Annotated in this window: 42 protein-coding genes; 14 read left to right on the forward strand and 28 right to left on the reverse strand. The window is 70.6% G+C overall.

Going from position 1 to position 43008, the window contains the following annotated elements; translation table 11 throughout:
• Positions 1-401: 401 nt before the first annotated feature.
• The gene (locus ACWC09_RS42470; RefSeq protein ID WP_450856413.1) at positions 402-2099 is read right to left on the reverse strand and encodes an LCP family protein; all 1698 of its coding nucleotides are present in this window, start codon (positions 2097-2099) and stop codon (positions 402-404) included.
• 527 nt (positions 2100-2626) lie between these two features.
• Between ACWC09_RS42470 and ACWC09_RS42475 the strand changes: the two genes are divergently transcribed.
• Together ACWC09_RS42475 and ACWC09_RS42480 are read left to right on the forward strand one after the other, a co-directional pair.
• Entirely contained in the window at positions 2627-4084 is a 1458-nt protein-coding gene (locus tag ACWC09_RS42475; protein ID WP_450856415.1) for an MFS transporter, read from the forward strand.
• Positions 4085-4167: 83 nt separating this feature from the next.
• Positions 4168-4668 carry a GNAT family N-acetyltransferase gene (locus ACWC09_RS42480; protein WP_450856416.1) on the forward strand — a complete coding sequence of 167 codons (501 nt, stop codon included), beginning with the start codon at positions 4168-4170 and terminating at the stop codon, positions 4666-4668.
• 66 nt (positions 4669-4734) lie between these two features.
• On the opposite strand, the gene ACWC09_RS42485 is transcribed toward ACWC09_RS42480, so the two are convergent.
• The 6 genes from ACWC09_RS42485 to ACWC09_RS42510 form a co-directional block, all read right to left on the reverse strand.
• Positions 4735-5667 carry an SDR family NAD(P)-dependent oxidoreductase gene (locus ACWC09_RS42485; protein ID WP_450856418.1) on the reverse strand — a complete coding sequence of 311 codons (933 nt, stop codon included), beginning with the start codon at positions 5665-5667 and terminating at the stop codon, positions 4735-4737.
• 95 nt (positions 5668-5762) lie between these two features.
• Positions 5763-7001, reverse strand: a complete 1239-nt coding sequence (locus tag ACWC09_RS42490; RefSeq protein ID WP_450856420.1) for a cytochrome P450 — start codon at positions 6999-7001, stop codon at positions 5763-5765.
• 50 nt (positions 7002-7051) lie between these two features.
• Positions 7052-7246 carry a ferredoxin gene (locus ACWC09_RS42495; RefSeq protein WP_450856422.1) on the reverse strand — a complete coding sequence of 65 codons (195 nt, stop codon included), beginning with the start codon at positions 7244-7246 and terminating at the stop codon, positions 7052-7054.
• Positions 7247-7287: 41 nt separating this feature from the next.
• Complete coding sequence (locus tag ACWC09_RS42500) at positions 7288-8484, reverse strand: NAD(P)/FAD-dependent oxidoreductase (protein WP_450856423.1); 1197 nt, start codon at positions 8482-8484, stop codon at positions 7288-7290.
• 60 nt (positions 8485-8544) lie between these two features.
• A complete protein-coding gene (locus tag ACWC09_RS42505; protein WP_450856425.1) occupies positions 8545-9285 on the reverse strand; it encodes an SDR family NAD(P)-dependent oxidoreductase in 741 nt (246 codons plus the stop codon).
• A gap of 64 nt (positions 9286-9349) precedes the next feature.
• Entirely contained in the window at positions 9350-9742 is a 393-nt protein-coding gene (locus tag ACWC09_RS42510) for a carboxymuconolactone decarboxylase family protein (protein ID WP_450856427.1), read from the reverse strand.
• Positions 9743-9926: 184 nt separating this feature from the next.
• Here ACWC09_RS42510 and ACWC09_RS42515 point away from each other — a divergent pair, with 184 nt between their 5' ends.
• Complete coding sequence (locus ACWC09_RS42515; protein WP_450856429.1) at positions 9927-11573, forward strand: flavin-containing monooxygenase; 1647 nt, start codon at positions 9927-9929, stop codon at positions 11571-11573.
• A 65-nt stretch (positions 11574-11638) separates the two neighbouring features.
• Here the strand turns inward: ACWC09_RS42515 and ACWC09_RS42520 are convergent, their stop codons facing one another.
• Together ACWC09_RS42520 and ACWC09_RS42525 are read right to left on the reverse strand one after the other, a co-directional pair.
• Positions 11639-12034 carry a nuclear transport factor 2 family protein gene (locus tag ACWC09_RS42520; protein ID WP_450856431.1) on the reverse strand — a complete coding sequence of 132 codons (396 nt, stop codon included), beginning with the start codon at positions 12032-12034 and terminating at the stop codon, positions 11639-11641.
• A 25-nt stretch (positions 12035-12059) separates the two neighbouring features.
• A complete protein-coding gene (locus ACWC09_RS42525) occupies positions 12060-12458 on the reverse strand; it encodes a nuclear transport factor 2 family protein (RefSeq protein ID WP_450856433.1) in 399 nt (132 codons plus the stop codon).
• Positions 12459-12622: 164 nt separating this feature from the next.
• Between ACWC09_RS42525 and ACWC09_RS42530 the strand changes: the two genes are divergently transcribed.
• The gene (locus ACWC09_RS42530) at positions 12623-13669 is read left to right on the forward strand and encodes a cyclase family protein (RefSeq protein WP_450856435.1); all 1047 of its coding nucleotides are present in this window, start codon (positions 12623-12625) and stop codon (positions 13667-13669) included.
• Between the two features lie 135 nt (positions 13670-13804).
• Here the strand turns inward: ACWC09_RS42530 and ACWC09_RS42535 are convergent, their stop codons facing one another.
• Complete coding sequence (locus ACWC09_RS42535) at positions 13805-15799, reverse strand: alpha-ketoacid dehydrogenase subunit alpha/beta (protein WP_450856436.1); 1995 nt, start codon at positions 15797-15799, stop codon at positions 13805-13807.
• Between the two features lie 109 nt (positions 15800-15908).
• Here ACWC09_RS42535 and ACWC09_RS42540 point away from each other — a divergent pair, with 109 nt between their 5' ends.
• On the forward strand, positions 15909-16616 hold the full coding sequence (locus ACWC09_RS42540) for a TetR family transcriptional regulator (RefSeq protein ID WP_450856438.1): 708 nt from the start codon (positions 15909-15911) through the stop codon (positions 16614-16616).
• A 40-nt stretch (positions 16617-16656) separates the two neighbouring features.
• Here ACWC09_RS42540 and ACWC09_RS42545 read toward each other — a convergent pair whose 3' ends face one another.
• The 3 genes from ACWC09_RS42545 to ACWC09_RS42555 are packed head-to-tail and all read right to left on the reverse strand — an operon-like array spanning position 16657 to position 19702.
• The gene (locus ACWC09_RS42545; protein WP_450856440.1) at positions 16657-17811 is read right to left on the reverse strand and encodes an acyl-CoA dehydrogenase family protein; all 1155 of its coding nucleotides are present in this window, start codon (positions 17809-17811) and stop codon (positions 16657-16659) included.
• Positions 17812-17816: 5 nt separating this feature from the next.
• Entirely contained in the window at positions 17817-18872 is a 1056-nt protein-coding gene (locus ACWC09_RS42550; RefSeq protein WP_450856441.1) for an alcohol dehydrogenase catalytic domain-containing protein, read from the reverse strand.
• Positions 18873-18913: 41 nt separating this feature from the next.
• Complete coding sequence (locus ACWC09_RS42555; RefSeq protein ID WP_450856442.1) at positions 18914-19702, reverse strand: enoyl-CoA hydratase/isomerase family protein; 789 nt, start codon at positions 19700-19702, stop codon at positions 18914-18916.
• A gap of 170 nt (positions 19703-19872) precedes the next feature.
• On the opposite strand from ACWC09_RS42555, the gene ACWC09_RS42560 reads away from it, so the two are divergent.
• Genes ACWC09_RS42560 through ACWC09_RS42570 form a run of 3 tightly spaced genes read left to right on the forward strand, consistent with a single transcriptional unit; the run spans position 19873 to position 22589 of the window.
• Positions 19873-21405, forward strand: coding sequence for an acyl-CoA synthetase (locus tag ACWC09_RS42560; protein WP_450856443.1), 1533 nt, complete (start codon positions 19873-19875; stop codon positions 21403-21405).
• A gap of 3 nt (positions 21406-21408) precedes the next feature.
• On the forward strand, positions 21409-22179 hold the full coding sequence (locus ACWC09_RS42565) for an SDR family NAD(P)-dependent oxidoreductase (protein WP_450856444.1): 771 nt from the start codon (positions 21409-21411) through the stop codon (positions 22177-22179).
• A 47-nt stretch (positions 22180-22226) separates the two neighbouring features.
• Positions 22227-22589, forward strand: coding sequence for a VOC family protein (locus ACWC09_RS42570; RefSeq protein WP_450856445.1), 363 nt, complete (start codon positions 22227-22229; stop codon positions 22587-22589).
• A gap of 16 nt (positions 22590-22605) precedes the next feature.
• Here the strand turns inward: ACWC09_RS42570 and ACWC09_RS42575 are convergent, their stop codons facing one another.
• The 4 genes from ACWC09_RS42575 to ACWC09_RS42590 form a co-directional block, all read right to left on the reverse strand.
• Entirely contained in the window at positions 22606-23361 is a 756-nt protein-coding gene (locus ACWC09_RS42575) for an IclR family transcriptional regulator (protein ID WP_450856482.1), read from the reverse strand.
• 210 nt (positions 23362-23571) lie between these two features.
• Positions 23572-24588, reverse strand: a complete 1017-nt coding sequence (dmpG, locus tag ACWC09_RS42580) for a 4-hydroxy-2-oxovalerate aldolase (RefSeq protein ID WP_450856446.1) — start codon at positions 24586-24588, stop codon at positions 23572-23574.
• Complete coding sequence (locus ACWC09_RS42585) at positions 24585-25538, reverse strand: acetaldehyde dehydrogenase (acetylating) (RefSeq protein WP_450856447.1); 954 nt, start codon at positions 25536-25538, stop codon at positions 24585-24587. The genes dmpG and ACWC09_RS42585 overlap by 4 nt, the downstream gene beginning before the upstream one ends.
• Positions 25535-26368, reverse strand: a complete 834-nt coding sequence (locus ACWC09_RS42590; RefSeq protein ID WP_450856448.1) for a 2-keto-4-pentenoate hydratase — start codon at positions 26366-26368, stop codon at positions 25535-25537. The genes ACWC09_RS42585 and ACWC09_RS42590 overlap by 4 nt, the downstream gene beginning before the upstream one ends.
• 242 nt (positions 26369-26610) lie before the next feature.
• On the opposite strand from ACWC09_RS42590, the gene ACWC09_RS42595 reads away from it, so the two are divergent.
• On the forward strand, positions 26611-28209 hold the full coding sequence (locus ACWC09_RS42595) for an FAD-binding protein (protein WP_450856450.1): 1599 nt from the start codon (positions 26611-26613) through the stop codon (positions 28207-28209).
• Positions 28210-28263: 54 nt separating this feature from the next.
• Here the strand turns inward: ACWC09_RS42595 and ACWC09_RS42600 are convergent, their stop codons facing one another.
• Positions 28264-28845, reverse strand: coding sequence for a TetR/AcrR family transcriptional regulator (locus ACWC09_RS42600; RefSeq protein ID WP_450856452.1), 582 nt, complete (start codon positions 28843-28845; stop codon positions 28264-28266).
• Between the two features lie 8 nt (positions 28846-28853).
• Positions 28854-29714: an alpha/beta fold hydrolase gene (locus ACWC09_RS42605; protein WP_450856454.1), complete on the reverse strand. Its 861-nt coding sequence runs from the start codon at positions 29712-29714 to the stop codon at positions 28854-28856.
• Between the two features lie 163 nt (positions 29715-29877).
• Here ACWC09_RS42605 and ACWC09_RS42610 point away from each other — a divergent pair, with 163 nt between their 5' ends.
• Positions 29878-30747, forward strand: a complete 870-nt coding sequence (locus ACWC09_RS42610; protein ID WP_450856456.1) for a VOC family protein — start codon at positions 29878-29880, stop codon at positions 30745-30747.
• Positions 30748-30801: 54 nt separating this feature from the next.
• Here the strand turns inward: ACWC09_RS42610 and ACWC09_RS42615 are convergent, their stop codons facing one another.
• From ACWC09_RS42615 to ACWC09_RS42630, 4 genes are read right to left on the reverse strand one after another with little or no spacing between them, the layout of a single operon-like run.
• Entirely contained in the window at positions 30802-30990 is a 189-nt protein-coding gene (locus ACWC09_RS42615) for a ferredoxin (protein ID WP_450856458.1), read from the reverse strand.
• Between the two features lie 14 nt (positions 30991-31004).
• A complete protein-coding gene (locus ACWC09_RS42620; protein WP_450856460.1) occupies positions 31005-31817 on the reverse strand; it encodes a mycofactocin-coupled SDR family oxidoreductase in 813 nt (270 codons plus the stop codon).
• A 7-nt stretch (positions 31818-31824) separates the two neighbouring features.
• Entirely contained in the window at positions 31825-32046 is a 222-nt protein-coding gene (locus ACWC09_RS42625; protein WP_450856462.1) for a hypothetical protein, read from the reverse strand.
• A complete protein-coding gene (locus ACWC09_RS42630; RefSeq protein ID WP_450856464.1) occupies positions 32043-33188 on the reverse strand; it encodes an amidohydrolase family protein in 1146 nt (381 codons plus the stop codon). Before ACWC09_RS42630 ends, ACWC09_RS42625 begins: the two co-directional genes overlap by 4 nt.
• A 133-nt stretch (positions 33189-33321) precedes the next feature.
• Here ACWC09_RS42630 and ACWC09_RS42635 point away from each other — a divergent pair, with 133 nt between their 5' ends.
• Positions 33322-34185, forward strand: coding sequence for a mycofactocin-coupled SDR family oxidoreductase (locus ACWC09_RS42635; protein WP_450856466.1), 864 nt, complete (start codon positions 33322-33324; stop codon positions 34183-34185).
• A 13-nt stretch (positions 34186-34198) separates the two neighbouring features.
• Here the strand turns inward: ACWC09_RS42635 and ACWC09_RS42640 are convergent, their stop codons facing one another.
• From ACWC09_RS42640 to ACWC09_RS42660, 5 genes are all read right to left on the reverse strand, one after another.
• The gene (locus ACWC09_RS42640) at positions 34199-35176 is read right to left on the reverse strand and encodes an NADPH:quinone oxidoreductase family protein (protein ID WP_450856467.1); all 978 of its coding nucleotides are present in this window, start codon (positions 35174-35176) and stop codon (positions 34199-34201) included.
• The gene (locus ACWC09_RS42645; protein WP_450856469.1) at positions 35173-36351 is read right to left on the reverse strand and encodes an acyl-CoA dehydrogenase family protein; all 1179 of its coding nucleotides are present in this window, start codon (positions 36349-36351) and stop codon (positions 35173-35175) included. The genes ACWC09_RS42640 and ACWC09_RS42645 overlap by 4 nt, the downstream gene beginning before the upstream one ends.
• The gene (locus ACWC09_RS42650) at positions 36348-37115 is read right to left on the reverse strand and encodes an SDR family NAD(P)-dependent oxidoreductase (protein ID WP_450856471.1); all 768 of its coding nucleotides are present in this window, start codon (positions 37113-37115) and stop codon (positions 36348-36350) included. Before ACWC09_RS42650 ends, ACWC09_RS42645 begins: the two co-directional genes overlap by 4 nt.
• Before the next feature lie 10 nt (positions 37116-37125).
• Complete coding sequence (locus ACWC09_RS42655) at positions 37126-38274, reverse strand: acyl-CoA dehydrogenase family protein (protein ID WP_450856473.1); 1149 nt, start codon at positions 38272-38274, stop codon at positions 37126-37128.
• Between the two features lie 72 nt (positions 38275-38346).
• Positions 38347-39822 (reverse strand): FadR/GntR family transcriptional regulator, encoded by a 1476-nt coding sequence (locus ACWC09_RS42660; RefSeq protein WP_450856475.1) that lies wholly within the window; start codon positions 39820-39822, stop codon positions 38347-38349.
• 150 nt (positions 39823-39972) lie between these two features.
• On the opposite strand from ACWC09_RS42660, the gene ACWC09_RS42665 reads away from it, so the two are divergent.
• From ACWC09_RS42665 to ACWC09_RS42675, 3 genes are all read left to right on the forward strand, one after another.
• Positions 39973-41160 carry an acyl-CoA dehydrogenase family protein gene (locus ACWC09_RS42665; protein WP_450856476.1) on the forward strand — a complete coding sequence of 396 codons (1188 nt, stop codon included), beginning with the start codon at positions 39973-39975 and terminating at the stop codon, positions 41158-41160.
• 93 nt (positions 41161-41253) lie between these two features.
• Positions 41254-42495, forward strand: coding sequence for a cytochrome P450 (locus ACWC09_RS42670; protein ID WP_450856478.1), 1242 nt, complete (start codon positions 41254-41256; stop codon positions 42493-42495).
• A 21-nt stretch (positions 42496-42516) separates the two neighbouring features.
• Positions 42517-43008: alcohol dehydrogenase catalytic domain-containing protein (locus ACWC09_RS42675; protein WP_450856480.1), on the forward strand; the 492-nt coding region annotated here is incomplete at its 3' end.

A 43008-nucleotide genomic window follows, 5' to 3' on the forward strand; every position in this document is an offset into this window, starting at 1 on the left:
GTCGTCGGTTGCCGATGCTCCGCATCGCCGCCCTCCTCCGCCTTGCAGCTGCACGCTCCCCCACTCTCGGCTTCGCTCGAGCGGGGGGACCCCCAGGGCCCCGCTCGGCTTGGCCAGGAGGTGCCGTGCCGCACGGCCGACCTGATCCGCCGGACACCCCCTGGTCGGTCTCGCGGCCGACGCGCTCCGACGGCCGACGAGACCTGGGGCCGACGTGTCCGGCAGACGACGCAGGCCAGTTGCCGACGCCGTCCCGACACAGACTTGCGGCCGACGCAGCCCGGCAGCCGGTGAAGTCCGCGCAGTCCGACGTCCGGCGCAGTCCTGCGGCGATCAGGAACGCGGTCGGCAGCGCGACCGTTGACAGTCCTTGTCCCGAGGCGGCGCGTTCCGGATGCCTCCTATGACGCGGAGTCCTTCTTGTTGGTCGCCGCCGCGTAGGCCTGGGCGGGGGTCATCGGTACGCCGTTGATCTCCACGGTCTTGTAGGGGCTGACCTTGGCGCAGGTCTTGGCCTTGTCGGCGGTCTGGGCGTGGGCGTTGGAGACGGCCGCGTGGGTGTCGGCGGGGGCGGAGGAGCTGTAGGTCGTGCCGCTGGTCCAGTCGCCGCCGATGACCAGGACCACGCCGTCCGCGGCGCCCTGGGTGAGGTGCGAGGTGGGCAGGCCGAGGGCGTTGGCGAGCGTCTGGGCCTGGGCCTTCTGACCGGGGCCGTAGGTGATCGTCGTCTTCGACGACTGTTCGGGGGCGTTGCCCGTCGTGGTGCCGGAGCCGAAGCCCTTGGCCATGAGCGCGTTGGCGATCACCGAGGCGCGTCCGCTGATGGTGGTGCCGTTCTCGACCTGGACGGTGACCTCGGAGGCCGGCACCGTGGCCGCCCCGGACGCGGAGGGCGAGGCGGATGCTTTCTTCTTGCTGCCGCCGCTCAGGGACTGGTCGTTGGCGATGGCCGCGAAGAGCGCCTTCGCGGCGGCCGCGGGCACGACCCGGTTGGCGTTGGTCGGGTCGGCGCCGGTCTGCATGGTGGTGAAGGTCATGCGCTTGGACGGGACCTTGTTCAGGTCGGTCGCCAGGTCCACCAGCTTGCGGACTGTGCCCAGGCCGGTGTCCACGGTCAGTGCCTTGGTGGCCGCGTCGGCGAGGGAGTAGACCTTGGCCGGGTTGGCCAGGGTGCCCGCGCTCTTGAACTTGCGGATCATCGCGGACAGGAAGAGATGCTGGGAGACGGTACGGCCGAGGTCGCTGCCATCGCCGAAACCATGCCGGGAGCGGACGAACTCCAGCGCCGCCTCGCCCTTGAGGGTGTGGGTGCCCTTGGACAGCTTCAGGTGCGAGTAGGTGTCGTAGACGTTGTCGCTGACGCAGACCGAGACGCCGCCCACCGCGTCGGACATCTTCACCACGCCGGAGAAGTCGAGCATCACGAAGTGGTCGATGGCGATGCCGGTGAGCTGGTGGATGGTCTTCACCTGGCACGCCGGGCCGTACTGGAGCGCGCTGTTGATCTGACCGTAGTAGCCGGCCGTCGACTGGGAGCTGTCGGGGTCCTTGCAGGCGGGCACGTTGGTCATGGTGTCGCGGGGGATGCTCATGACGGTGGCGTTGGAGCGGTCGGCGGAGACGTGCACCACCATCTCCACGTCCGCGTTGTGCCCGACGGTCGAACTCGCCGAGCCGCAGCCGCCGCCCAGCTTGCAGTCGGCCTTGTTGTTCCGGCCGTCCGAGCCGATGACGAGGATGTTGATCGGGGTCCGCCCGAAGGCGTCCGCCTTCTCCTTGCCGCCCGCTCCGTCGTCGATCGCGACGCTCTTGATGTTGCCGTTGAGGTGCTCGTACAGCCATGCCCCGGCCCCCGCGGTGACCAGGATCATTCCCGACGCCGTGAACAGGGCTATGCGGACAAGGCGCTTGCGCCGGGCCAGGGGCTTCGCGCGGCGGCCCGCCCGACGTCCCCGGGACTGCGCGGCCCGCCGGGCGGCGGCCCGGCCTTCGTACGCCGGGCCGGGCGGTGCGTCGTCGGCCTCGCGTTGACGCGGAACACCGGTTGAGCGATTACGTGTGGCGGCACGGCCGCGGGCTTCGCCCCAGGGGTCGCTCAACTCCCACTCCCTACGCTCTGGCCGACGCCAACCGCCGGCGCGAGAGCCGGGCGGCGGACGACCGCCCCGCACGTCAGGGCGCACCCCACGGGTTGGATGATTGCGCAATATAGCAACCGTTGCTGAGCCTGCCGGTGTGCGCCGTCACATCCCCGCCTGCGGGTTCGAGCTCACACCCGAGATCGTCCGGAGCCGGGCCGGCGGCGGCTGTACGCTCCAGAACCGGGCGACGACCCTCCGTGTCCGGCGGGGCGACCGACGCCTCCCGCTCCCCCAGGTCCCGCACCCCCTCCAGGGACAGGGACACGCGCGTTCCACGCCGATCAGCACATCGACCAGCACGAAGAGCGGCATCCGAGCGCCTCGTCGGGCCACGGGTGCCACGGCGAGAGCCGCCACCTGGGCATTCCGCTGAGCGGGACCTGATCCGGGCCATGGGCCGGGGATCTGCTTTCCTGCGCACCTCGCTCATTGTACCGACCGTTAGGTCTAATTTTCCGGCAGCCGCTCCAACGGGAAGGCCCACGATGTCCCAGACCCGCACCGCCGCTCCCCCTGCCCACAAGGAAGCCCCCTCCACCACCCGCAATGTCCTCGTCGTCGTCGCCTTGCTGTGGACCGTCCAACTCGTCGCCCTGGTGGCCGCGTTGTCCGGCATCGCGCAGGCCGACGTGGCGATCCACTTCCGGACCACCGAGATCGCGTGGTTCACCCTGATGACCCTGCTGACCGGCACCTTCTTCCTGCCGTTCGCGGTCAAGGCCGCGGCCCTTTTCGGCAAGAAGAAGGTCCTGCTCGTCGCCACCGCGCTCGGCTTCGTCGGCGACCTGGTCGCCGCCCTCGCCACCGACTACCGCACCCTGCTGATCGGGCGGGGCATCGCGGGCATCTACGCGGCCACCGCGCCCCTCGCCTACGCGATCACCCGCGATGTGTTCCCCCGCCGCTGGGTCGGACTGGCCAGCGGCATCCTCGCCGGCGGCGTCGGCCTGGTCGCCTTCGGCGGGCCGTTCCTGTCCGGCTGGCTCCTGGACCACCACGGCTTCCGCGGTGTGCTGTGGTTCATGGCCATCAGCACCGCCGCGAGTTTCGTACTGGTGGCCGCCTTCGTGCCCGAGAGCCCGGTCCGCGAGGGGAGCGGCCGGATGGACTGGATCGGCGGCCTCCTCCTCGGCGGCGGTGTCACCGCGGCCGTCTACGCGGTCGGCCAGGGCTCCCACTGGGGCTGGAGCAGCGGCAGATTCGTCTCGTACGTCGTCGGCGCGGTGGTGGCACTGCTCGCCTTCGTGCTGGTCGAACGCCGGGTCGCCGAGCCCCTGTTCCCGCCGACCATGACCCGGCGGCGGCCGGTGTGGACCGTCCTGCTGGCCACGTCCGTGGCGGCCGGCTCGCTCAGCGCCGTCGGCGTCGTGATCCAGCTGCTGGTGCTGATGCCGAACATCCCGACCGTCTCCGGCGGTCTGGGCTGGTCCGGTACCCACAACGCCATCGTGACCAGCCCGATCAGCGCCATGATCATCATCGCGGCCGTCGGCACCGGCTGGCTCGCCCGCCGGGTGGACGCCCGCATCCTGCTGGGCACCGGCTCGGCACTCACGGTCCTCGGCTACGGCATCGGCACGCACCTGCACCACAGCGCCGCGCAGATCGTCGAGATGGGCCTGATCGCGGGGCTGGGCACGGGCATGGTCGTCGCCGTCGTACCCATCATGATCATTGAGGTGGTCACCCCCGAGGAGCAGGCGCTGGCCAACGGGGCCCAGACCCTCGGCCAGGGCGTCGCCCAGATCGTCGTCTCCCAGCTGGCCTTCGTCGTGATGGCCCAGCACGGCGCGATCCTCAAGGGCACCCAGTTCTACCTCGACGCCGGCTTCACCAACGGCCTCTGGCTGGTGGTCGGTTGCTGCGCCCTGGGCGCACTGCTCGTCGTCCTCATCCCCAGGAGCCGGCGCCTCGACGAGGTCGAGGTCGGTCAGGCGGCCTGACGGCACGGTCCGTCCTCGGAGCGGGTCCGATGCGGGACTTCCTCGCATCGGACCCGCGCTTTCTGTCATGTGATGCTGGCGTCATGACTGATCAGCGCGAGTACTCCATCCTGCGCGGGCCGGGCCGGACCCCTTCCGCCGAGGCCGGGCTGGCCGCCTTGCTGTCGGCCTACCACCTGCGGACAGAGGCCGAGAAGGGCGAGACGGTCACCGACGTGGACGCGCTGCCGGACCGCTACCGGGCGGAGATCACGGACCCGCTCGCCGCGTTCGCCGACGATGTCGTGCTGGTGGCCATGAGCGGGGACGCCGCCGTCGGCTGCCTGGTGGTGACCGCTCCCGCCGACGGACGGTCGGAGATCAAGCGGCTGTGGACCGATCCGGGGTTCCGGGGCCGGGGCATCGCGTCCGGTCTGCTCGCCGCAGCGCTGGCGCATGCCGCGGAGAGCGGCGTGGGCACCGTAGGGCTGTCGGTGTGGAGCTGGCGTGCCGGGGCCATCGCCCTGTACGAGCGGTTCGGGTTCACCGTGACCGAGTCATGGGACGAGCGGGATCAACTGGTGTGCATGGAACGGGCTGTGTGAGGGGGGGCGACGCGCCGAGGGACCGGGCATTCCGCCCGGCCCCTCTCCTCGTGTCGCTCCGACCGCCTACGAGTCCGCGATCGGGGTGAACTGGTGCTGGAGGAACGCCCCCGACCAGGCCATCAGGTCGGAGGGCACGTAGTAGCCCTTCTCGTCGTTGATGGCGTCCCAGTTGCCCGCCACGTCCTCGACGGTGGCCGGGGCGCCCTGATGGACGTATCCCTCGGTCGAGGCGATGAAGAGGCGGGCGAAGCGGCCGGCACCGGCCGTGTAGATCTCGCCGCTGACCGGACAGCTCTCGTGGGCCAGGTAGGCCACCATCGGCGCCACCGCGTCCGACGGCATGTACGGCTGTCCGGGCACCGCCTGAGTGGGCTCCTCCTCCGGGCCGCCGCCCATGCGGGTCATGGCCGCCGGTGCGATCAGGTTGACCTTGATGCCGTGCGGCTCGCCCGCCAGCTTGGCGCTGCGGGCGAGTCCGATCGTGCCGCCCTTGGCGGCCGCGTAGGAGAGGTTGTTGGGCAGCCCGAACACACCGCTCGACGTCGTCAGCACGACCCGGCCGTAGTTCTGCTCCACGAAGTGCGGCCAGGCGGCGCGCAGGGTGTTGAAGGAGCCGAGGAGGTGCACGGCGAGGTGGCGTTCGAGGTTGTCGGCATCGACCTCCGGCAGGCCGGCCCACCGGATGATCCCGGCGTTGTTGACGAGGACGTCGATACGGCCGAAGTGCTCGACGGCCGTGTCGACGACGGCCTGTCCGCCGGCCGATGTGGAGACGTCGTGGGTGTCGGCCACGGCCTCGCCGCCGGCGGCCACGATCTCCTCGACGACCTTCTGGGCGGGGCCGGCGTCCGCGCCGTCGCCCTCCATCGAGCCGCCCAGGTCGTTGACGACGACCTTCGCACCGCGCGCCGCCAGGAGGCGGGCATGGGCCCGGCCGATCCCCCGGCCCGCGCCGGTGACGACCGCGACACGTCCTTCGAAGCTCAACTCACTCATGCCTGACTCCTGTTGTACTGCGGATGCGGATGCGGATACCGACGCGGGTCCCGCCCGTACGGAAGGGACCCGCGGATCGGTGGGAGGACGCCCGGCTACCAGGTCACCGGCAGCTCGCTGATGCCGAAGGCCAGCGCGTCGGCCGGACGGAAGTCGAGCTCGTCGCGGTCGACGGCGAGGCGCAGGGTAGGAACGCGCCGGTAGAGGGTGCCGTAGACGACCTGCAGCTCGATCCGGGCGAGTTGCTGGCCCAGGCACTGGTGGATGCCCCAGCCGAAGGCGTGGTGGTGGGTCGCCTTGCGGGTGAGGTCGAGCTTCTCCGGGTCGGGGAACGCCTCCGGGTCCCAGTTGCCGGCGGGCAGCGGGACGACGATGCCGTCGCCGGCCTTGATCTGCGCGCCCTCGAACTCGAAGTCCTCGCCGGCGATGCGCCGTTGCCCGAACTGCGCGACGGTCAGATACCGCAGCAGCTCCTCCACCGCGGGCGCGACGGCCTTGGTGTCGTCGATCTCGCGCAAGGCCGCCAGCTGCTCGGGGTTGTCCAGCAGCAGCGCGGTACCCACCGTGATCATGGTCGCGCTGGTCTCGTGACCGGCGATCAGCAGGATCATGGAGAGCAGGGTGGCCTCGGGGAGGGTGAGGTCCCCGTCCTTGACCCGGGCGGCGAAGTCGGAGAGCACGTCCTCGCCGGGATTCTCCGTCTTCACCTGGATGAGCTTGGCCAGGTAGCCGCCCAGCGCCGCGCTGGCCCGCCGGTCGTCCTCCGCCGTCTTGTCGCTGCGGGTGGCGAAGGAGGCGTGCTCGTGGAAGAACTCGTGGTCCTCGTACGGCACTCCGAGCAGCGCGCAGATCATCAGCGAGGGCAGCGGCAGGGAGAGCGCGGTCACCAGGTTGGCCGGCTTGGGGCCCGCCAGCATCCTGTCGATGAGCTCGTCGGTGAACTCCTGGATCTTCGGCCGCAGCGCCTCCATACGGGGGCGGGTGAAGGGGCGCGTCATCATGCGGCGGATCCGCGTGTGGTCGGCGCCGTCAGCGTTGAAGATCGTCAGCGGATGGTGGTGGGCGTTCTCCGCCATGGCCTGGTTCGGGTAGGGGAATCCGGGCCGCTTGTCGTCCGAACTCACCCGCGGATCGGACAGGATGGCACGCTGCGCCGCATGCCCGGTCACCAGCCACGGGGTGCTGCCGTCCCAGATCCGGGCCCGGGAGACCGGCCCCTTCTCGTTCAGGGCCCGCAGCCCGGGGGGCGGGGCGAAGGGGCACTTGGCGTCCCGGTCGTCCTGGTAGTGGTACGTCGTCTCGTCGGCGGTGTGCCGGGTGGCTGCCTCGGCCATGGTCTGTTCCTCCGGTGGTGGGGGTGGGGGGAAGCGGTGAGGTTCGGGGGCTATTCCTCGATGCGGATGGCCAGGGCGGGGCACACCGCGGCGGCGTTGCGGACGTCGTCGGCCAGTTCGGCCGGCGGGTTCTCGTCGAGCAGCACGACGATGCCGTCGTCCTCGCGCTGGTCGAACACGTCCATGGCGGCGCCGACGCACTGTCCCGCGGCCACGCACTTCTCTTCGTCGACGACGACCTTCATGGTTCTTCTCCTGGTTGTTCCGGTGGTGGGGTGCGGGTGGTTCAGGGGGCGACGGCGAGGGCGTCGACGATCTCCTGGCGGCGCAGCCGCGTCTGCTTGGGCATGTTCCAGCCGAGGACTCCGGTGACCCGGCCCTCGCTGCGGTACCGGGCGACGAACCGCCGGGCCGCCAACTCGCCTTCCACGACGTCCACTTCGGCGTCGGCGGGCAGGAAGCCGTGCACCTGGAGCTTGGCGTCGTACTGGTCCGTCCAGAAGTACGGCACCGGCACGTACGGCTGGTCTGCGCCGAGGATGTCGGCGGCGACCGCCATGGCCTGCTCGGTGGCGTTGGTCCGGTTCTCCAGGCGCAGGAGCCGGCCCAGGTGCTGGTGGTGCCAGCGGGCCACGTCGCCCACGGCGTAGATGCCCTCCTCGGCGCGGCAACGGGAGTCGCACACCACCCCGTTGTCGAGTTCGAGGCCGCTGTCCGCCAGCCACTCGGTGGCCGGGACGGCGCCGATCGCGACGACCACGACGTCGGCCGGCAGTTCCTCGCCGGTGAGCAGCCGTACGCCCGTGACCCGGCCCGCCTCGGAGGTGAACCCCTCGACGCCGGTGCCCAGCCGCAGCCGTACCCCCCGCTCGGTGTGCAGCTCACCCAGCGCACCCGAGACCAGCGGGCCCACCTGGAGGGCCATCGGCGCGTCCAGCGGGCCGGTGAGGGTGACGTCCAGGCCGAGGGTGCGGGCGGTGGCGGCGATCTCGGAGCCGAGGACGCCCTCGCCTACGACCACGACGCGGGAGGCGCCGAGCAGGTCTCCCCGCAGGGCGAGCGAGTCGTCGAGGGTGCGCAGGACGTGTACGCCGGTCAGGCCCTCCTGGCCGGGCAGGGTGCGCGGTCGTACGCCTGTGGCGATCACGATCGCGTCGGCGTGCAGCTCGCGCCCGGATTCGGTCCGGACCGTGCGGGTCGCCGTGTCCAGGGAGACGGCCTGGTCACCGAGGACGAACCCGGCGTCCAGGCCGTCCAGCACCTCCTGTGTGCGCAGGGCGGCCCGGTGCGGTTCCCAGGCTCCGGAGAGCACCTGCTTGGACAGCGGCGGGCGGTCGTAGGGGGCGTGCGGTTCGTCGCCGAGCACCGTGATCCGGCCCTCGTAGCCCTTGCGGCGCAGGGCCTCCGCGGTGGTCAGTCCGGACGCGGAGGCGCCCACCACCAGGACGTGGGCGGGGGCCTTGGCGTCGTCCTCGATGCTCATGCGTGGCTCCAGTGCAGAGTTCGTGCGGTGTGCGGTGTGCGGTGCGGAAGAGAGGGCCGGTCAGTACACGTAGCGCCCGCCGTTGACGCCGAACGTCTGGCCGGTCACATAGCCCGCCTCCTCCGAGGCGAGGTAGGCCACCGCGTGCGCCACGTCCTCGGGCGTGCCTGCTCGCTTCATCGGCATCGTGGCCGCGGCCGCCTCCACGTCGATGGGGCCCTGGCGCACCAGCGGGGTGTCGATGAAGCCCGGCGGGACGTGGTTGACCGTGATGCCCTTCTCGATGTACTCGACCGCCAGTGCCCTGGTGAGGGCGATGACGCCGCCCTTGGAGGAGGCGTAGTGGGCCATGGCCGGGGCGCCGGTCTGGGCGGAGGACGAGGAGATGTTGATGATCCGGCCCCAGCCCGCGTCGACCATGTCGGGGATCAGCTGCCGGGTGACCAGGAAGGGGCCCTTGAGGTTGATCGCGATCATGCGGTCCCAGGAGGCCTCGCTGATGCTGGTGAAGGGCTCGTAGGCGGTCGTCCCCGCGTTGTTGACCAGGATCGAGACCGGCCCGAACTCCTCGCGGGTGCGGGCCGCGGCGCGGGCCACGGCTTCGGCGTCGGCGGCGTCACCGGCCACCGCGACGGCCCTGCCGCCCGCGGCCTGGATCTCGGCCACCGTCTTCTCGGCGCCCTCGGCGTTCAGGTCCCAGACCGCCACGGCGGCTCCCTTGGCCGCGAGCACGGTCGCGATCCCGCGTCCGATGCCGCGTGCGCCGCCCGTGACGACCGCGACCTTTCCCTGCAGTGACATGTGTGCTCCTCGTGTGCTGTGGTGTGGGGTGTGCCGGCGGCCGAGGCCCCGGCCCGGGCCGTGGTCAGCCCTCCAGCGCCTCGCGGGCGGCGGTGCGCGCGCCGACGGCCCGCGGGAAGCCGGTGTAACCGCTGGAGTGGTAGATGACCTCGGCGATCTCCTCCTGGGTCAGACCGTTCGTCAGCGCGATGCGGACATGGGTCTTCAGCTCGGTCTCCGCCCCGAGGGCGATGAGGATGCCGAGCGTGACCAGGCTGCGGTCGCGCGGGGCGAGCCCCTCGCGCCCCCACAGGGCGCCCCAGACACTGGTGAGCCCGATGTCGACGAGCTCCTCGCCGAGGCGGCCGTCCCGCAGGTCGACGTCTTCCTCGGGAAACACGCCGGGCAGGGCGGCCCGCATGGCCTTCCAGCCGGCGGCCCGCAGATCGGTGGTTTCCTCGACGCTCTTGTCACTCATGACTGACTCCCGTTGCGCGGCTTCGCGTCCCTGAGCGGAAAGTTAGACCAGACGGTCGGTACAATCAATCTCTCAGGCGAGATTCGCATCCATTGAAGGAATCCACCGCCTCCTCTACTCTCACCCTCAATATTAGACCGACCGGTCGACAGATCGATCGATCCAGGCTCACGCGGGAGAGCACATGAGCGAAACCACCAAGACCGGCGGGGCGGACCAGGGCCTCGGCGGCCTTGTCGACGTGCTGGTCATCGGCGCCGGTGTCACCGGCATCTACCAGCTGTACCGGGCCCAGGAGGAGGGCTTCTCGGCGCGGCTGCTGGAGGCGGGCAGCGGTGTGGGCGGCACCTGGTACTGGAACCGCTACCCCCAGGCGCGCTTCGACTCCGAGAGCTACACCTACGGCTATCTGTTCTCCAAGGAGCTGTGGGAGGAGTGGGAGTGGTCGGAGCACTTCGCCGGCCAGCCGGAGATCGAGCGGTACTTCAACTACGTGGTCGACCGATTCGACCTGCGACGCCTCATCGAGTTCGGCGCGAAGGTGAGCTCGGCGGTCTGGGACGAGACGTCGGGGACCTGGACCGTGCGCACGGAGGACGGCACCGAGCACCGGGCCCGTCATGTCGTGGCGGCGACCGGCATCCTCTCCGTGCCGTTCGTCCCCGACATCCCGGGCCGCGAGGACTTCCGCGGCGAGCAGCACCACACCGGACGCTGGCCCAAGACGTCCGTGGACTTCGCCGGCAAGCGCGTGGCCCAGATCGGCACGGGGTCCAGCGGTGTCCAGATCGTGCCCGCGATCGCCGACGAGGTCGCCCGGTTGACGGTCTACCAGAAGGTGGCCGACTGGCTGACCCCGCTCAACAACCGGCCGATCACCGCCGAGGAACAGGCCGAGCTCAAGGGGAACTTCGAGTCGATCCGGGACACCCTGAACACCTCGCCCAGCGGCTTCCTGCACCAGATCACGATGCGCTCGGGCCTGGAGGACACCCCCGAGCAGCGCCAGGAGTTCTACGAGCAGAAGTGGAACAGCCCCGGCTTCACCAAGCTCTCCGAGCACTACTACGACATGACCACGAACCCCACGGTCAACGAGGAGTTCTGCGCGTTCATCGCCGCCAAGATCCGCTCCATCGTCAAGGACCCGGCGACGGCCGAGAAGCTGATCCCCAAGGGGCACGGCTACGGCGGCCGCCGGCCTCCGTTCGGCACCGGCTACTACGAGGCGTACAACAAGCCGACCGTCGAGCTGGTCGACATCAACGAGACGCCGATCGTGCGCATCACCGAGACCGGGATCGAGACCTCCGAGGGCCACCAGGAGTTCGACATCATCATCTGGGCGACCGGCTACGACTTCGGCACCGGCGCCCTCAACCGGCTCGGCGTGCAGGGCCGACAGGGCCTCGGACTCAAGGAGTACTGGGCGGACGGGCCGTCCACGTACCTCGGCGTCACGACGGCCGGCTTCCCCAACTTCTACTTCCCCGGCGGACCCCACGGCGCCCTCGGCAACAACCCGCGCTACTCCGGCGACCAGGTGGACTACGTCATGGACCTGCTCGTCCACGCGCGCGACCACGGCCATGACGTCGTCGCGGTCACGGCCGCCGCGGAGCAGGAGTGGACCGACCTGGTCAACGACAACGAGGGCCAGTCGTCCTTCCTCAAGAGCAGCTACTTCTACGGCGCCAACATCCCCGGCAAGCCGATCAAGCAGCTCCTCAACCCGACCGGGCGCTACAAGCTCCAGGAGCTGATCCGGGAGTCCGTCGAGAACGACTTCCCCGCCTTCGAGTTCGCCAAGGCCCAGCCCGTACAGGCCTGATCGGGCGAGACGCCCGTGCCGCCTGTGGACCAGGCGGCACGGGCGTCCGGGTGCGGGCAGCGGGGCTACGGCAGGAAGCTCGTGACCCGCTTGCGGAACTTCCAGGCGCCGTCCTGGAGCACCAGCGTGTCCTCGTAGCTGCCGACGAGCTGTGCGGCCCAGCCCTCCTCGCCGCGGGCGAAGAACACCAGGTTGCTGCTGGCCGTCACCTCCTCGCCGGGCGGCGAGGTGAGGATGGTGTTGCCGACCAGGTGCAGCTGCGGGGCCTGCGGGACGAAGGCGCCGTAGGCCTTGCGGATCGCCTCCCGGCCCTCGAAGGTGCCCTGGCCGACGATCTCGGCGACGCCGTCCTCGGTGAACAGGTCGGGGATCGCCTCGGTGCGGCCGGCGTCCAGGGCGTGGGTGTAGGCGGCGATGGCGTTCTGCACGCCGGCCAGGGCCTCTTCGGCGGTCACGGTCATCGTTTCTTCTCCCTAGGGGGTCGGTTCAGGCCTGGTAGGTCGTCACGCGCCGCTGGAGCAGCCAGGTGCCGTCGGTGCGGCGGAAGGTGTCCTCGTAGTGCCCGACGACCAGCGGCGCCCAGCCCGTCTCACCGCGCTGGAAGAAGACGACGTCGCTCACGGCCGTCGCCTCGTCGTCGCCCGTGGAGGTGACCAGGGTGTTGCCCACCAGGTGCTGCTGCGGCTGCGTCGGCGCCCACCCCTTGAAGGCCTCGCGGAGCGCGTCATGCCCCTGGACGGGGTCCATGCCCGGCAGTTCCAGGACACCGTCGGGCGCGTACAGCGCCACGACGTCGTCGGTGCGGCCGGCGTCCTGGGCCTGTGTGTGCGCCCCGATCACGGCGCGCACGCCCGCCGCGACCCACGCCTGTGTGGATTCGCTCATTGCCTCTCCCAGTGGTAGATGTTTCGACCAGTCAGTCTATTGATCCTGACGACCAATATGAAGGCCAAAATTCTAAGTCGTCAGAGTTGTTGACCGACCGGTACATTAGAAATAGCATGCGGACGACTGTCGACGGGGACCGTCGCCTAAGGAGGCGTTTTATCGTGACGAAGCGTTGGAAGCAGCGGCCGCCGGGTTCGACCTGGGGCGACTTCGGTGAGGACGACGAGCTGGGGCGCATCAACCTGCTCACCGCCGAGAAGGTCCTGCAGGGTGTGCGGGAGGTCGAGCACGGGGTCACCTTCAGCCTGAGCCTGCCGCTCGACTATCCGGGCGGCACCTCGCTCAACCAGCGCCGCTACCCGCCGATCCTGAGGCCCACCGAGGACCTCCAGCACAAGCAGGACGTCTTCTACAACATCAAGGCGAGCGAGCACTTCGACCCCGACCTGATCGACGTGTGGTCGGACGACGTGGTGACGCTGTGGCTGCAGTACTCGACCCAGTGGGACGCCCTCGCCCACCAGGGCGCCGAGTTCGACGCCGACGGCGACGGGGTGGCCGAGGCGATCTACTACAACGGCTACCGCGCGGACGCCGACATCGTCGGACCGCAGGACGACGCCAAGGGCGACGGCAGCGGCAGCATCGGCTTCGCCCGCCATCTGGGCCTGGAGCACATGGCGCAGCACGGCGTGCAGGGGCGTGGTGTCCTCATCGACATCGCCCACCACCTGGGCACCGACTACCAGCCGGTCAGCTTCGCGCAGCTCCAGGAGATCATGGCGGCCGACAACGTCGTGGTGGAGCCCGGCGACATCCTGCTGCTGCACACGGGCTTCGCCACCAAGGTCCTGTCCTGGGCGAAGAACCCGGACCCGGTCGCCATCCACCAGACCGCGGCCTACCTCGACGCCGACGACCCGAAGCTGCTCGACTGGGTCGCCGAGTCGCAGATCTCCGCGATCGCCTCGGACAACTACGCGATCGAGGGCGTGGGCGTCACCCGGGCCCAGGGCCCGCACACCCTGCTTCCGCTGCACCACCTGTGCCTGTTCAAGCTCGGCGTCCCCATGGGCGAGCTGTGGTATCTGCACGACCTCGCGGCCTGGCTGCGCGAGCACGACCGCAGCCGCTTCCTGCTCACCGCTCCCCCGCTGAACCTGCCCGGCACCCAGGGCAGCCCACTCACCCCGGTCGCGACCGTCTGACACGGCGGCGACCGGCGACCGCCGCCGCCCACGGCCAGTCCTGCCGACAGGGCCGGGGGCGGCGCCGGACGACACGAAGGGGATGGCCCCGGGACCAGTCCAGGTCCCGGGGCCATCTCTCGTGTCCACGGTGATTCACACCGCCGCGATGCGCCGCAGCGTCTCGGCGATGGTGTCGCGCGAGGGAAGCCACAGCCGCTCGAGCGAGGGGGCGTACGGGGCGGGCATCGCCGGCGCCGCGACCCTGGTGACGGGCGCGTCCAGGTGCCAGAAGCCCTCGTCGACGGCGAGCGCCGCCAGCTCGGCGCCGACACCGAAGTCCCGTACCGCCTCGTGCGCGATGACCAGACGGTTGGTCTTGGCGAGGGAGGCGAGCACCGTCTCCCGGTCCAGCGGGGCGACCGTACGCAGGTCGATCACCTCCACGCTCACGCCCTCCCCGGCGAGCGACTCGGCGGCCGCGAGGGACTCCTGGACCATCCGCGACCAGGAGACGAGCGTGATGTCGGTGCCCTCCCGGACCACCTTCGCGCGGCCCAGCGGGATCATGTGGTCGACCGGCGGCTTCGGGCCCTTGAGGCCGTACTGCAGCCGGTTCTCGACGAAGACGACCGGGTTGGGGTCCTGGATCGCGGCCCTCAACAACCCATAGGTGTCGGCCGGGTTGGACGGCATCACCACCGTCAGCCCGGGGATGTGCGCGAGCAGCGCCTCCAGGCTCTGCGAGTGCTGGCTGCCGGAGGAGCGGCCCGCGCCGAACTGGGTGCGTACCACGAGGGGCATGGAGGCCCGGCCGCCGGTCATGAAGCGCAGCTTCGCGGCCTGGTTGAGGAGCATGTCCAGGGCGACGCCGATGAAGTCCATGTACATGATCTCGACGACCGGCTTCATCCCGGCCATGGCCGCCCCGACGGCCGTACCGAGGATCGCGCTCTCGCTGATCGGCGTGTCCCGCACCCGGCCCGGGAAGGCCTGCGCCAGACCACGGGTGAGGCCGAAGACGTTGCCGCCCGCGCCGACGTCGATGCCCGCCACGAACACGCTCGGATCAGCGGTGAGTTCATGCTCCAGAGCCAGGCGTACGGCGTCCATGGAGCGGAAGATCTCGCCGTCCGCCGGAGCGGGTTCGGCCACGACGGGACGCGGCGCCGAGACATGGTCGTAGAGCGTCTCAGGGGCGGGCTCGGGCAGGCTCCTGGCCCACTGCACCGCTGCCTCGATCTCCTTGTCGATCTCCTCGTCGACCGCGTCGGCCTGTGCGGCCGGCACTCCGACCGCCGCCAGATGGCGGCGCGCCACCAGCAGCGGGTCGCGTTCCTTGGCCGCGGCGACCTCCTCGGCGCTGCGGTAGCGCTCCGGGTCGCCCTCGTAGTGGCCGTGCCAGCGATAGGTCTCCGCCTCCACGAGGACCGGACCGCCACCCGCCCGCAGCCGCGCCACCACGTCGGTCATCAGGCCCGTCATCGCGAGTACGTCGTTGCCGTCCACGTGCGCGTACCCGATCCCGTAACCCGCCGCGCGGGCGGAGAGCGTGGCCCGGTGCTGGTCGGCGGCGGGCGAGAACTCCGAGTAGTGGTTGTTCTCGCAGAGGAAGACGACCGGCAGGTCCCATACGGCGGCCAGGTTGACCGCCTCGTGGAACATGCCCTGCGCGACCGCGCCGTCCCCGAAGAAGGCCACGACCACGTCGCCCGCGTCGCGCATTTTGGCCGCGGTCGCCACCCCGGCGGCGATCGGGAGCCCCGCGCCCACGATCCCGTTGGCTCCGTAGATCCCGAGGCCCGGGTCGGCGATGTGCATCGAACCGCCGCGGCCGTGGCAGGTCCCGGCCTCCTTGCCCATCAGCTCGGCCATCATCGACGCCGAGTCCAGGCCCTTGGCCAGGACGTGGCCGTGGCCGCGGTGGGTGGAGGTGATGCCGTCCCGTGGGCCGAGCGGCCAGCAGGCGCCCACGGCGGAGGCCTCCTGGCCGATCGACAGATGGAGGAAGCCGGGAATTTCCGTCGCCTTGTACAGCTCCGACGCCCGTTCCTCGAAACGCCGGATACGGCGCATCCGGCGGTACATCTCCAGGAGCTGATCCGCGTGCGCGGTCCCGGTCACGGTCTGCTGTGGTGCCTCGGTCGTCATGCGCGTCCTCGCAATGCCGGCGCGGGCGGCACACAACCGCGCCGCCTGAGTCCTACTTTTAATGTACCGTCTGGTCTATCAAACTCTTGATCGGGCGGGGAGGGAAGCGATGGCCAGACCACCGGGCCATGGTCCGGACTACGAGATCCGGCGCCAGAAGATCATCGACACGGCGGCCGAACTGTTCGCCCGCCAGGGCTACGCGGCGACCTCCGTCAACGACCTGGGCCGGGCGGTCGGACTGGCCAAGGGCGCGCTGTACTACTACATCGGGTCCAAGGAGAACCTGCTCGTGGAGATCCAGTCCCGGGTGATGGACCCGTTACTGTCCCGTGCCCGGCAGATCGCCGAACTCGACGCCGACCCCCTGCTGCGGCTGCGCCTGCTCTCGGAGTCGCTGCTCACGATCATCTTCCGCAGGCTCGACCACATCTGGGTCTACGAGCACGACTACCGCAACCTCACCGGCGACTACCTCGAGACCCTGCTCGCCCAGCGCGCCGAGTTCGAAGGGCTGGTCACGGGGCTGCTCAAGGAAGCCGCCGCGAACGGCGACTTCCGTGCGACACCGGCGCGGCTGGCCACCCTGCAGTTCCTCAACCTCCACAACCACACCTATCAGTGGGTCAGGCCGGAAGGCCGCTGGAACGCCGCGCAGCTGTCACGCGAGTACTGCGACACCCTGCTGCGCGGTTTCGGCGCGCCGGGCGCCGCCCTGCCGGACGTGGAGGAGCGGGCGGCGGCGTTCAAGCGCGACCGCCCCGACCTGCCGCTCGACCCCGAGGCCGAGTGGCGGGACGCTCCGGTGGCAGGGTGACCGAGAGGCCCGCCGCACCCGCCGCGGGCCCCCTCGCCTCTCACGCCTGCTTCACCAACGCCCGTGCGATGACATCACGTTGGATCTCGTTCGTGCCCTCACCGATCTCCAGGATCTTGGCGTCGGCGTAGAACCGCGAGACCTCCGACTCCCGCACATAGCCGTAGCCGCCGTGGATCTGCACCGCCTGGGAGGCGGCCCGGTTGGCGACCTCGGAGGCGTAGAGCTTCGCCATGGCGGCCTCCTTGCCGTACGGACGGCCCTGGTCGGCGAGCCAGGCGGCGCGGTAGACCATCCAGCGGGCGGCCTCGAACTCCGTGCCGATGTCGGCGATCTTGTGCGCCACCGCCTGGAAGGACGACAGCGGGCGGCCGAACTGGTGCCGCTCCGTGGCGTGTTTGACGGCGAGCGCGAGCGCGGCCTTCGCCAGGGACAGCCCCAGCGCGGCCACGCTGATACGGCCCTTGTCGAGCACGGAGAGGAACTGGCGCAGTCCGCCGCCCTCCTCACCGACGAGGTGGTCGTCGGAGATCCAGCAGTCGTCGAAGACCAGTTCCCGGGTGTCCATGGCGTGCCAGCCGAGCTTCTTCAGCTTGGCCCCGCAGGTGTACCCGGGGGTGCCGGTCGGCACGTAGAAGGTGGCGAACCGTTTCCGCCCGTCCTCGTCCCGGCCGGTGGTGGCCAGCAGGGTGACGCCCTGGCTGATCTCGGTGCCGGCGTTGGTGATGAACATCTTGGTGCCGTTGATCACCCATCCCCCGTCCGCGCGGCGGGCGGTGGTGGTGATGCCCGCGGCGTCGGAGCCGGCGCCGGGCTCGGTCAGACCGAACGCGCCGATGGCCTCACCCCGGGCCAGCGGGGCCAGCCACCGCCGCTTCTGCTCCTCGGTGCCGTAGGTCAGCAGCGGGAGGGTGGCGATGGTGGAGTGGGCGTTCCAGGAGGAGGCCACCGACTGGTCGGCTGCGCCGAGTTCCTCCATGACCGCGACGTAGGAGACGGTGTCGGAGCCCGCTCCGCCGTACTCCTCCGGCACCAGCATGCCCATCAGACCGAGTTCGCCGAGCTTGGTGAAGATATGCGTCGGGAACTGCTCGTTCTCCGACCACTCGGCCGCGTTCGGGGTGATCTCCTTGGCCGCGAACTCGCGGACCATGTCCTGCAGGTCCTGCGTCTCCTCCGGCAGGTCGAAATCCATGGCACTTATCCCTTCGGGGTCAGCAGCACCTTCAGGTGCCTTGCGCGGTCGGCCGCCAGGTCCGCGAAGACCCCGGCTCCTTCCGAGAGCGGGAAACGTCCGGTGATCAGCGGCGAGGCGTCCAGGCGCCCGGTGCTCATCAGGTCGATCACTCGGGGGATGTCGAAGTTGTAGCCGAGTGTGCCGACCACCGACCGTTCGTAGAAGACGAGTTGACCCATGTCGAACTCGACGCTGCCGTGTCCGACACCGGCGAGCACGACCCGCCCGCCGCGCCGGACGGTGGCCACCGCCTGGCCGGCGAGCGCGGGGACGCCGGTCGCGTCGATGACGACGTCCGGGCCGATGCGGCCGGTCCTCAGGAACAGCTCTCGGCGTACGTCGCTCTCGCGCGGGTCGAAGGCCTCGGTGACGCCGACTTCGAGGAGTTTCTCCCGGCGTTCCTTGAGGGGTTCGCTGACGTACAGCCCGGCGGCGCCTGCGAGACGGGCCGCGAGGACGACGGCGAAACCGATGGGGCCGCCGCCGACGACCAGGACGTTGTCGCCGGGACGCACGCCGGCCCGGGTGACCGCGTGCAGGCCCACGGCCAGGGGTTCGGCGACGGCCGCCATCTCGTCGCTGACGTTGTCGGGCAGCCGGGTGAGCCCGGCGATCGGCACGGTGACGAGATCGGCGAAGGCCCCGGACGAGGCCAGCCCGATCGAGCCGCTCTTCGGGCAGATGTGGTACTCGCCGCGCGCGCACCAGAAGCAGACACCGCACCGCCACACGGGGTCGGCGGTCACCCGGTCACCGATCGCGATGCCGGGGACCGCCCGGCCCAACGCGACCACGGTGCCGCTCAGTTCGTGGCCGAGCGCGAGCGGCGGACTGGCCCCGGTGAACGGGTGCGGATCGAGGCGGATCATGTGCGGGCCTTCGAGGAACTCGTGCAGGTCGGTGCCGCACACCCCGCACCAGGCCACCTCGACCACGGCTTCGTGCGGCCCGGGTTCCGGCGGGTCCGGGACCTCCTCCAGCCGCAGATCGTGCGCACCGTGCCAGCGCAGCGCCCTCATCGTCTCCACCCCTTTCGTGTCGTACGGCCGTCCCGGCGCGGTCAGTTGTCCCGCGCGGGTCCCTCGAAGCGGGCCTTGCCCGGGCCGTGTTCCAGGAAGGACCGGATACCGACGGCGGCGTCCACCGTGCCGAACACCCCGGTGAACAGGGACCGTTCGAGCGCGAGCCCGGCCGACAGCGCGGTGTCGGCGCCGTGGTCCACGGCCTCCTTGATCGCCTCCAGGGCCGCGGCGGGCCCCTCGGCGAGCTGCCGGGCATACCGCAGGGCGGCGTCATGAACCTCGCCCGGGGGCACGACCTCGTCCACGAGGCCGAGCCGCAGGGCCTCCTCGGCATCCACCCGGCGGCCGGTCATCAGCAGGTTCTTCGCCCGTGACGGCCCGATCAGCCGGGTGAGCCGCTGGGTGCCGCCCGAGCCCGGGATGATGCCGAGCTGCACTTCCGGCTGGCCGAGGATCGCGTCGCCGGCGGCCAGCCGGTAGTCGGCGGCGAGGGCCAGTTCGAGGCCGCCGCCGAGGGCGTACCCGGTGATCGCGGCGACGACGGGCACGGGCAGCCGTGCCACCTCGTCGAAGGTCCGCTGCAACGCCCGGTTCCAGCCTCTGACCTCCTCGGCGTCCATCAGGGCCAGCGCCTTGACGTCCGCTCCGGCGGCGAACAGCCGCTCGCCGCCGTACAGCACGACGGCCCGCACCCCACTGTCGTCCGCCAACTCGCGCACGACAGCGGCCAGCTCACGGCGCTGTTCGGTGTCGAAGGCGTTCAGGGGTGGATGGTCGAGTCGGACCGTGACGACGGGTCCGTCGGTGTCGAGGCGGATGCGAGGCACGTGGCCCTCCTCGGTGGGGGAAGCGACTCGGCCCGTCCGGATGGTTGTCGGCCAGTGGGCTCCGTCGTAAAGTGCGGCTCAACGTTTTATAGACCAAGAGGTACACTAAATCTTGGTAACGGGCAACCGACCGGTCGGGACAATCCCGGCCGCCGAGCCGGAGAGTCGCCGTGCACAATTTCTCGAGCATCCTCGATTACCACCTGGCCCAGCGGCCGGAGGCCGTGGTCGTGACACAGGAGGACCGCCGTCTGACGGTGCGCGCACTCCATGAGCGGGTGAACCGGCTGGCCGCCGGTCTGACCGAGCTGGGCGTCGGGCGCGGCGACGTCGTGGCTCTGCTGCTCTACAACCGGCCCGAGTTCCTGGAACTGCTCTACGCGGTCAATCGTGTCGGGGCGGTGTTCCTGCCCCTGAACTACCGCCTGTCCGAGGAGGAATGGGCGTACATCCTGGGCCACGCGCAGGCGAAGGCACTGGTGACCGAGCCGGAGTTCCTGCGGCCCGTGGATCGCATCGCCGCGAAGCTGGGTGACCTCGAGCACCGGCTGCTCGTCGACGGCGAGCCCCCGTCGGAGGAGTGGACCGGCTACGAGGCCCTCCTCGACCGGCATCACGGTGCCCACGTGGAGCCGGTGGACGTCGGCCCCGACGACCTCCAGCGGCTGATGTACACCTCGGGCACCACGTCACGGCCCAAGGGCGTGCGCATCACCCAGGGGAACGTGCAGGCCAAGAACCTGGCCCACATCGTCCACTTCGGCCTGACCGCGGCCGACACCACGCTGGTCTGCGGACCGCTCTATCACGTGGGCGGCCTGGACATGCCGGCGCTGGGCGTCCTCTACTCGGGCGGAAGCGTGGTGCTCCAGCGGAAGTTCGACCCGGAGGGCGTTCTGCGGGCGATCCAGGAGCACCGGGTGACGAATGCCTGGCTGGCACCCGCCATGGTCAACGCGGTCCTGGAGGTGCCCGACCGGGAGTCGTACGACACCAAGTCGGTCCGCTTCGTCCTGGGCGGCGGCGAGAAGACTCCCGAGCCGGTCCTGCGGCGCATCATGAACGCCTTCCCCAACGCCTGGTTCGCCGACGCCTACGGCCTCACCGAGACCGTGTCCGGCGACACCTTCCTCGACCGCGAGCACGCGCTGTCCAAGCTGGGCTCGGTCGGGCGTCCCGTGCCGCACACGCGCGTGCGGATCGTCGACGACACCGGCACGGAGGTCCAGGCCGGCGAGCTCGGCGAGATCACGCTGCGCGGCCCGAAGGTCTTCGCGGGCTACTGGCGCGACGAGAAGGCCACGGCCGCGGCGCTCAGGGACGGCTGGTTCCACACCGGGGACATCGGACACGTCGACGAGGACGGCTTCCTCTTCATCGACGACCGCAAGAAGGACATGATCGTCTCCGGCGGCGAGAACATCGCCACGCCCGAGGTCGAGCGCGTCCTGTACGAGCACCCCGCCGTCCTGGAGGCCGCGGTGGTCGGCCTCACCCACCCTCGCTGGGGCGAGGTACCGCGCGCCTTCGTGGTGTTCCGGCCCGGAGCGGGCGCCGGCGCCGACGAGCTGCGGGAGTTCTGTCTGGGGCGGCTGGCCAAGTTCAAGGTGCCGGTCCGCTTCGACGTCGTCGACGAACTCCCCCGTACCCCCTCGGGCAAGGTCCTCAAGCGGACCCTGCGCGACATCCCCGTGGAGGGCTGAACCATGGCCGACGTCAACACCGACCTGCGCCTCGACGGCAGAACCGCCTGGGTGACCGGCGCGGGCAAGGGCCTCGGCCGAGCCGTGGCGGTCGCGCTGTCCCAGGCCGGAGCGGACGTGGCGGTGACCGCCCGGACGGCCGCGGACCTGGAGAGCCTGGAGGCCGAACTCGCCGGACACGGCGGCAAGGTGCTGGTGCTGCCCGCCTCCGTCGCCGACTCGGACGCGGTCCGGACGACGGTGGCGCGGATCACCGAGACGACCGGGCAGCTGGACGCCGTCGTCAACTGCGCCGGCATCAGTCCGCACTTCACCCGCAGCGAGTACGTCACCGACGAGGACTTCGGGCGGGTGCTCGACATCAACCTCCGGGGCACCTTCCACTGCTGCCGCGAGGCCGGCAAGGTCATGCTGGAGCAGGGGTCGGGCTCGATCGTCAACGTCTCCTCGGTGCACGCGAGCGCCGGCTTCGAGCGGATCGCCGCGTACGCCGCGAGCAAGGGCGGCGTCGAGGCGCTCACCAAGGCCCTTGCCGTCGAGTGGGCCGACCGTGGCGTGCGGGTCAACTCCCTCGCGCCCGGCTACTTCCGTACGGACCTCAGCTCGGGCCTGCTGGACAGCCGCTGGGGCGAGCGGATCGTGCGGGGCACACCCCTGGGCCGGGTGGGCAGCGTCGAGGAACTGGGCGGCGCCGCGGTCTTCCTCGCCTCGGACGCCTCCCGTTTCGTGACGGGCACGACGGTCACCGTGGACGGGGGCTGGACGGCGTGGTGACAGCACCGTGCCGGGCCGCCTGACCGCCGTACTGGCAGGATGGTGGCATGGAACGTGTGCTGGGAATCGGTGGATACTTCCTGAGGGCCGCGGACCCGGCGGCCCTCGGCGCGTGGTACCGCGACTGCCTGGGCCTGGACGCCGACGAGCACGGCCTGTGGCGGCAGGGAGCCGGGCCGACGGTGTTCGCGGCGTTCGAGTCCGGGACCGACTACTTCGGCTCCCCCGCCCAGCAGACCATGCTCAACTTCCGGGTCCGCGACCTCGACGCGATGCTCGCGCAACTGCGCGCCAAGGGCGCGGACGTGGCCGAGGAGACGCAGGACATGGAGGGTGTCGGTCGATTCGGCTGGGTCACCGATCCCGAGGGCAATCGCGTCGAGCTGTGGCAGCCGACCGAGCCCGGCTAGGGCCTGTTGACAGGCCCTAGGCGATTTCGTCCGGCACGTCCCGGCGGTACGGCTCCGCCGCGCCGAACAGGTCCTCGGAGACGGCCCGCACCGCGTTGACCACCAGCGGGGCCACGATGTCCAGCGAGGAGCGGCCGTCCCCGACCACCGAGATCGCCCCGACCGGCCCTTCCGGCCCGCGCAACGCCATCCCGACACAGCCGAGTTCGGGGAAACACTCCCCCCGGTCGATCGCCAGGCCGTTGCGGCGGCGCACCAGGCCGAGCTCACGGTGCAGCTGGTCGAGGTGCCCGATGCTGTGGTGCGTCCGGCGCTCCATGACCTGCGCGTATCGTGCGTCGATCTCCTCCGGGCTGAGCCAGGCGAGCATGGCCTTGCCGAGCCCGGTGCAGTGGGCGACGGCCCGGCCGCCGACCCGTGACGGGATGTCCACGGCGGCCCGGCCGCCCACCTTGTCCAGGTAGTAGATCTCCGGCCCGTCGAGCACGGCCAGGTGCACCACCATCCTGGTGCGCACGGCCAGATCCAGCAGGTGCGGAGCCGCGGCCGCCCGCAGCGCGCTGTGGCCGATCTCCCGGCCGCCCAGGCCGAGCGCACGGGTTCCCAGGGTGTACCCGGCCACCGTGTGACGCAGCCAGTCCAGCCGGACCAGCTGGTCGAGAATGCGGTGGGTCGTCGAGCGGGGCAGGTGGGTACGGCGGGAGACCGTTTCCAGTGTCAGGTGGGTCTGCGGACTTTCGAAAAGGTCCATGATCAGCGTCACGCGTTCCATCATCGACGGAGGCAACGCAGGCCCGTCGAGCTCGGAGGATCGCGCGCTCAGGCGAAGGGCAGACGTCATCGTCGGTGCCTCTCTGCTCAAACTATAATCAATTCTAGTTCGGCGCCGGCGTCAAGGTACCAATGACGCCGACCGCAGAGATAGAGCCGTGCACCGATTTATTGGGACGACCGGTCTATTCGAAGGTCGACGCAATATGCGTCAACCCTGGGTGGTCAGGTCGAGGGCGATGTCCACGATCATGTCCTCCTGCCCGCCGACCAGGCCGCGCCTGCCCACCTCCTCCAGGATGGTGCGGGCGTCGAGGCCGTACTGCTCCGCCGCGGTCTCGGCGTGCCGCAGGAAGCTGGAGTAGGCGCCGGCGTAGCCGAGGGTGAGGGTCTCGCGGTCGACGCGCACCGGGCGGTCCTGCAGGGGTCGCACGAGATCCTCGGCGGCGTCCTGGAGGGCGAACAGGTCGCAGTCGTGCTTCCAGCCGTGGAGGTTGGCCACGGCGACGAACGGCTCGATCGGGCAGTTGCCCGCGCCCGCGCCCTGTCCGGCGAGCGAGGCGTCGACCCGGGTCACGCCCTCCTCTACGGCCACCACGGAGTTGGCCACGGACAGGGAGAGGTTCTCGTGGGCGTGGATGCCGATCTGGGTCTCCGGGTCGAGCACCTCGCGGTAGGCGCGGATGCGGTCGCGTACACCGTCCATGGTGAGCCGGCCTCCGGAGTCGGTGACGTAGACGCAGTGCGCGCCGTAGCTCTCCATCAGCTGGGCCTGCCGGGCGAGGGCCTCGGGGGGAGCCATGTGGGCCATCATCAGGAACCCGGAGACGTCCATGCCGAGTTCGCGGGCGGTGGAGATGTGCTGGGCCGCGACGTCCGCCTCGGTGCAGTGGGTCGCGATGCGCACCGAGCGGACGCCGAGGGCGTAGGCACGCTTCAGTTCGGCGATGGTGCCGATGCCGGGCAGCAGCAGGGAGGTGAGGACCGCACGGTCGATGGCGTCCGCGGCCGCCTCGATCCACTCCCAGTCGGTGTTGCTGCCCGGTCCGTAGTTGAGGCTGCCGCCGGCCAGGCCGTCGCCGTGGGCGACCTCGATGGCGTCCACGCCGGCCCGGTCCAGGGCGGCCGAGATCCTGGAGACGAACTCGGGGGTGATGCGGTGCCGGATGGCGTGCATGCCGTCCCGGAGGGTGACGTCCTGGACGTAGAGCCTTGGAGAGTCGGTCACTTGGTCACCTCGGGGGTCACTCGCCGGGCGATGCGCTCGGCGACGCGCAGGGCGGCCGAGGTCATGATGTCGAGGTTGCCGGCGTAGGCGGGCAGGTAGTGGGCGGCTCCCTCGACTTCGAGGAAGACGGAGACCCTGGTGGTCGGCTTCTCGGAGATGTCGTCGGGGAGCAGGGTGTGGACGGGGTCGCCGTCGGGGACCGGGGTGAACTGGACCTGCTGCTTGAGCCGGTAGCCGGGCACGTACTCGGCGACCGCGGCCACCATCTCCTCGACGGAGGCCCGGATCGCCTCGTGGTCCGCGTCGCCGATCAGGCAGTACACCGTGTCCCGCATGATCAGCGGCGGTTCGGCCGGGTTGAGGACGATGATCGCCTTGCCGCGCCGGGCGCCGCCCACCTTCTCGATGGCGCCGGACGTGGTCTCGGTGAACTCGTCGATGTTGGCCCGGGTGCCGGGGCCGGCCGACTTCGAGGCGATCGACGCGACGATCTCGGCGTAGGGCACGGCGGTGACCCGGCTGACCGCGTGGACGATCGGGATGGTGGCCTGACCGCCACAGGTGACCAGGTTGAGGTTGTCGACATCGTTGGCAAGGTGCTCGTCCAGGTTCACCGGGGGCACCACGTAGGGGCCGAGGGCGGCGGGAGTGAGGTCCACCAGGCGCTTGCCGTACGGGGCGAGGCGCTTGGCGTTCTCGACATGGGCCTTGGCGGAGGTGGCGTCGAAGACGATCTCGATGTCGTCGAAGCCGTCCATGCGGATCAGGCCGTCCACGCCCTCGTGGGTGATGGGCACCTTCAGCCGGGCGGCGCGCGCCAGGCCGTCCGAGTCCGGGTCGATGCCCACCAGCGCGGCCATCTCCAGGGTGTCGGACAGGTGCATGACCTTGATCATCAGGTCGGTGCCGATGTTGCCGGAGCCGATTACGGCCACCTTGGTCTTCGTCATCCTTCTTGTTCCTCGGGTGAGAAGGTCGCGGTCACCGAACCCAGGCCCGACATCTCGGCCCGTACGGTGATGCCTGGCGGGGTGGGGACGAGCGGGCCGAGGGCGCCGGAGAGGACGACCTGTCCGGCGCGCAGCGGGTCGCCGAACTCCCGGGCAGTGCGGGCCAGCCACAGCAGCGCGGCGAGGGGGTCGCCCAGACAGGCCGCGCCGTCGCCCGCGGAGGCGAGCTCGCCGTGGGCGTACAGCCGCATGTCCACGTCCCGGGGGGTGAACTCCCCCAGTCCGACGCGTTGTCGGCCGAGTACGAACAGCCCGCTGGAGGCGTTGTCGGCGACCGTGTCCGTGATCGCGATGTCCCAGTCGGCGACCCGGCTGTCCACGATCTCCAGCGCGGCCACCGCGTAACCGGCCGCCGCCCGGACCCGGTCCAGGTCGAGCTCGTCCTCGTCGAGGTCCTCGGCGAGCACGAACGCGATCTCCGCCTCGACCCTCGGCTGGAGCAGGCGGCCGCTCGGGACGGCCGGCAGCCCGGTGACGTCCATGTCGTCCAGCAGGACGCCGAAGTCGGGCCGGTCGACGCCGACCTGACGCTGCACCGACTCGGACGTCAGCCCGATCTTGCGGCCGACGACCCGCGCTCCGGCGGCGATCCGTTCACCGACGACGCGTCGCTGGACGGCGTACGCGAGGCTGATGTCGGTGGCGCCGAGCAGGTCCCGTACGGGTGCACAGGGCTTGTGTTCCCGGGCCGCGCGGCTCAGTCGCGCGGCTGCCTCGGCCACGGCTGTCTCACGGTGCGCGACGGCCGTCGGTTCCCAAACGTCTGTCATTGCCATCCTCAACTCGTGCCGGCCTTCAGCCTGATCGGCCGGACCGGACGGCAGCCGAGAGCGTTCCGCTCACCGGGACTCGGCGGCCGGGGACCGGACAGGTCTCGCTGAGCGAGATGACCCGACGGCGCGCCCGCGCCGCCTGGTTACCGTCCCTGCGCAGAGCGTCCCGGGGCCTCCACCTGCAGGCGCGGTCCCCCACACCCCCCACCAAGAACGTCGGCACTCATGAGGAGGTTCGGATGAGCATCAACGAGGATGCCTACGACGTGATCGTCGTCGGGTCGGGCGGAGGTCTGGTCGGCGCGTACGTGGCGGCGTCGCGCGGTCTGCGCACGCTGGTCGTCGAGAAGACCGACCGGGTCGGCGGCACCGTGGCGTACTCCGGCGCCGGGCTGTGGTTCCCGGGGTCCGCTCCGCTGAGCCGGGCCGGCCTCGGGGACGACGTCGAGGAGGTGCGGACGTATCTGCGCAGTGTGGTCGACGACCCGTCGCGGGAGGCGCTCCAGGACGCGTATCTGGCCGCCGGGCCCCGGCTGATCGACGAGTTGGAGCAGAACCCCTGGTTCCAGTCCTTCGTGCACGGCCCGGTCCCGGACTACTACGCGTTGGCTCCGGGGGCCTCGCCCACGGGGCACACGGTCTTCCCGCCGCCGGTCGAGGTCGCGGAGCTCAAGGAGCGCAGGGCGCTGCTGCGTGACTCGCTGCCCACCGAGCGGTTCGGCTTCGACGAGGGCCCGCTGCTCAGCGGCGGTCGTGCCCTGATCGGCCGGGCCCTGTCGGCGTTCCTGGAGACGGGCAACGGCGAACTCCGGCTCGGCACCGCCCTGGAGAGCCTGATCGTCGAGGACGGCAGGGTCGTCGGCGTCGAGGTCGTCGGCGACGGTGAACGGGTGAGCATCCGGGCCCGGCGGGGTGTCCTGCTCGCCGCCGGCGGCTTCGAGCGCGACCGTGAGCTGCGCGAGAAGCACCAGTCCCCGCTCACCGGGGAGTGGTCCGACGGCGCCCCGGCCAACACCGGTGACGCCCTGCGGGCGGGCATCGCCGTGGGCGCGGACACCGATCTGCTGGACGAGGCCTGGTTCGTGCCGGGACTGGTCCACCCGGACGGTCTCCCGGTGTTCCACACGGGCACCCGGGGCGGTATCTGGGTCAACGGCGCGGGCGAGCGCTTCGTCAACGAGACACGGCCGTACGACCAGGCCGCGCACGAGATCGTACGGCTGCACCACTCGACCGGAGTGAGCCACATCCCGGCCCACTGGGTGTTCGACCAGCGGCAGCTGGACCGGGACGGCATCGGTTTCCCGCCCGCCACCCCGGGGCCCGAACAGTGGCTGGAATCAGGGGCGTTGAAGAAGGCCGACACCTTGGAGGAGCTGGCGCGGCTGATCGGTGTGCCGTTCGACGCGCTGGAGCGGACAATCGAGGAGTTCAACGGGTACGCGCGGACCGGGGTCGACGTGCGGTTCCACCGCGGCGAGACCCCGTGGGACCAGATGTTCCACCACATCGTCCCCTTCCCGGCCGACCCCCGGCAGAACTTCCCGGCGACGCCGGCGCCCGAGTGGCCGAACCCGCTGCTGCTGCCGATCGACGAGCCGCCGTTCTACGTGGCGACCATCGTCCCGTCCGACATCGGCACCAAGGGCGGTCTGCGGATCGACACCCGCGCGCGCGTGCTGCGCCCGGACGGCGGGCCGATCGAGGGCCTGTACGCGACCGGGAACACCGCGGCCGCGATGTCGGGGCACGTGTATCCGGGTGCGGGCACGCCGATCGGTTCGAGTCTGGCCTTCGGGTATCTGGCGGTGCTGGACATGGTGGGGGCGACGGACTGACGTGACGCGCGTGGGCCCGGGACATGACGTGTGTCCCGGGCCCTTCGTGGTGCGCTACCGCGCCGCGATGAGCCGCGCGGCCAGCCGCAGGTCCGCCTCCCCCCGCGCGGTGGGGATCTCCTCGGTCAGCATGCCCACGAACAGCCCCCACCAGCTGTAGACGAGCAGGCGTACGCGGCTGCGGGCGTCGCCCCGGTCCCCGAGCAGGCGCAGAAGTCGCCGGCCCAGCGCTCGCTCGACGATGTCGATGGGGGTCGGGACGACGCTCGCGTACTCCGTGAACGAGGACAGCGCCACCGCCGAGGCGAGCAGCCGGTTGCCGAGCAGTTTGCCGCTGAGCGCGACGAGGGTCTCCGCCACCTCCGTCGCCGGATCGGATTCCGCGGCGACGGGCGCGCCTGGGTCGCGACTCCCGAGGAACTGCTCGATGTGCCATTCGAGGACCGCCAGGAACAGGAAGGGCTTGGACGGGAAGTAGCGGTACAGGGTGGCGATCGCGACGCCCGCCTCTCTGGCGACGTCCTGCATCTGCACGCCGGCGAGCCCGTCGCGGGAGCCGAGGTCGGAGGCGGCGCGCAGGATGCGGACCCGGCGGGCGGCCTGACGGGCGGACGTGGGGGCAGCGGGTGGCCGCACGATCGTCCTCAGGAGGACTCCGGGCGGGTCAGGAAGGCCAGTACCGCGCTCTCCCAGGCCGCCTTCTGCTCGATCATCGCCCAGTGCCCGCAGTCCGGCAGCACATGCAGCTCGGCTTTGGGAATGGTACGCATCGGCAGCAGCGCGCTCTCCAACGGCGTGACCCGGTCGTCGCGGCCCCAGGTCAGCAGGGTGGGCGCGGTGACCTTGTGGAGGGCGGCCCAGATGGGCTGGTCGGACTGGGACTGGGCGGCCTGGATCGCGGCCATCGCCTGGCGGCCGTAGATCCGGCGGGACGCCTCCAGTGTCTCCGGCTCGGTGGCACTCGCCCAGCGCTCCTCGATCAGCTCCTCGGTGAGCAGCGCCGGGTCGTGGACCATGGCCCGCAGCCACTGGACGAGGTTGTCCCGGGTGGGGTTCTCGGCGAACTCCACCAGCAGGTTGAGGCCTTCGCTGGGCGCCGGGGAGAGGATGTTGCGGCCCACGCCGCCGATGGTCACGACCCTGCGGAACAGGTCCTTGTGGGCGACCGCCAGCCCCACGGCGACGAAGCCGCCCATGGAGTTGCCGATGACGTCGACGCGGTCGAGGCCGAGGCCGTCGAGGAAGCGCAGGACGGCCTTGGGGCCGGCCGCCATCGGGTTCTCGGGGGTGGGGTCGCTGACCCCGAAGCCGGGGAACTCCAGGGCCAGGCAGCGGAAGTGCTCGGCGAGCACGGGCAGGTTGTACCGGTAGTTGCGCCAGCCGGTGACGCCCGGACCCGATCCGTGCAGCAGGAGCAGCGGGGGCCCGTCGCCCGCCTCGTGGTAGCGCAACGTGCCGTCGTCGGTGGGGAGTTCGCGCAGGGTGTCGTCGTAGCTGAGTGTCATGACGGTCACCGTCGCACCGGTGAGGGATGGGTCGCCGTGCGGCTCCCGATCAGTGGGACGGTCCCGGCGGCGGACGGGCCGGGCTGTCTACCGTCGCGGACGTACCGATACCGGGGGCCCGACGGGCCGCCCCGGACCTGACCGAATGTGAGGGGAGGGCCTGATGGGTGTTCGCTCACTCGGGTACCTGCGTCTGGAGTCCAACGACCTCGACAAGTGGAAGGCGTTCGGAGCCGACTTCCTGGGCCTGATGCCCGTCGACGGGGACTCCGAGCCGTTGTCCTTCCGGATGGACGACTATCCGGCCCGGATCGTGGTCTCTCCGGGCGCCCAGCCGGCGATGACGGCGCTGGGCTTCGAGGTGCTCGACGAGCGGGAGCTGGCGCGGCTGGTCGCGGACGTCGAGAAGGCCGGGATCAAGGTGACGGCCGGCACCGAGGCCGAGGCGGCGGAGCGGAAGGTCACCGGCTTCGTCAAGTTCAACGACCCGGGCGGCAACCCGGTCGAGCTGTTCTACGGCACCGTCCTCGACCATGTGCCGGTGAACACCCCGCTGGTGTCGAAGTTCGTCACCGGTGACATGGGCTTCGGGCACGCCATCATCTCGGCCGAGGACGCACGGTCGACCTTCGACTTCTACGTCAATGTCCTGGGCTTCATCGAGCGCAACACGATGCGTTCGCCGGGCGGCACGACCTGGTTCATGGGCTGCAACCCCCGCCACCACACCCTCGGTGTCACACCGATGCCGGGTCCCGGGCGGCTGCTGCACTTCATGGTCGAGGCCGCGACCCTGGACGACGTCGGGCGGGCCCTGGACCGGGCCGGCAAGTACGAGGTGCCGATGATGCACTCGCTCGGCAAGCACACCAACGACCACATGGTGTCGTTCTACGTCTGGTCGCCGGAGAACTACGCCGTCGAGTTCGGCTGGAACGGCCTGAAGGTGCCGGAGCCCGTCCCCGTCTACGAGATCACGGACGGTGCGTTCTGGGGCCACCACTTCACGCCGCCGCCTCAGCCGGCCGGCTGAGTCGACGGGGAAACGGCTGAGCCCCACGGCCAGGGACCGTGGGGCTCAGTCATGTCACTCCACGGTGATCGCGCGCTCCGGGCAGGCCGACTCGCCGTCACGGGCCGCCTGTTGGAGATCCTCGGGGATCTCACCGTCGACGGGCAGCGCGTAGCCGTCGTCGTCGAGCCGGAACAGCTGGGGTGCCGCCGCCGCACACCGGGCGTGTCCCGAGCACATGTTCCTGTCGATCGTGACCTTCATTCGACGCACTCCGTTCAGGGCTTGTTGGTCGACCCGGCGTCCACGGTGAACTGCAGTCCGGTGACGTATCTCGCCTCGTCCGAGGCGAGGAAGAGCACGGCGTTCGACACGTCCCGCGGCTCGACGTAGGGGGCGAGGGGGTTCATCGCGGCGAGGGCGAACAGCGGTTCGCGCGCGGCGAGTTCCTCCACGGGCACGCCGACGGTGATGCCCGTGTCGCTGACCCCGGTGGGGTGGACGGTGTTCACCCGGACGCGGTGCCGGGCGAGTTCGTTGGACAGGGCCTTCATCAGGCCCACCACTCCGTGTTTGGCGGCCACGTAGTGGGCGTACGGCACATGGCCTCGGATGCCTGCGGCCGAGCTGGTGATGACGATCGATCCGCCCTCCCCCGCCTCGATCATCCAGGGGATCGCGGCCCGTGCGGTGTTCCAGGCGCCCTTGAGGTTGACGTCGACCACGACGTCCCAGACCTCCTCGGACAGTTCCCAGGCGGAGCCCGAGCTCATGACGCCGGCGTTGGCGACGACGATGTCCAGCCGCCCGAACTCCTCGCGTGCCGCGTCGACGGCGGCCCGCATCTCCGCGATCGAGCGGACGTCTGCCTGCACGGCGACGCACCGCCGGCCGGTCTTCCGCACCGACTCGGCGGTCTCTTCGAGCTGTTCCTTCGTCGCCAGCGAGTACGGCAGCTCGTCGCTGATGTCGTGGCAGACGTCGGTGACGACGACGTCCGCGCCCTCCTCGGCCAGTCGCACGGCATGGGAGCGGCCCTGCCCCCGCGCCGCTCCCGTGATGAGCGCGACCTTCCCCTCCACACGTCCCATCGCAGCCTCAGCCCTTCCTGGGGTGGTCGATCAGATCGTCGGCGGCCTCACGCAGGGCACGGAGCCGGGACCGGAGGAGGTCACGCTCGGCCTGGTCGGACTCGCCGAGTTCGGCGAGGCGTACGTCCGTCTCGGCGATCTCCGCGACGAGGCGGCCGTGGGCCTCCTCCCGGGTCAGCAGGTCGAGGTCGGTCCAGTCGGAGCGCTCGGACTCCGGGCGGCGGCTCATGCGGGGAGGTTGTAGAGGCGGCGGGTGTTCAACTCCACTATCCGGTGCACCTCGTCGTCCGGTACGTCGGCGAGGACCTCGGCCGCGTAGGCACGGCTCTTGGGCCAGTAGGAGTCGGAGTGCGGGTAGTCGCACTCCCAGGTGATCTTGTCGATGCCGACGTGGTGACGGTTCTCCACGCCGAACCGGTCGTCGATGAAGCAGCCGTGGAAGTGCTTGTGGAACAGCTCCGAGGGACGCACGCTCTGGTTGACGTTCTGGTAGAAGCGGTGCCGCTCCCAGGTGCCGTCGCTGCGCTCCAGCAGATACGGGATCCAGCCGATGCCGCCCTCGGACAGGCCGATCTTCAGCTTGGGGTGCTTGTGCAGCACCGGGGAGAAGAGCAGGTCGGCGGTGGCGTACATGGCGTTGCAGCCGAACAGGGCGATCGTCACGGCGAAGGGGGCCTCGGGGGCCGTCCTGGGAGCCTGGCCGGAGGTGCCGAAGTGCAGGCACAGCGGCATGTCGGTCTCCTCGGCCGCCGAGAACATGGGGTCCCAGTAGTCGGTGTGGAAGGAGGGGAGGCCGCGCGGGGCCGGGTTCTCGGGGAAGGAGATCGCCTTGGCGCCCTTGGCGGCGGTCCGGTGGATCTCGGCGACGCAGGCGTCGACGTCCCACAGCGGCATGATGGCCAGCGGGACGAGCCGGCCCGGAGCGGTGGGGCACCACTCGTCCAGGACGAAGTCGTTCCAGGCCTGGACGCACAGAAGCGCCAGCTCGCGGTCCTTGCCGTCCAGGAAGACATGGCCGGAGAAGCCCGGGAACGACGGAAAGCACAGGGCGCCCCACACGCCGTCCAGATCCATGTCCCGGATGCGTGCCTTGGGGTCGTAGCAGCCCGGGATCATCTCGTCGTAGCGGGTGGGTTCGAGGCCGAACTCCTCGGGGCTCTTGCCCGCGACGGCGTTCAGGCCGATATAGGGGTAGATCCGGTCCTCATAGACCCACACCTCGGCCGGAGCCTGCCCGTCTCCCCGTGGTTTCTCCACGATGCGCGGACCGGCCTCCCGGAACCTCGCCGGCAGACGGTCCGACCACAGGTGCGGCGGCTCGATCAGATGGTCGTCGGTCGACAGCAACTTCATCCACGGCTGCAACGGCATCCTTGTGCTCCCTCGGTCTTGGAACTCTTTAACACCGGATTGATTGTGTGTCCTGATCACATCCCATTGAGCGGGATCAAGGGTCCCAACCCCGCTATTCAGGCTACTCTTTCAGGTGACGGAAGGAGACCCCATGGGTCGAGTGCAGGACAAGGTCGTCTTCATCACCGGCGCCGCGCGCGGCCAGGGACGGGCCCAGGCGGTCCGGCTCGCCGCGGAGGGTGCCGACATCATCGCCGTGGACGTCTGCCAGGACATCGCCACCAACAGCTATCCCCTGGCCACTCCGGAGGATCTGGACGAGACCGCGCGCCAGGTGGAGAAGCTCGGCCGGCGGGTGGTCGCCCGCAGGGCGGACGTGCGCGACCGGGCGGCCCTGAGGGCCGCGGTGGACGACGGTGTGGACGAGTTGGGGCCGCTGGACGCCGTCGTGGCACAGGCCGGCATCTGCCCGATCGGGGCCGGCAAGAGCGCCCAGGCCTTCCTGGACGCCGTCACGGTCGACTTCAGCGGGGTCGTCAACGCCGTGGACGCCGCCCTGCCCCATCTGCCCGACGGAGCCTCGATCGTGGCGACCGGATCGCTCGCCGGGTTGATCCCGGCGACCATCGACAATCCCGCCCTCGGCCCGGGAGGTCTGGGCTATTCGTTCGCCAAGCGCCAAGTAGCCATGTTCGTCCACGACCTGGCGACCGTGCTGGCCCCACGGCAGATCCGCGTCAACGCCCTCCACCCCACCAACGTCAACACGGACATGCTCAACAGCGACGTCATGTACCGCTCGTTCCGCCCCGATCTGGAGGAGCCGACCCGCGAGGACGCCCTGCCCTCCTTCCCCGCGACGACCGGCTTCGGTGTCCCCTACGTCGAGCCGGAGGACATCGCCGAGACCGTGCTGTACCTCGTGTCCGACGAGTCCCGCTACGTCTCCGGGATGCAGATGCGCGTGGACGCCGCCGGCTATGTCAAGCGACGCCCCCAACTGCCCACGTTCTGAGCCGGGTTCGCACTCATCCCGTCAGGTCGACGACCACCTTGCCGGTGGTGCGCCGCTGCGCCACGTCGGTCAGGGCGGACGCCACCTCGGCGAGGGGGTGGACGCGGGAGACGAGCGGGCGCATCCCGTCCCGGACCATCCGGGCGAGCGCCCGATCGCCGGCGGCCACCGCGTCCGGGGCGTACCGGCGCAGCATCCGGATCTCGAAGCCCCGTACGACCGCGTCCTTGAGCAGTACCAGGTTGAGCGGGATCCGGGGGATCTTCCCGTCGGCGTACCCCACCGTGACGAACCGGCCGCCCCGTCGCAGCGCGCGCAGGGCGGCCTCGGCGTGGTCGCCGCCCACGGGGTCGACCACGAGATGGACGCCCTCGCCGCCGGCCAGTTCGCGCAGACGGGTCTTGAGGTCCTCGTGGACGTAGTCGACTCCGGCCTCCGCGCCGAGCTTGCGGGCGACCGCGAGCCGCTCCTGACTCGATGCCGCCGCGACGACCCGCAGCCCGAGACGGGTCGCGATGTCGACGGCCGCGCTGCCGACCCCGCCCGCGGCCCCGAGGATCGCCGCCCACTCCCCCGCCGTGCCCTGCCCGACGGTGACCAGGGAGTGGTACGCGGTCGCGTACGTCACGTGGAAGGCGGCGGCGTGGACCATGTCGAGGCCGTCGGGGACCGGGCGCAGAGCGGCGACGGGCACGACGACCTGTTCGGCGAAGGCGCCCGTGAGCACCGCCCCGGCCACGGGTGAGCCGACCGGGGGCCCCGTCACTCCCGGGCCCAGCGCGGCCACGACTCCGGCGAACTCGCTGCCGGGGGTGAAGGGCAGCGGGGCGGGGACCTGGTAGCGGTCCGCCACGAGCAGGACGTCCGGGAAGTTGACCGCGGCGGCGTGCACACGGACCAGGACCTCGCCCGGACCGGGTTCGGGGTCGTCCAGTTCGAGGACCTGCAGACCGTCCGGTGGCCCGTACTCCGTACAACGTGCGGCTCTCATCGTGCCCTCCCGGTGGTCGGCATGGCCGGGTCCCGGGGCAGGCCCAGTACCTGTTCGGCGATGGTGTTGCGCTGGATCTCGGCGGTGCCGGCGCCGATGGTCGAGGCGCGGGTGCGCAGGAAGCCCCACACCCAGCGGCCGCGCTGAACGGCGTGCGGGTCGCGGCGGCCGAGGATGCCGTACGGTCCCAGCAACTCCAGGGCGAATTCGTGCAGTTCCTGCTCGAAGGTGACGATGAACAGCCGTGATGTCGAGGAGGCGGGACCCGGTTCGCCCTTCGCCATGATGTCGGCGATGGTCCGCATGCCGGTGAGCCGCATGATCGTGACGCGGATCTCGAAGTCCGCCAGCCGGTCGCGCACCAGGGGGTCGGCTGTCGCCCCGCGTTCGCGTGCCAGCTCGATCAGCTCGTCGAGCACCCGCCGGTACCGGGCCGCCTGGTTCATCGCCCCGGCGGCGCGTTCGTGGCCGAGACTGGTGCGGACCAGGGGCCAGCCGCCGTTCTCGGGGCCGATCCGGCTGGCGACCGGCACGCGGACGTCGTCGAAGAAGATCTCGCAGAAGTGCGCGTCGCCCGTCAGGTCCCGCAGCGGCAGCACGGTCACCCCGGGGGCGTGGGCGTCGATCAGCAGGTAAGTGATGCCGTCCTGGCGGGAGTCGGGCGGGCCGGTGCGGACCAGGGTGAAGAGGATGTCGGCGATGTCGGCCGAACTGTTCCACACCTTCTGCCCGTTGACGACGTACTCCTCACCCTCGCGGCGTGCCTTCGTGCGCAGCGCGGGGAGGTCCGAGCCCGCCTCCGGTTCGGAATAGCCCTGCGCCCAGACGGTGTCGCCGCGCAGCATGGGGCGCAGGAAGCGTTCCTTCTGCTCCGTCGTGCCGTACGTGACGAGGGTGGGGGCGGCGATGCCGAGTCCGGTGCCGAGCGGGCCGGGGACCCGGGCTCGGGCGTACTCCTCCTGGTAGATGACCTGCCTGGCGAAGCTGAGGTCCATTCCGCCGTACTCACGCGGCCAGCTCGGTCCGGCGTATCCGGCGTCGTACAGCGTGGCCAGCCACTTCTTCTGCCATGCGAGGCGCTCGGCCGGATCCCCGGGACGACGGCCGGGGTGCTGCTCCGTCAGGAAGGCGCGCAGCCGGGCGCGGAACTGCTCGTCGGTCTCGGCGGCCGTCATCGCGGGGCCATGCGGATGGCGCCGTCGAGGCGGATCGTCTGGCCGTTGAGGTAGGGGTTCTCCAGCATCTCCACGGCGAGGCGACCGAAGTCGTCGGGGTCGCCGAGGCGCTTGGGGTGGGGCACGGTCGCGGCGAGGCCGTCGCGGATGTCCTCGCGGAGCCGGCCGAGCATGGGGGTGTCCATGATGCCGGGGGCGATGGTGTTCACCCGGATCTGCCAGCTGGCCAGGTCACGGGCGGCGACGAGGGTCATGCCGTGCACGCCGGCCTTGGCGGCGGTGTAGGAGGTCTGGCCGATCTGGCCGTCGAAGGCGGCGACGGAGGCGGTGAGGACCACTGCTCCGCGGTCGCCGTCGACGACGTCGTTGCCGGAGAGGCGGGCGGCGGCCAGGCGCAGCACGTTGTAGGTGCCGATCAGGTTGACGCGTACGACCTCGGCGAAGGTGGTGAGCTCGCCGGGGGTGCGGTCGCGGTCGATGATCCGGGTGCGGTCGCCGCCGCGGCCGGCACAGTGCACGACGAAGCGCAGCGGACCGAGGTCCTGTGCGGCGTCGAGGGCGGCGGTGACCGAGGCCTCGTCGGTGACGTCGGCGCGGACGAACCGGGCGGCTTCGCCGAGGTCGGCGACCGCCTTGGCGCCCTGCTCCTCGGAGATGTCGGCCAGGACGACACGGCCGCCCCGGTCGATGACGCGGCGTGCGGTGGCCAGCCCCAGACCGGAGGCGCCGCCGGTGACGAGTACCGCCGAACCGTCGATGTTCACATCAAACTCCTTACAGGCCCAGGGACTTGCTGATGATGGTCTTCAGGACCTCGCTGGTGCCGCCGTAGATGCGGGTCACCCGCGCGTCGGCGTACAGCCGGGCGATCGGGGACTCGAGGATGTAGCCGTAGCCGCCGTGCAGTTGGAGGCACCGGTCGACGACGCGGCCCTGTGTCTCGGTGCAGAACAGCTTGGCCTTGGCCGCGTCCGCAGGGCTCAGTTCGCCGGCGACCAGCGCACTGACGGCCGCGTCCAGCAGGGACTGGGCGGCTTCCAACTCGGTTGCCATCGCGGCGAGTTCGAACTTGGTGTTCTGGAAGTGGGCGACCGGTTTGCCGAACACGGTGCGGTCGCGGACGTAGGCGATGGTCAGGTCGATCGCGGCGCGGGTCTGGGCGACGGCGCCGACCGCGATGGCCAGCCGTTCCTGGGCGAGGTTGCGGCCGAGGAGGGTGAAGGCGGCGCCCTCCTCGCCCAGGAGGTCGGTCACGGGCACGCGGACGTCGTCGAAGGCGAGCTCCACCGTGTCCTGGACGGCGAGGCCGATCTTCTCCAGCTTGCGCCCGACGGTGAATCCGGGTGTGCCCTTCTCCACCACGAGCAGGGACAGTCCGGCGCGCCGGTCGTCCGGGTCGGTGTCGGTGCGGGCCACGACGATCACCAGGTCGGCGTGGTGGCCGCCGGTGATGAAGGTCTTGGCGCCGTTGAGTGTGTAGTGGTCGCCGTCGCGGACGGCCCTCGTCGTGACGCCGGCCAGGTCGGAGCCCGTGCCCGGCTCGCTCATCGCGATCGCGGTGTAGAGCTCACCGGAGGCCAACCCGGGGAACCAGCGGGCCCGTTGCTCGGCGTTGGCGAGGCCCGTGAAGTACGGGACGACGATGTCGAGGTGGGTCCGGAGGCCGCCGAGGGTCACGCCCGCGCGGGCGCACTCCTCCTGGAGGACGACGTTGAAGCGGTAGTCGTCCTGGCCGCCCCCGCCGTACTCCTCGGGGATGGCCGTGCCGATGATGCCCAGCTTGCCCAGGGCGGTGAACAGGTCACGCGGGACCAGACCGGCGCGTCGCCAGTCCTCGTAGACCGGGAGCACTTCGCGGGCGATGAAGTCGCGGACCAGGAGGCGGAAGTCCTCGTGGTCCTGCTCGAACAGGGTCCGGCGCATCGAATCTCCTTCGATCGGACCCTATTGAGTATACGTAATTGCCCTTCAGGGTCTAGATGATCCCCCGACTCATTAGTGCCACCAGGGAATGAGTGCATCCAAATGCCGTCGCATCCGATGGCGGGCGACCCCTGCGTCCCCCTGCACGATCGCGTCGAGGATGCGCTGGTGGACGTGCTGGACCTCCTCGGCCGCCGTGTCCCCGGGCAGTGGCCGGTCGTGGCCGGAGGCGTGCCGGCGGAACAGTTCGGTGATGATGGCGAGGAAGAGGGACAGCACCGGGTTGTTGGCGAGGGCCGCCAGTTCCGAGTGGAAGAGGTCGGCCTTGCGGAGGTCGTCGGCCGGACCTTCGGTGGCCCAGCGGACGGCCTTGGCGAGGCGCTCGGCGACCTCGGGATCGCCCTCGGCGTACCGGGCGGTCACCCTTGCGATGATGCCGAGTTCGATGGCGTTGCGGACGATCCGCAGATCGTCGGCCGTGACGCCCTGGTACTCCAGGAAGAGCGCCATGGTGTCGATGCTGGCCTGCGGTTCGGGCTCGGTGACCACGAGACCGCCGCCGGGGCCGCGGCGCATCCGGGCGACCGAGTGGTACTCCAGCAGCCGTACGGCCTCGCGCAGGACGGCCCGGCTGATCTCGTAGCGGGCCAGCAGATCCGCCTCCGAACCGAGGACCATGCCGATCTGCCAGCCCCGGGCGGCGATGTCGTCGTGGATGCGGGCGGCCACCACCTCGGCGAGCTTGGCCCGCGGCCCCTCGACCAGCTCGGGCTCGACCACGCTCCCCGAGATCCGCTGCCCGCCGCGGCGCACCCGGTGCTTCTCGATCCAGGCGGCCACCGACTCCAGATGCACGCTGAGTTCGGTCTGCGCGCGTGCGCCGTCGTCGGCGATGACGGCGTCGACGACGGCGCGGTGCTCGCGGTGCGAGGTCTCCTTCGCCGCGTGCATCTCGGCCTTGGAGATACGGCGGGAGGTGTGCGCGTAGCGGGCGGTGAGGCGGGTGAGGACATCGATGAACAGGTGCAGCACCGGGTTGCCGGACAGCCGGCCGAGGACCGGGTGCAGCGGGTCCTGGGAGTGGACCGACGGGTCGTCCCAGTGGGCGTGTTCGGAGTCGAGGGTGGCCCGGAGGGTGGCGATGCCCTCCTCGGTGATCCGGTCGGCGGCGAGGCCCGCGGCGATCGGCTCCAGGAGCTGGCGGGCCTGGAGCAGGTCGGTGACGCTGGTGCCGACGTACTCGAGGTAGATCACCATGGCCCGGGTCGCCGGTCCCGCGTCGGGGGCGCAGACGATCAGGCCGCCGCCGGGGCCGCGCCGCATCCGGGCGACCTGGTGGTGCTCGACCAGGCGCACCGCCTCGCGCAATACCGCACGGCTGACGCCCAGCCACTCCCGCAGGTCCGACTCGGAGCCCAACGACTCGTCCACGGGCCATCCTTGGCGGATCACGGATGCCTCGATGCGCTGAGCGGTCTGCGCGGCGAGTTTGCCGACCAGGGCGCCGGTCTCGCCGTCGGCGGGCTCGCGGTCGACGGCTGTCGCCATGGGCCAACTCCTCTGAGGGGTTATTGCGGATCCCCAGTCTATTGGGCACGGACACCAGACACTGGCAGGCGAGCCAACACGATGGTTAAAGTATACTCATTTTGGCCACGGCGGCATGACTGGTGACACGACGACAAGGAGTCGACAGCGATGCGCCTTACGTCCACACCCGAGCTGGAGGCGTTCCGGAGGAAGGTGCGCGCCTTCGTGGCGGAGCACGCGCCCGGCGTCAAGGCGCACTCCGGGGTGCGCGCACCCGACCCGGCACTCCTGCCGGCGATCCGGGAGTGGACCGCGAAGCTCTACGAGGCGGGCCTGCTCGGCATCGACTGGCCCGTCGAGTACGGCGGACGGCCCGACGCCCACCCGCTCGAACCGTCCGTCGTCGCCGAGGAGATCGCCCGCGCCCGTACCTGGCCACCGGTCGGCGCGGCCTCACTGGCCTCGGCGGCCCTGATCGAGTTCGGCACCGACGGGCAGCGGGCGCGTTTCCTGCCCCGCATCCGCACCTGCGAGGACGTGTGGTGCCAGCTGTTCAGCGAGCCCGAGGCGGGCAGCGACCTGGCGGCGCTGCGGACCCGTGCGCGCCGCGAGGGCGAGGGCGAGGGCGCGGTGTTCGTCGTGGACGGCCAGAAGGTCTGGACGACCAACGGCCAGCACGCCGACATGGGCTATCTGCTCGCACGCACCGACGCCGACGCCCCGAAGCACAAGGGCATCACCGCGTTCGCGCTGGACATGCGCAGCCCGGGGGTCCAGGTGCGCCCGCTCCGCGAGATCACCGGGACCACGGACTTCAACGAGGTCTTCCTCGACGGCGTCCGGATCCCGGCCGCGAACGTGATCGGCCGGGTCGACGACGGCTGGCGGGTGGCGATGAGCAGCCTCGGCCGTGAGCGCTCCGGCGTGGCCGCGCGGGGCGTCGAGCTGTTCGCGGTGCTGGACGACCTGATGCGGCTGGCGGAGGGGACACCGGCCGCGCTCGACGATTCCGCCACCCGGCAGACGATCGGCGAACTCGCCGCGCGGGTGCACGTGAACGCCGCGATGATCGGCATGGCGCAGTCACGGATGCTGCACGCCACGGAACAGCCGGCCGACGCCCTCCTCGGCAAGATCTTCTTCAGCGAACTCAACCACGACCTGGCCGACTTCGGCCTGCGGCTGCAGGGCACGGACGGCCTGCTCACCGAGGACGACCCGGAGGCGGTGGCCGACGGCTGGTGGCAGGACGCGCATCTGTACTCGCGCGCGTACACGATCGCGGGCGGGGCGAACGAGGTGCTGCGGACGCAGATCGCCGAGCGGGGGCTGGGACTGCCGCGCGAGCCTCGCTGATCTTCGTCCTGCTGCCGGGTTCCCCACCGATGGATTGATTGTACCGAGCGGTCGACATATCTTTCGTCGGAGCAATCGAGAAGGCGAGGACCCATGGCCGAGAACGTGTCCGGAACCGACATCGCCCAGGAACTGCCGGAGTACCCCTCACCCCGATCCGGCGCGTGCCCCTTCGCACCACCGCCGGGACTGCTCGACCTGCACGACCCGGACAAGGCGCTCGTACGGGCCAGGACCTGGGACGGCACCACCCCCTGGGTCGTCACCTCGCACGCCGCCCAACGGCAGTTGCTGACCGACCCACGGCTCAGCGCGAACATCGGTGCGCCCGGATACCCGCACACGACCGAGGCCATGAAGGCGCACGCGGCCGACATCCAGCCGTCGATCAACAACACCGACGGCGCCGAGCACACGCGGTGGCGTCGGATGCTGACGAACTCGTTCACGCGTCACCGGATGGAGAGACTCCGCCCGGAGATCCAGCAGATCACCGACGATCTCATCGACCGGATGCTGGCCGGCCCCAACCCGACCGACCTCAACGAGGCCCTGTCGCTGCCCCTCCCGTCCCTCATGATCTGCGCGCTCCTCGGCGTGCCGTACGACGACCACGCGTTCTTCCAGAAGCACGCCGGAGTCACCAACGCGCGCTTCAAGACCCCCGAGGAAGCGGCCCGGTCGACGGCGGATCTGCGCCGCTACATCTCCGGACTCATCGAGGCCAAGATGGACGACCCTGGTGAGGACGTCCTCTCCGACCTCGGCGCACGGGTCAAGGAGGGCGTGCTCTCCATGGAGGACGCCGCTCCGCTGGGCCACATCCTGCTCGTCGCCGGCCACGACACCAGTGCCAACATGATCACGCTGGGCACCGCGCTGCTGCTCCAGCACCCCGACCAGCTGACGGCGCTGCGGGAGAACGCCGACGATCCGAAGTATGTGACCGGCGCCGTCGAGGAGTTGCTGCGGTATCTGACCATCCCGCATCTGCTGGCACGGCGGGCGGTGGTGGAGGACATCGAGTTCGGGGGTGAGACCCTCCGCGCGGGCGAGGGTGTCATCGCGTCGCTGCCGGCGGCCAACTGGGACCCCGAGGCCTTCCCCGAGCCGGAGAAGCTCGACCTCACCCGCACCGCGGCACACCATCACGCGTTCGGCTGGGGCCCGCACCAGTGCGTGGGACAGCAGCTGGCCCGCATCGAACTCCACGTCGTCTTCAGCACGCTCTTCAGCCGGGTGCCGACCCTGCGACTCGCGGTCGACGTGTCGGAGCTGCGGTTCAAGGAGGACTCGCAGGCGTACGGCATCTACGAGCTGCCGGTCACCTGGTGACCGGCGGAAGGAGACGGCCCCATGGCCACCATGAAGTCCGTCCTGACCGGGGCGGCGAACGAGGTCGACGTCGTGGAGGTCGAGCGTCCCACGCCCGGCCCCAGGGACGCGCTCGTACGGATACGCGCCTGTGGCATCTGCGGCACCGACACGTTCTTCGTCCACATGGGCGGCACCCCCTACAACGACCCCGGCGGCTCGGTGGTCCCGCTGCCGCTCGGCCACGAACCCGCCGGTGAGGTCGTCGAGGTGGGCGCCGAGGTCAGCGGCCTGAAGGTGGGCGACCGGGTGGTGGTCAACCCGCAGGCCGCGCCGTCCGGGATCATCGGCTGCGGCGGCGAGCTCGGCGGGATGAACGAGTACCTGCTCATCGAGAACGCCGTGGTGGGCGACAGCGTGGCGGTGTTCCCGGACGCCCTGCCCTTCGACGTGGCGTCACTGAACGAGCCGATGGCGGTCGCCCGGCACTGCGTCAACCGCTCCGAGGCCAAGCCGTCCGACAAGGTGGTCGTC

This window comes from Streptomyces sp. NPDC001617 (assembly GCF_053596855.1).

What these genes read in the sequence shown, in the direction of transcription:
- ACWC09_RS42590 (WP_450856448.1), bottom strand. Translation starts at nt 26,368, where the DNA reads ATGACAGACGTTTGGGAACCGACGGCCGTCGCGCACCGTGAGACAGCC.
- ACWC09_RS42625 (WP_450856462.1), bottom strand. Translation starts at nt 32,046, where the DNA reads ATGAGCCGCCGCCCGGAGTCCGAGCGCTCCGACTGGACCGACCTCGAC.
- ACWC09_RS42510 (WP_450856427.1), bottom strand. Translation starts at nt 9,742, where the DNA reads ATGAGTGACAAGAGCGTCGAGGAAACCACCGATCTGCGGGCCGCCGGC.
- ACWC09_RS42540 (WP_450856438.1), top strand. Translation starts at nt 15,909, where the DNA reads ATGGCCAGACCACCGGGCCATGGTCCGGACTACGAGATCCGGCGCCAG.
- ACWC09_RS42630 (WP_450856464.1), bottom strand. Translation starts at nt 33,188, where the DNA reads ATGCCGTTGCAGCCGTGGATGAAGTTGCTGTCGACCGACGACCATCTG.
- ACWC09_RS42620 (WP_450856460.1), bottom strand. Translation starts at nt 31,817, where the DNA reads ATGGGACGTGTGGAGGGGAAGGTCGCGCTCATCACGGGAGCGGCGCGG.
- ACWC09_RS42505 (WP_450856425.1), bottom strand. Translation starts at nt 9,285, where the DNA reads ATGTCACTGCAGGGAAAGGTCGCGGTCGTCACGGGCGGCGCACGCGGC.
- ACWC09_RS42520 (WP_450856431.1), bottom strand. Translation starts at nt 12,034, where the DNA reads ATGACCGTGACCGCCGAAGAGGCCCTGGCCGGCGTGCAGAACGCCATC.
- ACWC09_RS42610 (WP_450856456.1), top strand. Translation starts at nt 29,878, where the DNA reads ATGGGTGTTCGCTCACTCGGGTACCTGCGTCTGGAGTCCAACGACCTC.
- ACWC09_RS42660 (WP_450856475.1), bottom strand. Translation starts at nt 39,822, where the DNA reads ATGGCGACAGCCGTCGACCGCGAGCCCGCCGACGGCGAGACCGGCGCC.
- ACWC09_RS42535 (WP_450856436.1), bottom strand. Translation starts at nt 15,799, where the DNA reads ATGACGACCGAGGCACCACAGCAGACCGTGACCGGGACCGCGCACGCG.
- ACWC09_RS42570 (WP_450856445.1), top strand. Translation starts at nt 22,227, where the DNA reads ATGGAACGTGTGCTGGGAATCGGTGGATACTTCCTGAGGGCCGCGGAC.
- ACWC09_RS42670 (WP_450856478.1), top strand. Translation starts at nt 41,254, where the DNA reads ATGGCCGAGAACGTGTCCGGAACCGACATCGCCCAGGAACTGCCGGAG.
- ACWC09_RS42645 (WP_450856469.1), bottom strand. Translation starts at nt 36,351, where the DNA reads ATGACGGCCGCCGAGACCGACGAGCAGTTCCGCGCCCGGCTGCGCGCC.
- ACWC09_RS42480 (WP_450856416.1), top strand. Translation starts at nt 4,168, where the DNA reads ATGACTGATCAGCGCGAGTACTCCATCCTGCGCGGGCCGGGCCGGACC.
- ACWC09_RS42515 (WP_450856429.1), top strand. Translation starts at nt 9,927, where the DNA reads ATGAGCGAAACCACCAAGACCGGCGGGGCGGACCAGGGCCTCGGCGGC.
- ACWC09_RS42640 (WP_450856467.1), bottom strand. Translation starts at nt 35,176, where the DNA reads ATGAGAGCCGCACGTTGTACGGAGTACGGGCCACCGGACGGTCTGCAG.
- ACWC09_RS42545 (WP_450856440.1), bottom strand. Translation starts at nt 17,811, where the DNA reads ATGGATTTCGACCTGCCGGAGGAGACGCAGGACCTGCAGGACATGGTC.
- ACWC09_RS42495 (WP_450856422.1), bottom strand. Translation starts at nt 7,246, where the DNA reads ATGAAGGTCGTCGTCGACGAAGAGAAGTGCGTGGCCGCGGGACAGTGC.
- ACWC09_RS42585 (WP_450856447.1), bottom strand. Translation starts at nt 25,538, where the DNA reads ATGACGAAGACCAAGGTGGCCGTAATCGGCTCCGGCAACATCGGCACC.
- ACWC09_RS42665 (WP_450856476.1), top strand. Translation starts at nt 39,973, where the DNA reads ATGCGCCTTACGTCCACACCCGAGCTGGAGGCGTTCCGGAGGAAGGTG.
- ACWC09_RS42490 (WP_450856420.1), bottom strand. Translation starts at nt 7,001, where the DNA reads ATGGCCGAGGCAGCCACCCGGCACACCGCCGACGAGACGACGTACCAC.
- ACWC09_RS42550 (WP_450856441.1), bottom strand. Translation starts at nt 18,872, where the DNA reads ATGAGGGCGCTGCGCTGGCACGGTGCGCACGATCTGCGGCTGGAGGAG.
- ACWC09_RS42635 (WP_450856466.1), top strand. Translation starts at nt 33,322, where the DNA reads ATGGGTCGAGTGCAGGACAAGGTCGTCTTCATCACCGGCGCCGCGCGC.
- ACWC09_RS42595 (WP_450856450.1), top strand. Translation starts at nt 26,611, where the DNA reads ATGAGCATCAACGAGGATGCCTACGACGTGATCGTCGTCGGGTCGGGC.
- ACWC09_RS42485 (WP_450856418.1), bottom strand. Translation starts at nt 5,667, where the DNA reads ATGAGTGAGTTGAGCTTCGAAGGACGTGTCGCGGTCGTCACCGGCGCG.
- ACWC09_RS42605 (WP_450856454.1), bottom strand. Translation starts at nt 29,714, where the DNA reads ATGACACTCAGCTACGACGACACCCTGCGCGAACTCCCCACCGACGAC.
- ACWC09_RS42615 (WP_450856458.1), bottom strand. Translation starts at nt 30,990, where the DNA reads ATGAAGGTCACGATCGACAGGAACATGTGCTCGGGACACGCCCGGTGT.
- ACWC09_RS42565 (WP_450856444.1), top strand. Translation starts at nt 21,409, where the DNA reads ATGGCCGACGTCAACACCGACCTGCGCCTCGACGGCAGAACCGCCTGG.
- ACWC09_RS42525 (WP_450856433.1), bottom strand. Translation starts at nt 12,458, where the DNA reads ATGAGCGAATCCACACAGGCGTGGGTCGCGGCGGGCGTGCGCGCCGTG.
- ACWC09_RS42575 (WP_450856482.1), bottom strand. Translation starts at nt 23,361, where the DNA reads ATGGAACGCGTGACGCTGATCATGGACCTTTTCGAAAGTCCGCAGACC.
- ACWC09_RS42655 (WP_450856473.1), bottom strand. Translation starts at nt 38,274, where the DNA reads ATGCGCCGGACCCTGTTCGAGCAGGACCACGAGGACTTCCGCCTCCTG.
- ACWC09_RS42500 (WP_450856423.1), bottom strand. Translation starts at nt 8,484, where the DNA reads ATGAGCATCGAGGACGACGCCAAGGCCCCCGCCCACGTCCTGGTGGTG.
- ACWC09_RS42475 (WP_450856415.1), top strand. Translation starts at nt 2,627, where the DNA reads ATGTCCCAGACCCGCACCGCCGCTCCCCCTGCCCACAAGGAAGCCCCC.